Source organism: Bacteroides sp. D55t1_190419_B8 (assembly GCF_015558905.1).
In the GTDB taxonomy this organism is placed as follows: Bacteria; Bacteroidota; Bacteroidia; order Bacteroidales; family Bacteroidaceae; genus Bacteroides; species Bacteroides vicugnae.
Window position 1 is genome coordinate 115,343 of record NZ_JADMOU010000005.1, and the last position, 57,671, is coordinate 173,013.

Here is a 57,671-nt window from a genome sequence, read left to right on the forward strand (position 1 = left end):
CTTTGCGCCGAAAAGTGAAATTGAAAAGAGATAATGGAAGGCAACCAAAGCAGACGTATTGATTTCGTGGACTTAACCAAAGGAGTCTGCATCATCCTTGTAGTAATAGCGCACGTTGGAGGAGCCTTCGAACAGCTGGATACCAATTCCATGCTCTCCTGTTTTCGCATGCCGCTTTATTTCTTTATCTCCGGAGTATTTTTCAAATCATACGAAGGCTTGTTCGGATTTATCCTACGGAAAATAAACAAGTTGATTATCCCTTTTCTTTTCTTCTATCTAAGCGCATTTCTAATGAAATATATCGTTTGGAAAATAGCACCCGGGGTATTTCAACTGCCTGTATCATGGAATGAGCTCTTGGTAGTGTTTCATGGACATGACCTTATCAAGTTCAATCCTCCGATTTGGTTTCTACTTGCACTATTCAACTGCAATATCCTGTTTTATCTGATCCACTTTCTGCGTGAGAAACACCTGCCTATCATGTTTGCTGTCACACTCCTGATTGGTTGCACAGGATTTTATCTCGGAAAGTTACAGATAGAGTTGCCTTTGTATATAGATGTTTCCATGACCGCCCTCCCTTTCTATGTAGCCGGTTTCTGGATTCGGCGGTATAACTTTTTTCTGTATCCCAGTCATCGTTTCGACAAGTTGATCCCGGTTTTCGTTCTATTGGCACTGGTAGTCATGTACTTTACCGCTACCACATTGGGTATGCGCACCAACAACTATACGGGAAATATTTTTCAAGTATATATCGCTGCATTTGCAGGAATATTTATGATTATGTTACTTTGCAAAAAAGTAAAGGAAATAAAGGTTATTTCTTACTTAGGGCGATATTCGATCATCACCTTAAGTATTCATGGACCGATACTTCATTTTTTAGGTCCATTGGTCAGCCGTTATATTCACAATAGTTGGGCACAGGCAAGTGTACTTTTGCTTATAACACTAAGTATCTGCATTCTGCTCACCCCCGTCTTTCTAAAAGTGATTCCACAAATGGTTGCACAGAAAGACCTGTTAAAAGTCAAACAAGATCACACTAAAAAGACAATATATGAAGATAAACAGTAGCTATATTCTTTTGAAAGAAATTCGTTGTTACGCCTATCATGGAGTTGCACCGCAAGAAAATCTGATCGGAAATGAATATATCATTGACCTGAAACTGAAAGTGGATATCAGCAAAGCTACCCGGACAGACGAAGTTACCGACACCGTCAACTACGCCGAAGTACATCAGGTGATAAAAAATGAAATGGCTATTCCCTCAAAATTGCTGGAACACGTGAGCGGACGGATTATACAAAAACTCTTTGCCCAATTCCCCTGTATTGAAGAAATAGAACTCCGGCTTTCCAAACGGAATCCACCGATGGGAGCAGATATAGAGTCCGCAGGAATTGAGCTACACTGCAGCAAGAAATAAGATATCACATTGTTGGTAATGAAACATAAATAACGAAATGCAGATAATACGATATTAATAAAGTAATCCGTATCATCTGCATTCCTTTTTTAAGCAAAATCTGCTCCTATTTTCACAGCCGTAAACTACCGGCTTATTTTCTCTTCTTTTTTCTTCTATTTACTGATTCAACAGCTTCCGTCACCACAGGTTTATCCTGGAAACGCTTTGTATAGCCGGAATAGTCCGGATGAATGCGCTCGTAGTCAGGATCCATAAATAACGGACTGGAAATAATATGATCCGCCGTAGAACGATTACAGCAAAAAACAATATTTTCTACACCAGCCAAGCGGGTTAATGCTTTCACATCCGTATCATGCGGTTGCAGTGTCATAGGGTCAGTGAAGAAAAACAGATAGTCAATCTGTCCATCCACAATACGTGATCCCATCTGTTGGTCACCACCCAGCGGACCTGATTTTAAAATCGTAAAATCCCATTCTTCATCAGGGTGCTTCTCTTTCAATGCTTCCAATATCAAAGTACCGGTAGTACCTGTACAATAGAATTTATTTCCCATCAACAGTTCCGAATTCCACAATACCCATTCGATGAGATCTTTTTTCATCGCATCATGCGCTACCAGCCCGATGCCTCTTCTAACCTTTGCTTCCATTTGCTATCCTTTTAAATCCGACAATTGAGAGAATCTTTTGCATCCTCTCACATAAAACTGCCACAAGATACTACTTTTTGTCCGTTCAGGTATCGGATTCAAAGTTTTTTTTCTCATATTCTTTTCACGGGATAAAGAAAATGAAGGACGTAGCTGTTGGTACTCTTTTCGTGCACGCATGACAGCACGAGCATTGTCCCAATGCCCTTGCAACAAGAAGTTAAACACTGCCACATAATCGAGACAGGCCCGGATACGCATCACTTTATTTAACTCCTCCTGTGGAAGATTCTTATAGAGCATGACAAGATTATTACGGAAATTAAGAAAAGTCTTATGAGGATTCTCTTTTTTAAGAGTAGCTCCCCCCACATGATAGACAACACTTTGAGGCACACAAACAATCTCACGTCCTCGCGAACGAAGTCGCCAGCACAAATCTATTTCCTCCATATGTGCAAAAAAACGTCCATCCAATCCTCCGGCATTCATATAATCAGCGCGTCGGATAAACAGGGCTGCTCCCGTCGCCCAGAAAACAGGAATCACTGTATCGTACTGACCTTCATCCTTCTCCACAACGCCCATTATACGCCCCCGACAAAAAGGATAACCATATTTATCAATAAAACCACCGGCTGCCCCGGCATATTCGAAATATTCTTTTTGTCGCTGGCTCCGTATCTTCGGCTGACAGGCAGCCACCTCCGGGTGAGCATCCAGATAAGCAACCATTGGTTCCAGCCAATGCTCCGTCACCTCGACATCCGAATTCAAAAGCACTACATATTCTGCATCTACCTGCTGTAATGCCAAATTGTATCCGTCTGCAAAACCATAATTCTGATCGAGCACAATCGTCTTAACAGAAGGAAATTCCTGTTGAAGCAAAGTCACAGAATCGTCTGTAGAGCCATTATCAGCCACACAAACCTCCATCCCCTCTCCTTCCGAATAGCGGACAACAGACGGAAGAAAAGTACGGAGCATATCACATCCGTTCCAATTCAAGATTACAACTGAAACTTTCATTGCTGTTCTTTCTTCTTGTTCAATTCTTCCTGTTGTTCAGCTTCCTCTCTGGTTAATTTCCAGCGTTTATGAGACCACAACCAGTATGCCGGTTCTCTACGAATTGTCTGCTCCAATCGGTGAGCAAACATTTCAGTGATTTCTCCTTCCTTGGTTTCTTTCGGCGTCTCCGTCATTAGTTTGAATTCCGCTTCACAATATCCTCTACGTCTCTTACTAAGTTCGCAATAGAAAACAGGGAAATTCATCATTTTAGCAATACGCTCGGCACCATTCAGAAAAGCAGTCTCCTGCCCTAAAAAAGTAGTCCAATATCTATCAAATCCGCTGGGCCATTGGTCGGTAATCAGACCGACTACCATCTTTTTTCCATCACGCTTCAACTTAATAATTTCACGTGCAGTAGAATGTTTGGGAATATTATATCCTCCGAAACGAGAGCGGATACGCTTAAAAAGTTTATCCAGATATTGATCTCTCAACGGTTTATAAACCTGCACGGGAACATCTCCGGGTTTCATGATCGCACCCATGCCAATCAACCATTCATAATTGGCATAATGAGGAATCATCACAATAATGCCTCCGTACTTTTCTGTCAGTTCCAGATATTGTTCCGTATTCTTATAAATCATTCTCACACAAAGCTCTTCGGCAGACATATGCAACAATTTCAAATCCTCAAGCATATAATCCGACAGATAGCGATAGAATTTGCGTTCAATCTGCAATCTCTCGGCATCAGTTTTTTCCGGAAATGATCTCAACAGGTTCCCCCGAACTACTTTCCGGCGATATTTTCCAATATGATACATCAGCAGATAATTCAAATCCGAGAACATATACAAAACCCGGAACGGAAGTGCCGAAAACAACCACATCCCACTATATACCAACCAGTAGATAAGTTTCGATCCCATACTTATATCAGAATTGTACCTTTAAGTGCTGTCATCTCTTCATTAAAATCTCCCAAACGTACATTGACCACCCTATTATCCAGCGAATCATCGCTTTCCACCTCTACACGTATATAGTTCTCCGTAAATCCATGCATCGGAGCACCTGCCTTCGATTTTTCCATCAGCACCGGCATTGTCTGCCCAATATGACGAGCATAAAAGGCCTGCGTTTTTTGATCCGACAGTGTCAATAAACGTTGACTACGCTGATGTTTCTCTTCCGGGGAAACCACATATTCTATTTTTAGGGCCTGCGTTCCGGGACGTTCGGAATAACTAAACACATGCAACTGGGTCACATTCAAACTCTCAATAAACTGATAAGCTTGTTGGAAGTACTCCGGCGTTTCTCCACGGGTTCCCACAATCACATCCACACCGATAAAAGCATCCGGCATCACCTCTTTGATCTTCTTCACTTTGGAAGCAAAAAGAGCTGTGTCATAACGGCGGCGCATTAATTGCAAAACCTCATCACAACCGGACTGCAAAGGGATATGGAAATGAGGCATAAAACTACGGGAGTGAGACACAAATTCAATGATCTCATCGGTCAACAGATTTGGTTCTATAGAAGATATCCGATAACGTTCGATTCCCTCTACCTGATCCAGCGCTTTTACCAAATCAAAGAAACTCTCCCCTGTTGTTTTACCAAAATCTCCAATATTCACTCCGGTCAGAACAATCTCTTTTCCTCCTTCGGCAGCTGCTTGACGGGCCTGTTCAACCATGGAAGCAATAGTCCCGTTACGACTTCGCCCCCGGGCAAAAGGAATCGTGCAATAAGAACAAAAGTAATCACATCCATCCTGCACCTTCAAAAAGAAACGGGTACGGTCTCCCCGTGAACACGAGGGAGCAAAAGAACGGATATCTTTGGTCGCCGTAGTGATAGCTTCTCCTTTTTCATGCTTTTGGAGGTCACCTAGATATTGAAGCAATTCTCCCTTCTGTTCAGCTCCCAACACTACGTCCACTCCATCTATCTTTGCCACATCGCCGGGCTTCAATTGCGCATAACATCCGGTCACTACCACAAAAGCACCTGGGTGTTGTTTTACCAGACGATGAATCGCTTGCCGGCATTTCTTATCCGCCATCTCCGTCACCGAACAGGTATTTACCACACAGATATCTGCTTTCTCTCCTTTACGCGCAGTCCGGACTCCTGCCTCACGCAGAATTTTACCGATAGTTGAAGTCTCTGAAAAATTTAATTTGCAGCCTAAAGTATAATAAACGGCTGTCTTATTTTGAAATACAGTGGTATCTATCATAAGCTGTTATAAACACATTAACTTTGCAAAGTTACACATTATTATTAGTAAAACGCTTTTGGATACGAAAGTTTATTCCTATTTTTGCACAATTCACTAAAAAACGTGCAATGATTAAAGAGAATTTCATTAAACTATACGAAAATAGTTTTCGTGAAAATTGGGATCTACCTTGTTACGCCGATTATGGAGAAGATACCCAATATACTTATGGGGAGGTAGCTGAAAAAATCGCCCGTTTACATCTGTTATTCAAACACTGTAGCCTCCGCAGAGGGGATAAGATTTCAGTTATCGGCAAAAACAATGCTCACTGGTGCATCGCCTATATGGCAACTATCACGTATGGAGCAATCATTGTCCCCATCCTTCAAGACTTTACGCCCAACGATGTTCATCATATCGTCAATCATTCCGAATCTGTATTTCTGTTCACCAGTGACAGCATCTGGGACAATCTGGAAGAGGAAAAACTAACGGGACTGCGAGGCGTATTCTCACTGACCGATTTCCGGTGTCTTTATCAGCGTGACGGAGAAACCATACAGAAGTTTCTGAAAAACACCGATAAAGAAATGCATTCTTTGTATCCGAAAGGATTTGCCCGTGAAGATGTTCAATATACCACTTTATCCAATGACAAAGTGATGCTATTAAACTATACTTCCGGAACCACCGGTTTCAGTAAAGGAGTGATGCTGACAGGGAACAATCTGGCAGGAAATGTTACCTTCGGTATCCGCACCGAACTTCTTAAAAAGGGAGACAAGGTACTCTCTTTCCTCCCACTCGCTCATGCATACGGCTGTGCGTTCGACTTTCTGACAGCAACTGCTGTCGGCACCCATGTCACTTTGCTTGGAAAAACTCCTTCTCCCAAGATTATAATGAAGGCTTTTGAGGAAGTGAAACCCAACCTTATTATTACTGTCCCGCTAGTGATCGAAAAGATATATAAGAATATCATCCAACCACTCATTAATAAAAAAGGCATGAAGTGGGCACTCAATATTCCGCTGCTCGACACACAGATCTACAACCAGATACGCAAAAGACTGATTGATGCACTGGGAGGCCGGTTTAAGGAAATCATTATCGGTGGCGCCGCTATGGATAAAGAAGTAGAAGAATTCTTCTACAAAATTAAATTCCCTTTTACTATCGGTTACGGTATGACGGAATGTGGACCGCTAATCAGCTATGCCCCTTGGGATGAATTTGTACAAGGCTCTTCCGGAAAGATTCTGGATATAATGGAAGCACGTATCTATAAGGAAAACCCTGAAGCAGAAACCGGAGAAATCCAAGTCCGGGGAGAAAACGTGATGGTAGGATATTACAAGAACCAGGAAGCAACAGAGGAAGTGTTCACACAAGACGGCTGGCTACGTACAGGTGACCTCGGTAACATGGACAACAGCGGGAATATTTTCATCCGGGGACGGCTCAAGACCATGATCTTAAGTTCAAACGGACAGAACATCTTCCCCGAAGAGTTGGAAACAAAACTGAATAACCTACCTTTCATTCTTGAAAGTCTCGTTATCGAACGCAACAAAAAATTAGTAGCACTCGTTTATGCCGATTATGAAGCGTTGGATTCTCTCGGATTAAACAATCCGGATAACCTGAAAACAATCATGGATGAAAATCTTAAGAATCTGAACAGCAATGTAGCCGCTTATGAAAAAATCAGCAGAATCCAACTTTATCCTACGGAATTTGAAAAAACTCCCAAAAGAAGCATAAAAAGATACCTATATAACAGTATTGCTGTCGATTAGCATGTTTTTAAACATACGAAAGTGGGGAAAAAGTGGCTAGTTACAAAAAAATATATAAAAAAAGTTGGTGTTTCGAGAACAACATATTGAAAAAGTACATACCTTTGCAACGTTTTAATAAAGCAATTGATTGTATTACGTTTTTAAAAAGCAAAGAAAATGAAAAAATTAGTTTTGATGGCCGTAGCTATCGTAGCAGTATCATTCGCATCATGTGGTAACAAAGCAGCTGACGCAGCAAAAGCAACTGCAGATTCTATCCGTATCGCTGACTCAATCGCAGCAGTAGAAGCAGCAGCTCTTGAAGCTGAACAAGCAGCAGCCGCAGCAGCAGATTCTTTGAATGCTGATAGCACTGCAACTGAAACTGTAGCTGAATAATTCAGAAACAGCTTAGAGAGAATTGAAAGTCTGCCATGCGAAAGCATGCACAGACTTTTTTTATGCCTTTATTTTAGCTATTCACACGTTATTTAGCGTATGAACTCTTCACAAAAGGAGCATTCAACAAATAATCCAAGCTTACTTCCACACTCTCTTCTACCGGCATACTATAGCCCTCGATTTCAGCAACGAGATAGTTAACACCTGCAGTTTTTGCATTCTTAAAGATAGCGTCAAAACCTACCATTCCACTTTGTCCGATCTCTCTATGATCCTTCACATGGAATATCTTGAAACGACCGGGATATTTATTAAAATAATCAACAGGACTGTTTTGTCCGCGAACTACCCAATAAAGGTCCATCTGGAAGAAGACATATTCAGGATTCGTATGTTCCAGCATATAATCATACATCACTTTATCTTCTACTTTCTGAAATTCATGAGCGTGATTATGATACCCAAACGACAGACCCTGTTGTTTACAACGTTTGCCTATCTCATTATAATATGCACAATACGTTTCTAAATCTTTGAGCGTCTTAGGTACATCCATCCACGGAGCTACAATATATTTCATACCGGCAGCTTTATGATCGGCAATACACTGATCCCACCATTCAAGTGATTTCGAATAGTCACCGGAGGCGAGTTCTTCTTTCGACAGTCCACGCGTGCAGTGTGAAGACAAGACTTTTAATCCTGCCGATTCGACATCTTTCTTAAATTGTTGAGGAGTCCGGTCATAAAATTTACCGTTATTATAATTGGCAGCTTCAACACCGGTATATCCCATGTTTGCCAATTTCTTCAGAAGAGCAGTATAAGTGGGGTCACACTTACCATCTTTATTGTCTACCTTATTCAATATATCTCTGACAGAATAGAGTTGAATAGCTACTTCTTTTTTAGCTTTCTTCTTAGTTTGAGCGGTCATTGCCTGTGGAATCATGAAAAGAGCAGCCAACGCACATAAATAAATTTTTGTTTTCATATAATAGATATCAGGGAATTACAATTATTAGATTTATATAGAAAAAAATAGGCACGGATTACACGGAATTACGCGGTTGTTATATAATAACGATAGTTAAAAAACCGTGTTATCCGTGTAATCCGTGCCTTATTTCTTATTTATGCGATTAGTCCAAAACCTTCACGCGGATGTTGCGGAACCAAACATCATCACCGTGATCTTGCAAACCGATGAAACCTTCGTGATTTTCTCCACCACAGTTATTCAGCAATTCAAATGCCAAAGGCCATTTATCTTCGCTGAACTTACTTGCCTGCAACATATCAGTCCATTGTTTTGTCCACAAATGATATTCAAGTACGTTTTCATCGTTTTGTCCGTGAACCACTGTACCTTTATAAACCATAATCTTAGCCTTGTTCCATTCGCCAAATGGTTTAGAGTTTTGAGGAACTGCCGGAATCATGTCATACAAAGAAGCTGACTGACGATTGTTATCTTTACCCAATTTAGCATCCGGATGATTGGCATTATCCAGGATCTGATATTCAGGTGCGGAAATATAAATAGGTTCAAGCACATCATTACCATCTTTGTCTTTAGAAGTAACTTCCTGAGCTAAATACAAAATACCCGAATTGCTACCTTTAGCAACCTTCCATTCCAATTCCAACTCAAAGTTTTTAAATTTATGAGCAAAGATCAAATCACCACCATCACCGTCTTGAGCTTCACCGCCGCCAGAACCGTTGAATTTGATGCAGCCATCTTCGATTGTCCATTTAGTAGGAACACGGTCTTTTCCATAACCACGCCATCCGTTAAATGTTTCACCATCAAAGATTGTGATATAACCATTTTCGTCAACAGGCAGATTCAAACTATCAGTTTCCGGTGCTTTCAATGATTTAGAGTAAGACAACGCAACTTTTTGCTCTTCCGGAGCATTTGCTTTCTTCTGACCACCGCAAGAAGCGAAAACGCCTGCAGCAAGACAACAACAAGCTAATGGATAAAATACTTTTTTCATGATATCAACTATTTAATTTTTAATTTTTAATTTACTTTTATCTCGGCATATCAGGAAGTCTCCAACCGTCACGATAAGTATGTTTCACTAATTCAGCAGCAAACTGTTTCGCATTAATCGGATCAGTCCATGTCTTATCAAATGTCGGATGACCATCATGAATCTTGAATCCGTCTTTGATAACGGTACGGATCGTTTCGTTATCACCGATATTCGTAAAGCACATGTTAGCTCCATCCCATTCAAGAGTCTTATTCAGCGCTTGCAAACGAATAGCCAATACACCCATTGCTACCATTTCATTCATGGGTCCGGCTTCTGAGAAATCAGACTTAGTCATGATACGGTTAGATTTATTTTCTTTACATGCACGTACCCAGTCCATCTCGTGCCCACCGTTCATAGCATTGGGAACACGACGACAAACTTTTGGCGCATTTGGTTTACGACCAGAAAGCAACCAAGGATTCTGTCCATAACATCCGCAAATCAAAGTATCTTTCGTTCCGTGGAAAATAGTCAAACCACCACCACTCTGCATCAGTTGTTTTCCTTCCGGGAATCCTTTCGGACGTTCAGGCATCATACCGCCATCGTACCAATGTACTTCCACTTCAGGCATAGCTACTTTCGGCATATTTTCACGAGCAGGGAAAATCATTTTCACATGCTGTGCCTGCGGAGCACAAGCATTCAACAATAAAGTAGATGATCCTTCCACTTTGGTAGGATATTGCAATTTCAATGCTCTAAACGGCTGATGCAAAATATGGCAAGCCATATCACCTAATGCACCTGTTCCGTAATCCCACCATCCACGCCAGTTCCAAGGATGATAAATAGCATTGTAAGGATTCATTTTAGCAGGACCTGTAAACAAATCCCAATTCAATGTACTAGGAATACGGTCTACACCTTCAGGAACATTCAATCCTTGCGGCCAAATAGGACGGTCTGTTGCACATTCCACCTTAGTTATATCACCGATTTCACCATTCCAAATCCATTCGCATACCAAATCCGTACCTTCGTCTGATGAACCCTGATTACCCATCTGAGTAACAACACCTGTTGAAGCAGCTAAATTTGTCAATAAACGAGATTCATAAACAGAGTGGGTCAACGGCTTCTGACAGTACACGTGTTTTCCCATTGTCATTGCATCAGCAGTGATGATAGCATGAGTATGGTCGGCAGTTGCAATAATCACACCATCGATAGATTTACCCATTTCTTCATACATCTTACGATAGTCCCAGTATTTTTTAGCCTTGGGGAATTCGTCGAACACACCTTTTGCATACTTCCAATCCACATCACAAAGAGCCACAATATTTTCAGTGCCCTTCACGTGATTAATATTGGCATGTCCCATACCACCAATACCCACGGCTGCAAGATTCAGTTTGTCAGTAGGCGAAATATGCCCGTGGCTCATACCTAAAATAGTACTGGGAGCAATAGTAATGCCTGCTAAAGCAGCAGCCCCCGTTTTGAGAAACTTTCTCCTCGAAATGTTTGACATGATTTTATTTATTTAAGGGTTAATAATCTTTGGAAGGTTGCCATGCAACAATCCATATCCATTTTTCATGTTTCTTCTTCGCTCGCGTATTTGCTCCAGAGTGCGCAAATTACCAATAGCGGGCAAATCGTGTTTGCGTGTGTCTTTCAAGAATGTCCACGCATATTCGGATGCAATGGCCGAATCGCGCATAGACGGCAAGCGGGAATTGCGCTTTCCGGTTTCTACCGAATCAGCAAACAGGTCACACAACACGTCTATATTCTTGCCACCGAAAGGTTTCTCCACACGAATGGTCTGATTGACACCGTGCAGATCAACAACAGCGGTATTGAAATCATGCGTCATACGCACAACTCCTTTGGTACCTATAATATCCACATACGAATTATGTGTCTGGTCTTTAGATAATTGTCCATAAACAAAGCCCTGAGTAATATCGAAGACTACGCCATTTTGGAAAGTTCCGTGACATTGTACCCACCAAGGATCTTTATAATTCCACATATTCACTCCCTGCGCATTCCATGTTCTATAATCACAGCCTGCATACCAACGGGTAATATCGACGTAGTGCATTCCACAATCATGGAAAGCAGGTCCCTCGTACTCATGACCTTCGCCCGGTGCCAAACCGGGAGTCATGTGGCAAATACGGATAATAGCCAGTTCTCCGATTTCTCCCTGCTCGATATACTCTTTCATCAGATTATGATACCAGGAATTCCGCAGATACAAGTTTACCGCAGAAATGAGGTTGGTGTTTTCTGTCATCTCCACGACCTTCCACTCATTTTCCATGGTATCTGAAATAGGTTTTTCTGAAATAATGTGTTTGCCGTAGCGAATAGCTTTTTCTATTTGTTCCATCCGTGAGTCGGCCAAAGTGAAAAGACCGACTACCTGTACACTTTCATCCTCAAAAATTTTTTGATTATCTTCTACTATAAGAGATTCAGGAGATAACTTCTTAGCCAATTGACGTGATTCCGGATCGGTATCGCAAATATAAGCAATATTCCATCGCCCACTTTTTGTCATCGCTTCCCAATAGAATCTTCCCATTCTACCAAAACCGATAATTCCAACTTTAATTCTCGTGTCTACTGAAGATTGCGTGTTCATAATAAAACATAGTGAATTTAAGTACAAATAATAGATAAAGTATCAATTTTCACCATCAAGCTGATGATTAAAAAACTGATATTGCAAATCTAGCCAAATAAATAACGGCTTATTTGACTTACATTACTTTATGTAGATAGTAAATTAACGTTTTACACTATTAATCAATTACTTAACACTTTAAGTATATCAAAAAAATGTAGATGATTTGGAAAGGAGGTCAGCAGTAAAATAACAATTATGTCTCTTGTGTTGAACTAATTTTCATAATTTCGTTCTCAAATTCATCTCTGTCGACAGCAGCTTTATTTCTCATCTTCGTACGATAATTATAAACCGTACTTGTAGAGCACCGAAGGAAGTTCGCTATCTTCCCACTATCCGTAATACCCAAACGTAATAAAGCATAAATACGAAGTTCCCTATTCAATAAAGCATCCGGCTTCAAAATAATCTTCTCTTCATCTTTCAACAAAGCATTAAAATCAGAAACAAAAGTAGGATATAAACCTAAAAAGACCTTATCAAAACGGGCATACAGTGCACTAAGCTCTTCATCAATAAGCGCAGACGACTTCAGCTTCTTAATCAACTCGTCATAGTACTTATTAATAGCTATTTTATACAGCATATTCTGATATTTTTCCATTTTGTGGATATAGCTAAAGCACACATCGAAGAATTCAGCTATATAATATTCCTTTATGCCATTAATTTCACACAATTGATTATTGGTGTCATTCAGCTGGCTGTTCATACTATTCAGTTTATTGTTCAGCCGCAGAAGTTCCTCATTACTCTGCGCCAATGCCTGCTTTATTTTCAACGTTTTCTTCATCTGAATATAGATGAAAACAACGAGCAGAATCAAAAGAAAAAGGATAATACTTGTAGAAATAAGAAAAGTAGTCAGATGCGATCTCGATTTAGCCTGTTCCGCCTGATAGGCAGTATTGATAATCGAATTGAATTTATAGATTTCGATTGCACGAAAATGAATACCGGAAGAAATTACATCATCAATAGCGGACTGTGTAAATTTAAAAGCATCGGCCAGATTCTTCTCTTCGTATTGTATCAACGCAAGAGATTGAAGAGAGGCATTTTCACGCGTTGCATTCCGGGTATCGGCAATCGCCGACAACATCAGATATTTCTTTTCCTCATCATATTTCTTCTGATGATGACACAATCTGGAATACGAATGAGTAATCATGGCATAATTAGGCGTTCCCACCTCCTCGATATCCAACAATTCCTTAAAAATTTCCTTCGATTTTAAGGTATCACGCCAGATATAATAAGAAGCTTGTGACATCCGGTAATCCCAGGAAGTATGATCTATGAGAGCAAACAGTGAATCCTGATAAGCAGATTGTTGCTTTCCATACAGATTGTTGGCAACAGAAATGGAGTAATGCCCCCAGAAACTGGAGTAAGTCTGATAATAGTCTATTAATAAATCTTTTGGAAGTTCTGACGTCTTTATACTTTTCAAAATAATCTCAGCTTCGCGGAATCTGCCACACATCGAATACAAAAGACTAAGATTTAAAGACGACTGGTTGGTGAAATAAGGTTTATTCAACTGGTGGGAAATCTCGATATTACGATCGACATAATGAATAGCAGAATCAATATGAAATTTTTTATACTCGCTATATAACCGTAAATTGATTCTATACTCCCCTTCAAGAGTCAAACCGGGACTTTTCAACATACATTTTATCCGGTTTATCCTCTCCTCTTTCTTTTGAACATAGACATGTTTCTCATCTATCACTCTACGCAAAGAATCCGTCAATAGTTTCAACTCATCATTCGCATAAAGGACACTGCCAATTCCCAAAGCAATCAGCAGAAGCAAAAACCTCTTCTTCAGAAAACAACAGTTGAATTTCATAATAGTAATAGCAAAGATAACAAAAAAAAGCGATTCATCCATTCAGAACAAATCGCTTTTTGTATATGAAGTAAATTTGCTCTTATTCAGCAACTACTTCGAAAGGAATTTCTACCGAAACTTCCTTGTGAAGTTTAACAATAGCCTTATAGCTACCAACTTCTTTCACAGCGTCTTTTACAACGATGATCTTTCTGTCAACTTCATGACCCAGCTTAGACAATGCCTCAGCAATCTGGATGTTACCAACAGAACCGAAGATAGTACCGGTTGAGCTAACTTTAGTTGCAATAGTCAAAGAAACGCCTTCCAACTTAGCAGCCATAGCCTCAGCATCTTTCTTGATTTTCTCAAGTTTGTGAGCGCGCTGTTTCAGTTCTTCAGCCAACATTTTCTTTGCAGAAGGAGAAGCGATGACAGCTTTTCCAGTCGGGATCAGATAATTACGACCGTATCCGGATTTCACGTTTACGATATCGTTCTTATAACCCAAGTTTACTACGTCTTCTTTCAATATAATTTCCATACTTTTCCTCCTTCTTATTTCATCATGTCAGTTACATAAGGCAGCAATGCCAAGTGACGAGCTCTCTTCACAGCCTGCGCGATACGACGTTGGAACTTCAAAGAAGTACCTGTAATACGACGCGGAAGGATTTTTCCTTGTTCATTCAAGAATTTCTTCAAGAATTCAGGATCTTTGTAGTCGATATACCTAATACCACTCTTTTTGAAACGGCAGTATTTTTTCTTCTTAACATCTACTGACGGCGGAGTCAAATATCTGATTTCTGATTGAACTTGTTGTGCCATGATTAATCCTCCTTTTTGTTTGATTTAACACTTCTTCTTTTTGCAGCGTATTCAGCAGCATACTTATCCATCTTGAAAGTCAAGAAACGGATTACGCGTTCATCACGACGGAAATTAAGTTCCAGCTTGTCAATTACAGTAGGATCTGCATTGAACTCAATCAGTTGGTAAAAACCTGTAGACTTCTTCTGAATTGGGTAAGCCAATTTCTTCAGTCCCCAGTTTTCTTCATTGATAATCTCAGCACCTTCAGCTTGAAGAACGCCTTTGAATTTTTCTACCGCTTCCTTCATCTGAACGTCAGACAAAACGGGAGTTAAAATGAAAACGGTTTCGTATTGATTCATACTTCGTTTAATTAAATAAATAAATTATTTGATTTTAAATGCGGGTGCAAAGTTAGACATTTTATTTTGAACTACAAATATTTAATCTTTTTTTGTATCCGAAGATAGGATTTATCCGGGAAGTGACTTATCTTTGCAAAGTTGTTTAAACAATAATTTCATGATAGAGCAATTTAATTTCGATATCCGGCTTATATTCGCCATACTAAATGGCAAAGTTTCCGCGGCAATCAACCGGAAACTGTACCGTAACTTCCGTCAGAACGGACTGGAAATCAGTCCGGAACAATGGACGGTACTCATTTTTCTGTGGGAAAAAGACGGTGTTACACAACAAGAGTTGTGTAATGCAACTTTTAAAGACAAACCCAGCATGACCCGTTTGATAGACAATATGGAACGGCAGCATCTCGTTGTGCGCATTTCCGATAAAAAAGACCGCCGTACCAATTTAATCCACCTGACTAAAGACGGAAAAGAACTGGAAGAAAAAGCACGCGTTATTGCCGGCCAGACTCTGAAAGAGGCTCTTCATGGCATCACTCTCGACGAATTGAGCATTGGTCAGGAGGTACTGAAAAAGGTATTCTATAATACGAAAGATTAAGCAGAAGAACAGAACTTAAAATCATAAAATCCACTAAATCGTGCATTTATAATGGAATTTTTATCCAAATAATTTCGCCCGTTAAAGAATTATGCTTTAATTTGTGACTGGAATATTATAATCTATTAAAATACACACGCATGAAAGGCTTATTAAAGAACTTAGGATTGATATTAATCTTGGCCGGAGTAGTCATCCTGTTGGCTTGTTCCTTTACAGGAAATGTAAACAACAACGCCATCCTGGGTACTTCAGTAGTACTTGTAGTACTGGGACTCATTTCTTATATTATTATTAATAAGAAAATCGCAGATTAATTTCGCAGAAATCAATAAAAAATCCCGGAAACGAATGTTTCCGGGATTTTTTATTTGTAGTCATCTCAAATGCGATTATTAAGATTCAACTTCCGGGGTAATCAGCTTATAGCCTTTTCCGTGGATATTGATAATCTCGATAGAATCATCTTCTTTCAGATGCTTACGCAGTTTCGTGATATACACGTCCATACTACGGGCATTGAAATAGTTATCATCGATCCAGATTGTTTTCAAAGCAAAGTCACGTTGCAAAATCTCATTTGCATGTGCACAAAGCAATCCGAGCAGTTCAGATTCTTTGGTAGTCAGTTTAGTCTGTTTGCCTTCTGACGACAGAATTTGTTTCTGTGTATCGAAAGTAAACTTACCAATCTTATAGATATTGCTTTCTTTGTTCTTCTTTCCACGAACACGTCTCAAGATTGCTTCAATTCTGAACGTCAATTCTTCCATACTAAACGGTTTAGTGATATAATCATCCGCACCGATTTTAAATCCTTCCAGGATATCTTCTTTCAGCGTTTTAGCAGTCAGGAAGATAATAGGTATTTCAGCATTTGCTGCACGGACATCCTGTGCCAGTGTGAAGCCATCTTTTTTAGGCATCATTACGTCGAACACGCACAAGTCATATTTATTCTTCAAGAAAGCCTTATAACCGGCTTCTCCATCAGGATATAACTCAGCAGAATAACCTTTTGCCTGTAGATATTCTCTTAAAAGCATGCCAAGATTTTCGTCATCCTCGCATAATAAAATACGCAGTTTCTCGTCCATATCAATTATTTTTTAATAAAGGTAATGCAATAATAAATTTAGTTCCCACGTTCAGGTCACTTTCCGCCCGGATGGTTCCCTTATGATCCAATATAATCTTCCTCACATAAGCCAATCCCAGTCCAAAGCCCTTCACATCGTGCAGATTACCCGTATGTACACGATAGAACTTTTCAAATATTTTTTTCAGGTTCTCCTTCTTGATACCAATACCGTTATCCTGTATCGAAATCATCAGCTTACCCGACTCATTCCACGTTCTCACTTTCAGCTCCAGATCCTCTTCCGGTTTCTTGTATTTCACCGCGTTATCCATCAGATTAAAGATTACATTTGTAATATGCATCTCATCTGCAAATATAACAGGATCGGTAGCCTCAAGGTTCGATGTTATCTTACCATTATATCGTTCCACTTTCAGAGCAAAGGTATTGACAACACCTGCAATCAATTCATTCGCATCGATCTCCTTCATCTTCAAAGTTGCCTTCTGACGTTCGAACATCGACATCTGGAGCACCTTTTCCACCTGGAAGCGCAAGCGCTTGGTTTCATCATTAATCACTCCCGATATATGTTGGAACATCTGCGGTGATTTTCCTACCGCGGGATCTTTCAACATCTGTGCTGCCAATGAAATGGTAGATATCGGTGTTTTAAATTCGTGCGTCATATTATTGATAAAGTCATTCTTCATTTCCGTCAGTTTCTTTTGCCGGAATACGATATAAATCGTAAAGATGAATGTCACTAACAATACCAGCGTAAATATCAGCGACGGAATCATGAAACTGATTGAGTCAAAGATATAATCTTTCTTACCCGGAAAGTGCACTTTCAATATGCTCATTTTCGCAGGCGGATCATTCTTGAACAATGCCTGCTGATAAGCGTCTTCACTTCCCTTTGCGTCATAATCCGCACAACGATAGACCTCCCTACCGTCTTTGTCAATCACCGTAAAGTGATAAGGCAAGTCTATACTATTATTATATAAGCTCGATTTCAGATAGTCATCCAGTTCTTTGAACCGTACTCTGTCTCCAATCGATTTGTCACTCCCCCGATAAATCATCTGCCAGGCCACTTCATCGAGTAACGCCCGTTGATACATATACCGGTTCTTGATGGCTTCCACTAATGAACGCGAAGTTTCCGGAATGGTCTTTGTTCCCCTGTAAGGAGAAATCATAGCCTTTGGAAGCTCGGAGGGCTTAGTGGTCATCACTTTCAGCTCAAAATCCGAATATACCTTTCCATCCTTAGACTTCACCGTGAACCGTTGCGTTTGCTGAATCAAGTTGTCTTGTTGTATGGAAGCGTTATTCGCAATCAGTGCTTTTCTTTCCGCTTCTGAAATATCTTCGATCAACCAACGTCTAGTCTCTGCATATTCCACATCCTTGGAAACCTGATCCAGGCTATTGCGTACAGCCGAATCAAACTGTTCCTTACGGGTTTTCATCATTTCCTCGATATAACTAACCTGCAAATACAGCAGACTAAGGAAGGAAAGCCCCATTACAATACCTAATATCCAAATTGTTGACTTCTTCATAGCAACAAAATTAACACTCCCTAATTAACACTCCTAATGCATTAACTTGATTTAACCGGAACTTCCCGGAAATTAACCGTAAGGAGCTATTTAGGTTGTATTCTGATTACTACAACAATAAAAGCCCTCCTTTGGTTTGCAAATTTAATAAAAAATTAAATCTTTTCCTTGCGTTTTTCCATCTTTATTAATCATAGTTAAACAAAAACTGTCCCCTTTTACTTAAAAAAGGGAACAGTTTTAACGTTTAAGTTGATAGTCTATAAGCAACAGATAGTAAATAACGAATATGATAATAAGTTTTCCATCAACTATCACATATCATCTATCAACTATCATTTATCTTTATTCTTCAATTTGTTTAGCTTCAAAATCCTTCATCAACTTATCCTGAACATCTGTCGGAACAAGCTCATAACTAGAGAACTTCATAATAAACGAAGCACGTCCGCCGGTGAGTGAGCTAAGAGCAGTAGAGTAAGAAGACATTTCTTTCAAAGGTACTTTAGCAACCAGTTTCTCAAAACCTTTTTCGCTACTCATACCCATAATCATGGCACGACGTCCCTGAAGATCTCCCATTACATCTCCCATCCTATCAGACGGAACAAACACTTCTACATCATAAATCGGTTCCAGAATTTTCGGACCGGCATTCTTGAAGGCTTCACTAAAGGCATTACGTCCGGCAAGCATAAAGGAGATTTCATTAGAATCTACCGGATGCATCTTACCATCGTAAACAATGACACGCACGTCACGAGCATACGAACCCGTCAACGGACCTTGCTCCATACGAGACATAATACCTTTCATAATAGCAGGCAGGAAGCGTGCATCGATAGAACCACCGACAATACTGTTGATAAACACCAGTTTACCACCCCATTCCAATGGTATCTCTTCCGTACCTCTCACGGTAATCTTAAATTCCTGTCCATTGAACTTATACGTATCGGGCACAGGCATACCTTCTTTATAAGGTTCTACAATCAGGTGAACTTCACCAAACTGACCGGCACCACCGGATTGTTTCTTATGACGATAGTCAGCGCGAGCGGCTTTTGTAATCGTTTCACGATACGGAATCTTCGGTTCTTCGTACTTCACCGGAAGTTTTTCGTTGTTTTCCAAACGCCATTTCAATGTACGAAGATGGAATTCTCCCTGTCCGTGTACCAAAGTCTGCTTCAACTCCTTTGACTGTTCGATCACCCAGGTAGGATCTTCTTCACGCATACGGTTCAGAATACTCATCATCTTTTCCACATCCGCTTCATTCACCGGCTTGATGGCACGAGTATATTTAGAATTCGGATATTTGATAAAGTTGAATTTATAGTCGCAATCCTTACCGTTCAGTGTATTACCGGTTTTCACATCTTTCAGTTTCACAGCAGCACCGATATCACCTGCTTGCAGCTCTTCCACCTTGACGCGGTTACCACCGGCTACCACATAAATTTGCGCAATACGTTCCTTCGAACCACGGTCGGCATTCAGCAAGTCGTCTCCTTCATGAACTTTACCGCTCATTACCTTAAAATAGGAAACTTCACCGATATGCGGCTCCACGCTGGTCTTGAAGAAATAAAGAGATTCCGGTCCGTTACTATCCGGAGCCACCTCTTTACCTTCGGTATTCTGCACCTTCGGCATTTCAGAAACAAAAGGAACAACGTTACCCAAGAATTCCATCAAGCGGCGAACGCCCATATCCTTACCTCCACAAACGCAAAATACAGGGAACATACCTCTGGCGACCAATCCCTTACGGATACCTTCGCGCATTTCATCTTCTGTAAGAGAATCTTGTTCAAAAAATTTCTCCATCAGATTTTCATCATTCTCGGCAGCAGCTTCTACCAATGCTTTGTGCATCTCCATAGCCTTATCCATTTCTTCTGCCGGAATATCTTCGATGGTCGGAGCCCCTCCTTCGGGTTTCCACGAATATTTCTTCATCAACAGCACGTCGATCAGCGCATTAAAGCCCGGACCGGTAGCTATTGGATATTGAATAGGAACAACCTTAGAGCCATAAGCCTCTTTCAACTGTTCGAGGATATTATCATAATCGCATTTTTCATTATCAAGCTGGTTGACTAGAAAAATAACAGGTTTATTCAGCTTTTCTGTATAACGGAAGTGATTTTGCGTACCGACTTCGACGCCGTATTGGCCATTAAGAAGAATGATTGCTGTGTCGGTCACATTTAGTGCAGTTACTGTACTGCCTACGAAGTCGTCCGATCCCGGACAGTCAATAATATTAAGTTTTTTATTATTCCATTCTACATGGAGAACGGTGGAGAAAACGGAGTAACCATACTCTTGTTCAACAGGGAAATAATCGCTAACAGTATTCTTTGCAGCAACAGATCCGCGACGTTTTATAACACCACTCTCGAAAAGCATCGCTTCCACGAGAGTGGTTTTCCCAGAGCCAGAACTTCCCAACAAGGCAATGTTCTTGATTTCATTAGTCTGATATACTTTCATAATATATAAGATTTTAGTAATTACTCAGTATGTTTCTCACATACCATTAATTTTGTGATGCGCAAATTAGGGATTAATTGGGGGAAAAGCAACACTTATGACGGTGTTACTAAACAATGTTATGTAACACATCTTTAACATAAACATTTTTTGCTTGCTCATAATTTAATTTCTATACGAACCACCATTCAATAGTATATATGCATATAATATTTAGACTGCACAAACGGATTGTTCAGCACCCGGGTCTCAGGCATACCGACACCCGGGTGTCAGACAACTTATCTATGCAACGCCTCATAAGAATGATTTCAGTCAATAAGATTTTTTGTTATATCTGATAATAATCTTACTTTTACAGCCACTAAACTCAAACGGCACAACTATGGCAGGTATCTATCTTCATATTCCTTTTTGTAAAACACGGTGCATCTACTGCGATTTCTACTCAACCACCCGTAGCGAGCTCAAAACCCGTTATGTACGAGCACTTTGCCAGGAGTTAGCCATGCGGAAAGACTACCTGAAAAGAGAAGATATAGAAACCGTTTATTTCGGTGGCGGAACCCCGTCTCAATTGGAAAAAGAAGATTTCGAACAGATATTTGATACGATCCGGACACATTACGGATTAAGCCATTGGCAGGAAATCACATTGGAAGCCAATCCCGACGATCTGACAAGTGAATATCTGAAAATGCTTTCTTCGCTCCCTTTCAATCGCATCAGCATGGGAATACAGACTTTTGACGATCCCACTCTCAAACTATTGAAACGTCGTCACAATGCCCGTACAGCTATCGAAGCTGTTCACAGATGTCGGGAAGCCGGTTTTCAAAATATAAGCATCGATCTCATCTACGGATTACCGGGAGAAACCAAAGAACGATGGGAGAATGATCTTCGTCAGGCTGTCAGTCTGAACGTGGAGCACATTTCCGCTTATCATCTGATTTACGAGGAAGATACACCTATATATAATATGTTAAAACAGCATCAGATATCGGAGGTGGACGAAGATTCCAGTTTAGATTTTTTCACGTTACTGATAGAGCATCTGCAGAAAGCGGGATTTGAACATTATGAAATTTCGAATTTCTGCCGTCCGGACAAGTACTCCCGCCACAACAGTTCTTACTGGAAAGGAATACCTTATCTGGGGTGCGGACCGTCGGCACATTCTTTTGACGGGATGACACGGGAATGGAATGTTTCTTCCATCGATACATATATAAAAGGTATAGAGGAAGACAGCCGTGCTTTTGAAATAGAGTATCTGGACCAGACGACCCGCTACAATGAATTTATTATCACTACCATACGTACAGTATGGGGAACACCTATAGAAAAGCTAAAACAGATGTTCGGCAATGAGATGTGGGAGTATTGCCAGAGAATGGCTGCGCCTTATCTGAAAAATGGGAAACTGGAAGAACACGACGGAGCCTTACGCTTGACTCGCGAAGGTATTTTCATCTCCGACAGTATAATGAGGGATTTACTTTGGGTAGATTAACAAAACAAACAGCAAGCCGATGACCGAATCAGAAGTTAGAAAGTTATTGCGGCAAATGAAAGAACTGGATTCGCAAACTGCTTTCCGGAACTTTTACAATATGACTTACGACCGCCTCTTCCGCATTGCCTACTACTATGTGAAACAGGAAGAATGGTCGCAGGAAATCGTTCTCGACGTATTTCTGAAACTATGGAAACAACGTAGCAATCTACTTGATGTGAGAAACATCGAAGATTATTGTTTCATTCTCGTCAAGAATGCTTCGCTCAATTATCTGGAAAAAGAATTAAAACACACTTACATTCATCCCGATTCTCTGCCGGAGCCACAGGAACAGAGCTATTCGCCGGAAGAATCACTCATCAGTGAAGAATTGTTTGCTCTTTACGTAAAAGCACTCGACCGGCTTCCGGAGCGTTGCAGGGAAGTATTCATTCGCATCCGTGAAGAAAAACAGAGTTACGCACAGGTAGCGGAGGAATTAGGTATCAGCACGAATACAGTGGACGCACAACTTCAGAAAGCAATCACACGACTCAAAGAGATGATTAGCCGGGCAGAAATAGATTAACAATTATTTAGAAAAGGAGCGTAGGGAGTTTCTGTCAACCTCCGGTCTTTATCAACAAATAAATCAATCACCTAAAAGACAGAAAAAATGAAAAAGCTAAATGACGCAATCATTAGAATCTTTGCCTTTCTATCAGTTTGTCTGTACCTGTTTTCATGCAACAATGATAACGACAATTTCCCGAAGGACTATGCAGGATTCGAACATTCGAAGGAAACAATAGAATGTGAAAGCGGTAAATCCGAATGTGAGTTGAAAATTAAAATTGTTGCAACGGAAAAAACGAAAGAAGACCGGACGGTAATACTTGCTACGCCCACTCTTTTAGCAGGACAAGCGGCAGTCGTACAGCTGACAGAAAAAAAATAATCATCAAAGCGGGTAAGAAGTCGGCTACGACTATTCTAAAAATCTATCCTAAACAGATGATATTGAAGAAGCAGAATATCACTTTATCCTGTACTCCCCAGTGGAAAGAAGGCGGAATCAGTAAGTTGACCATTCTGTTGATACGAAAATAACAGATCAAGAGTAATACGGAAAAAACTATGAAATTTACCGATACGGAATTAGAAGAAATACTGTACAAGCTCGTCGCTTCCACGCGTTCACCGCGAGGACGGTTTTCAGCAACAGCCAGTTACCCGAAGCTGGAGAAAAGACTGAAGTCACATACCCGGCGTCTGATGCTGATACGTACCTTCTCGGCAGCAGCGGCAGTAGCTCTACTTTGCCTATCGACGTGGACAGCCTATTTATATATACAACCAACCACCATACAAACGATTTCCACCTTGGCAGAGACACGCACGGTCTGTCTTCCCGATGGCAGTACAGTGACACTCAACCATTATTCTTCACTTTCTTATCCGGAAAAGTTTAAATCGGACAAGCGGGAAGTGGAACTCAATGGGGAGGCTTATTTTGAAGTAAGCAAGAAGAAAGAACATCCGTTTATCGTGCAGACTGAAACGATCGACATTCAGGTATTGGGAACCCATTTCAATGTAGATGCATATCCTGACAATCCGGATGTAAAGACAACGTTATTATCCGGCTCGGTAGCAGTCAGCAATAAAAGCAAGTCTGTTCGTATGATTTTGAAGCCTAACGAGATTGCTATATATAATAAGGTGGAAGAAAAACTCACTCGTAAAGTTCTAGCAAATGCAGAAGATGAAATTTCCTGGCGACAGGGAGAATTTATATTCGATGATCTGCCTTTGCAGGAAATTGCCCGCGAACTGTCCAACTCATTCGGAACGACTATCCATATAGCCGACACAACTTTGCAAAATTACCGGATCACAGCACGATTCCGCAATGGAGAAGATCTGGAGACTATTTTATCTGTATTACATAACGCCGGTTATTTCAACTACTCATTAAACAATAAACAGATTATTATTACTACTAAACCAGACTTAAAATGAAAACTATTCACCAAGGCCACCTGCCTGTCAGAACCATTGTTCTGATAGGTATGGTGCTCTTTATCACCGCCCAGGTACACGCACAAAACGCAAATGCCCGGCTTACATTAACACTACGAAATGTGACATTGAAGGAATTCACCAAAATAATTGAAAACTCAACCGGTTATTCCTTTATATACAGCGAAGAAATCAATATCAAACATAGAATCAACCTGAAAGTTAAAGAAAAGCCCCTGCACGAGATACTTGATATTGTATTCAAGGATGAAACAATCAGTTACCAGTTCTCCGACCGCTATATCCTGCTGCAAAAAAAGAAAAAAACTAAAAACGTAAGCCGCAAGTTTACCATCAGCGGATATGTCACTGACGGAACGTCCTCCGAGACGTTGATTGGAACAAATATCTTTGAGAGTCATCAGAATCAGGGAACTACCACCAATCCTTACGGTTTTTACAGCATCACTCTACCTGAAGGAGAGACCAGCCTGCATTTTTCCTATTTAGGCTATGCCACAGAAGTTTGTCAGTTCATTCTCTCGCAGGATACATTAATGAATATACGTATGCAAGGAAATACGCAATTGCAGGAAGTTGTTGTTGTCTCGGACCGAGCGGAAGCAGGAGCCATGGCTACACAGATGGGGTCTATTGAAATCCCTATAACACAAATTAAAAGTACTCCGAGCATACTGGGAGAAGCTGATGTCATGAAAGCTATCCAGCTCATACCTGGCGTACAGGTAGGTGTAGACGGTTCTGCGGGATTGTATATACGTGGCGGTAGTCCCGACCAAAACCTAATCTTGCTGGATGGAGTTCCGGTATACAATGTGGATCACATGTTCGGATTCTTCTCGGTTTTTACTCCCGAAGCAGTCAAGAAAGTGATGCTATTCAAAAGTTCTTTTCCGGCACGCTTTGGTGGCCGGCTTTCTTCGGTAATCGATGTTCGTACTAATGATGGAGATATGCAAAAGTACCACGGTATGCTTAGTATCGGATTATTGACCAGCAAGTTCAATCTGGAAGGTCCTATTGTGAAGGGGAGAACATCCTTTAATATCTCTGCCCGACGCTCCTATCTTGATTTACTTGCCAAACCATTCATGCCCGACGACGAAAAATACAGCTATTATTTTTATGACGTGAATGCCAAAATCAACCATAAGTTTTCCGACCGTAGCCGTCTCTTCTTAAGCATATACAATGGTAAAGACCACTTCGCCACTAAATTTGACGAAAACACCGACAATGAAGACGGTTCTAAAATGAACTGGGGAAACACCATTGCCTCTGCCCGGTGGAACTATATATTCAACAACCGACTGTTCAGCAACACAACAGTCGCCTTCAACAATTACGAGCTTGGCATCCATTCATACATGACCAATCAATTCTTCGGATCAACCGAAAATAAAGTCAACAGATATTCCGCTGACTACCGTTCCGGCATTCAAGACTGGAGCTATAAGATAGACTTCGATTTCAACCCCAGCCCTATCCATCGCATAAAGTTCGGCACAGAATATATATACCATATCTTCCGCCCGGAAGTCATGACATCCAAAATTTCAGATCATACCAGCAAACAGGTCGGACAGGAGAAAACATACTACAGCATAAACAACAACCCTCTATACGCACATGAAATATCAGCTTATGCGGAAGATAATTTCAGACTCAACACACGTTTCCGGCTGAATATGGGCGCCCATCTTTCTTTATTTCATGTACAGAATAAAAGCTACTTTTCCTTTCAGCCACGCATATCCGCCCGTTATCAGTTGGTGAAGGATATTGCCCTGAAAACATCTTATACTCAAATGAGCCAGTACGTACATCTGCTTTCATCCATGCCCATCAGTATGCCGACTGATTTATGGGTCCCTGTAACCCCAAAAATCAAACCTATGCAATCCCACCAGTTTTCCCTAGGCGGATATTATACGGGAATCAAAGGCTGGGAATTTTCGGCAGAAGGGTATTATAAGGCTATGCGCAATGTGCTGGAATACAAAGACGGAGTCAGTTTCTTCGGCACTTCGGCAGGCTGGGAAAACAAAGTGGAGATGGGAAAAGGGCGTTCGATGGGCATTGAACTTATGGCACAAAAGACTGTCGGCAAGACTACAGGATGGCTATCCTATACCCTTTCTAAAAGTGACCGCAAATTCGCCAAAGGCGGCATTAACAACGGAGAACGGTTTCCGTACAAGTACGACCGCCGTCACAGCATTAACCTGACGGTCAACCACCAGTTCAACGACCGCATCGACATCGGGGTTTCCTGGGCGTTCTACACAGGGGGAACAAGTACTATTCCCGAAGAAAAAACAGCAATTATCCGTCCTAACGACGGTATAAACAACGGTTCGGGCGGAGGATGGATAATCCCTTACGAACCCAGCTTTACCAATACATCTCCCACTATCGGAGAAACTAACTACGTGGAGCACCGGAACAACTTTCGCCTACCTGCAAGCCACCGGCTCAATATCGGCATCAATTTCAATAAAAAAACCAAGCATGGGATACGAACTTGGAATATCAGTCTATACAATGTGTATAACGCGATGAATCCGGCATGGATTTACCGAGCTCACAATGAACAAGGAAAAGGTGTCATCAAGAAATATACATTATTACCTATAATACCCTCGTTTACTTATACTTATAAATTCTAAACCGACAATGAAAACTTTTATACACTATTTATCCGTACTGATTGCAACATTAATAATCGTTTCGTGTGAGAATGAGCTTCCTTTCAGCATCAAGGACAATCCGCCCAAATTAGTAATGAATGCACTGATTAATGCTGAAAGCCAGGCAAATCTTCTTTTCCTCAACTTCACAGGAAAGGACGCTACAACTCATATCCAAAATGCAACGATAGAGGTACGCGTCAACGGACAACTGACAGAAAGCCTGCGTCCCCTTCCACCGGAACAGGAAGGAGATCCGCAATGCCGCTTCAACATTACAAGCAAATTTACTCCCGGTGACGTGGTACGTATTGATGCACTTACTGATGACGGGAAATATCATGCGTGGGCAGAAGTGACGGTTCCTCAACGTCCTGCCGAAATAGAAAACATCGACACTCTTACCGTTCCAATGTTGGAGTATGGTCACATAAGAAAATATCTTCGTTACCGGATAACCCTCAAAGACCGTCCCAATGAAACTAATTATTATCGCATTGTGATGGACAAACAAACTACTTTACGGAAATATAATTATGAAGAAGAGGGAAAAGGCGAGTACATCTTTTGGACAAAGCACAGTTACTCATTCATCGGACGCGAAGACATTGTGCTGACAGACGGGCAACCGTCTACCGGACAAGATGAGGATAACGGATTATTTGACACGGCAAGGAATATCTATGGGGTATTCGATGACTCCCGGTTTAAAAACACATCTTATACAATGACAGTATATAACAGTACACACGTCGAAACTGCCAGCGAAGAGGGATTTTTTCATCAAATGGACATCATTATCCACTTAAGAAGCATCACGGAAGTAGAATATTATTATCTGAAAGCGCTTAACCTTGTGGACTCTGACATTTATGACGAGACAATCGATGAACCAATCAAATATCCCAGCAATGTGCATGGAGGAACCGGAATGATAGGAATCTCAACAGAGGTCAGCAAAAAAATAGAAATAGAAACACCACAACGGTGGTAACCAATCGTATATTATGCATATTTGTCTTACTCCCACTGTTCTGTTCCTGCCGAAGCAGCCGGAGTATGCTAAGAGAGATACAAGCCTTAAAATCCAGCTTGTATTACGAGCTCACTTCTCCTATCTATCAGGAGAAAGCAGACCAAACCGTATATCTGGACTTCATCGACTATTCCAACATGGATTATTACACGAGCGTGAAACGAAAAAAGTCTGCGTATATACCGTTACTGTTATATAACTACGAAGGTGAGCTTTTCCATCTCCGGTTAGGAGAGTCTTCGCTCACCCAACTCTATCGGGAATTTCTGACGGAGGCACTGCTTACCGAATGTAACAGTAGCACCTGCTACCATCTGATAGATAATCAGAAAGGGAAAATAATTCCCGATTCCGCCTATCGGCTGGAAGTAAAAATCAGAAAGAATGAGACGTATGGCAGAATCAAACTCAACCAGTCAAGCATCCCTTGGTTTGAGGGAGAAATGTTGGAGGTTGTCAATAACAAAATTCGCCCGGCAACTTCCAGTCTTGCCATTTCTATCCGCCTCACTCAAAAGGAAGATTGTCTGCTTGACAAAACTTACTCTACAGAATATCAGCAAACTACAAAAGCGCAAAGATTCGAAGATTCACCGTCCGCCAATGCCGCTTGCCTGGATAATATGACCGAATGTTTGTCAATGGCTACGAAAGAAATCGTGGAGGAGATTAGTCGGGATATACATTTAATACTATCTTTGCAGCCAAAAAGCAGGCACTAACTATGTTTATCATTATTGGAATTATGCTGACAGGGATGCTTCTTGGCTACTTGTTACGCAGTAAAAGACTATCATGGATACACAAGATAATTACTCTTCTTATATGGATTCTCCTCTTTCTTCTCGGAATAGATGTAGGAGGTAACGAATCTATTATCAAAGGTTTGCATACTCTCGGACTGGAAGCTATTATCATCACTGTAGCTGCCGTTGCAGGAAGTACGTTATGTGCCTGGGGATTATGGTATCTATTATATAGATGGAATAGAGGAAAGGAGACAAAAGCATGAAAGGTAGTTTGATTATCGTCTCTTTCTTCATTATCGGTACTCTTTGTGGAGTTTATCATCTCATTCCATACGACTTCACCGACAGCAAGCTCAGTTACTATGCCCTCTGCGGACTCATGTTCTGCGTAGGTATCAGTATTGGTAACGATCCGAATACCCTGAAGAGTTTTCGCTCCCTGAATCCGCGGCTTGTATTCCTTCCCATCATGACGATCATTGGCACATTAGCAGGCTGCGCCGTAGCAGGAGCCTTTATGAGCCAACGAGGCCCTTTAGACTGTATGGCAGTCGGAGCCGGATTTGGCTATTATTCACTTTCCAGCATTTTCATTACTGAATACAAGGGGCCCGAATTGGGAACTATTGCATTACTTTCCAATATCATGCGTGAAATCATCGCTTTGCTGTGTGCGCCATTATTAGTGAAGTATTTCGGAAAGCTAGCCCCTATTTCTGTTGGTGGAGCCACTACAATGGATACCACTCTTCCTATTATTACCCGATATTCGGGAAAAGAATTTGTAATCATTTCCATTTTCCATGGTTTTGTTGTTGATTTCAGTGTTCCTTTCCTAGTCACGTTCCTTTGCTCAATATCATTTTAACAGGAATAAATCCTAAAAAGCAGATTATTTCCACTATCGTTTTCGCACACGTATTACAAATATGTTTCATAAAGAACCGTTTTTGTATCAAAAAGCATATCATCTCTTGACTTACATCAAGAAATGAGGCTAAATAGAATCTTTTCCTTTTCTTTATTTTTATGCTATAAAACATATTCTTATATTTGCATAGGTAAAAAGAAAAAACTAAGCGCTTAGACTAATTTTCAATAGGTATTAGATTTGTTTTTAGGAATAGTTTTTAGGTATAACAATTAAAAAAGTAGGTATTATGAAACGTTTAGGATTAACATTAGTGGCAGCGCTCTGCCTTGCTGCTACAACATTTGCAGCCGGAAATCAACCTACAACTGCAAAATGGGAAGGTAACATCAATGTTAGTAAATTAGGTAAATATTTGAACTTGAATTCAGTTCAGAGTGAAGAGGTTGCAAACATCTGCGATTATTTCTCCGAACAGATGTCAAGAGCCACAACAGCAAAGAAAGATAAAGAAGCTAAATTGCGTAACGCTGTTTATGGTAACTTGAAGCTGATGAGAAAGACTCTTAGTGCTGAACAGTATGCCAAGTATGCTGCATTGATGAACATCACTTTACAGAATAAAGGTATTGAACTGAATAAGTAAAATGAGTAATATGCAAAAGAGAGAGAGGGTGGAAGCCAGTTTGGGCTTCCACTTTTTTTATTCTATTATTTAATAGTCACCATCGTAGCTCCAAACCCATATTCCTGGAAAGAAGCATCCTGATAACGGCAATTACTATATTTGCGCTTCAATTCATCAAGAACGGCTTTCCGAAGCACACCATCTCCTTTGCCGTGAATAAAGACAATCTTCTGCTCACGCTTGTTCTTATAAACCTCCATCACTTCGCGAAATTTATCCAATTGATAGTTCAGTATTTCAGCATTACCCATTCCTTGAGTATCATCTAGTAAAGAGTCGATATGAAGATCTATTTCGACAATCTCACTCTTTCCACCATGAGCATGGTTCGGTTTCACAATAGGTTGTGATCTGGGTTTATCTACAGACTTCTTCTGCAGCAAAGCCTCTTGAAGTTCTTCTGCCGAAACATATACTTGTTTAGTAGGCATATCATCTTTCACAATGTCATAAATCAACGCCGGTTCTTCGAAGAAATCAGAATCGCTAAAGGTATGAAGTTTATAGAACTTCACGGTATCAATCCGTATTTCCACACTGACAGCCGGTTTGATAGCTGCAGGCTTACCGTCCTTGAAAGCGATCAACTGAACGGCCACCCGCTCCATATCATTCAGTACATCTTTTGTGAACTCCTCCAGCAACAATTTGGTATTGGGTTCCACCAACCCGTGCGAACGGTTCTTCCAGGCTTTTCCTTCTGCACTCAAATAAGTGTAATACAAATAATAATTGCTATCATTTACCAAATAAGTCTCGAAAGGAGTAGTCATCATAGCCTTTGCATCTTCAGGCACATAAGCCAGAAATACATTCAGCGTATCTCCTCCCTTCACTTCCGGCTGGCGTTGAATGACGGGCATCTCCGGTTTTACCGGTTTAGCAGTTCCCTCTTGTTTTGGAGCAGAAGAAGTCGGTTTACGCTTCAAATTATAGTCATCCGTTTCAATCACGACACACTCACGTATCGGCATCGGAATATCAAATCCATCTGCATCTTCCACCAACACAAAATCCTTTCCTTGGAATCCAGTGACGATTCCACCGCCTACCTCACTAAGAAAGCGTACTTTATCTCCTATTTTCATGGTTGTATATCCAATTAAAATTCAAACTCAAAAAAACGAGTAACAAAGATAGAGATTTCTATGAAATATTTCAGTAACTTTGTCTCTAAAAATACGGAATGTAATCGATATGAAGATTGAAAAGCACATAGAAGGATTACGGTGTGGCTCTTATAATGACTTCAAAGTTATATATAATAGGTATGCCGGTAATTTATACGGATTTGTTTTCGGATTGACCCGTTCTCACGAGTTATCCAAAGACATTGTTCAGGATACTTTTATCAAAATATGGACTAACCGGGAAAGCATTGATCCCACCCAATCTTTCAAATCTTATTTATTTAAAATTTCCCATAATCTAATTATAGACGAGTTCCGCAAACGTCTCAACAATCCCATCTTTGAAAGTTATCTGGATTATTCCGACAACCTACCAATCAGCAATCCTTTTTCAGTCGAACAGAAACTAGACTATGATCTGTTTGTAGAACGGCTGAATAAAGCAAAAGAAAAACTGACGAGTCGTCAAAAAGAAATTTTTGAATTAAGCAAAGAGATGGGAATGACTTCCCCACAAATATCCGAGAAGCTAAATATCAGTGAACAGACCATTTACAACCAACTTTCAGCTGCAATCCGCATTCTAAGAAAAGAAGTAGGCAGTGCTTTTCTTCTTCTTTTCACCATTTTTTTTGAATAATACCGAAAAAAAACACTTTCCCATAGTAGACTTTTTAGTTCCTCCCGTATTAACTTATAGAACAACAAAGTCATTACATGGAAAAGCATATAAATAATCTATTAAATAAGTTCATCAATGAGAATATCACTCCGGATGAACGAAAGGTACTGAAAAATTCTGTTACAGAGTTATCAGATGAAGAATTAAAGCAGGCAATGTCCGACGTATGGGAGCAATATGAAACAAAAGCTACCTCACCTGTAGCATTTGAGCAAATAGCAAGAAAACTTTCCATTAAATCCCAATCATCCATGAGGCATACCTTATTATTTATAGCAAAAGTGGCGGCAGTCATTGCAATCCCTTTACTTATAGGTATACAAATCCACTTATATATAACCAACGATAAACTGAATAAATTTATCGATCAACAGCTAGCCATCCAAGTAGAAAGCGGAGAAAAAGCAGCAATCACTCTCCCTGACGGTACGAAAGTATATCTGAATGCAGCCACCTCCCTTTCCTATCCCAGCGACTTCGGATTATACCAAAGAGATATATACCTGACGGGAGAAGCCTATCTGGAAGTAGCTAAAGATGCAGAAAAACCTTTCCATGTACATACTGATGACGTGGAAATTGAAGTATTGGGTACAAAGTTCAATGTCAACTCATATCCGGATCAGGACGAAGTAGAAACAACCTTGATAGAAGGAGCAGTAAAACTGACTACCAAAAATAACAGTCAGCATCCTATCATTATGAAACCTAGTCAGAAAGTTATTTATTCAAAGAAGAATCACCAGCTATCCTCCCGGCAAACTACCGGGCACTTCGAAACAGCCTGGACACGGGGAGAACTAGTTTTCCGCTCTGCCAAATTCTCTGATATCATAGAAAAGTTGAAAAAACGCTATGGAGTCGAAATTCAGATAACCGGAGACAAATATAATACCGACCTCTTTACCGGTAGCTTTAAAGAAGAATATATTCATGGAGTATTGCGACTCTTACAAATGCACTATCAATTTACCTACACAGAGAAAAATGGTAAAATCCTGATAAGAATGAAGTAATCACTTAAAAAAAAACAGATATGAAAGAGAGAGCACCCTAACAAAATTGGAACCGAAAGGTTGGCAGACCCTCCGGTTCCATAGTCAATACAAACTTGCAAATAGTTTTTAGTATCAACCTTAATATTTAATATGATGGATAATTTTTATCTTAAGAAAAGTTATCGCTACAAATGTAGCAATAATTATCTAATCTTGTTTAGTATTCTTTTCATTTTAGTCATTCATCCGGTGAATTTATGCGCTCAAAACAAAGAGATCACTCTATCGGTCAAGAATGCAAGTCTTCAAGAGGTATTAGACCAAATAGAAAATAAGACAATTTATCGTTTCACATATCGGGATGTAAACCTGACAAAAGAAAAGAAAGTGACTATTACAGTCAATCAAATGCCGATTGAAACCTTTCTGAATAAGGTATTGCCTCCAATGTCCTTAACCTTCAAAAAGAGTGGAAACACCTTTGCCATTATCCCCATGAAGCAAGAAAAAGGTAAAAAATTGACAGGCGTTGTAGTAGATGAGAACAATGAACCTCTCATCGGGGTATCAATACAGGTTAAAGGTGTATCTAAAGGTACGACTACAGATATTGACGGTAAGTTCACCATTGATGCAGACCCTAATACCGCACTAATATTCTCGTATTTAGGGTATCTCACTCAAGAGCAGAAAATAAAAGACCAGACAAATCTGAAAGTCAATATGATTCCTGACACTCAAACACTCGATGAAGTAATAGTCATCGGATATGGTGCCCAAAGAAGAAGAGACTTAACAGGTTCTATCTCTTCCATCAAAGGGGAAGAAATGCCTCAAATAGGTTCCACCACTTTGGGACAAGCACTAAAAGGACAAGTAGCAGGTATGTCTTTCACGCAAACCAGCAGTCAGCCGGGCGCCGCTGTTTGGATGCAAATCCGCGGTGCGGCCGCCGGTGCCTCACCATTAATTGTAGTAGATGGTGTACCAGTCAGTACGATGTGGGAGCCTGATCCGGGGCTTAATTTCGGGAAAGGTGACAAGGAAAGTGTACTCGATAATATTAACCCGGACGATATTCTGGATATTCAAGTCTTGAAAGATGCCAGCGCTACCTCAATCTACGGTTCCCGTGCAGCCGGAGGTGTCATTCTAATCACAACCAAGCGCGGATCGACAGACGAGAAAGTGAATGTTTCCTTCAAAGCTTCCTATACAGGCCAGTGGATCGCAGAAAAACCGGAAGTAATGAACCCCAAAGAATACATGATCGCTTCCAATGACTCTCAACTTGAACGGTGGATGCAATCCAGCGGATATTATCCGTGGGGAACTCTTCCGCCTTCCGAAGACATTAACGAGATGCGCCGCCGTTACGAAGCTGCCGGAAAGGCATGGAATTACAGCTGGGACGAGATTCAGAATTTCACAGGAGGAACAGACTGGTATGATGCTGTGACAAGAAACGGACAGATACAGGATTACAATCTTTCAGTCAGTGGCAGCGGTAAAAAATCCAACTATCTCATTTCATTGGGATATATGGGTAATGACGGAATTGTCAAGAATAACGATTACAACCGGACATCAGGCCGCATCAACCTCGACCAGACATTCAGCAAGTATTTCAAAGGAGGGATAACAGTCTCTTACTCACATATAAAGTCGAATGATGTGCCCATATCCGGAAAGTCAGGATCAACAACCCTTTTCATGGCAGTACGCAAATATGATCCTACGATTCCGATACGAGATGAAAATGGTAATTACGCTCTTGGACGCATCTATGGTTTGGCCCAAAATCCCGCATCTATTCTGGATGCCACCATGCTAACCCAGAAAGATAACCTTCTGACCTCCGCTTTCTTGGATATTATGCCAGCAAAAGGTTTAGTAGTAAAAACAACCGTAGGATATGACCGGAAATTTGCCAGTACCGGTGCATATTTCCCTATGACTACTCAAGAAGGGATCAACGCCAATGGAGGAATCGCCAAAATCAACGAAAACAATTTGTCGAACTACTACATCAATATGACCGCCACTTACAACAAGACATTTGCCAACGACCACGCTTTAACATTGATGGCGGGCTGGGAGTATCAGAAAGTGGTATCGGAAAGCCTGAGTGGTGAAAATCGCGGATTTCCATACGATGGAGTGAAATGGCATAACCTCGATCTTGGTACATACGAAAAGCCTATTGCGTCATCTTCAAAAACTACAGACCAGAACGCTTCTTTTATCGCACGTCTGAATTATACCTATAAAGATCGTTACCTGCTGACCGCCAATTTTCGTAGAGACGGGTCGTCCAACTTTGCAGCCAATAAACAATGGGGTAATTTTGGTGGTATATCTGTTGCATGGCGTATGAACGAAGAATCATTTATGAAACCAATCGAATGGCTGTCAAATTTAAAACTCCGATTTGGAGCAGGTATCACCGGATATGCCGGAAGTCTGACCGGCACTCGTACTTATTATACTCCCGGAAAAGATTATTATTTCAATAACAAATTGACAAGTGGTGTAGCACTCGCCGTACTTGGCAACCCAGATTTATCCTGGGAATCACAGCAAGACATCAATATCGGTTTGGATTTCGGATTCTTCAATAATAAGTTTGGCGGTACCATTGATGTTTACGAACGAAAAATCAGAGACCGTATCGGTACAAAGAACCTGATGTCGTATCACGAAATCAACACATTAAATTACAATACTCAGCGAATAGACAACACACGAGGAGTTGACCTCTCACTTTATGGAACCGTAGTCACCAAATCCGGATTCAATTGGCGCAGCCAGTTCACATTGACTTATTATCGTGACTTTACCTCCAAACGAGATCCGTCTGAGGTACTCGATATTAATACTCCGGCCCGTAACATTGACTGGAACGACGTCTGGAGCTATCTTTCAGACGGGTTAATCATGCCCGGAGAAACAGTTCCTCATATGCCCGGTGCCCTTCCCGGCACTATTAAAATCAAGGACATTAATGGCTATTTATACGATGCAGATGGTAGTATAATGAGAGACGCCGATGGTCGTCCGATGTATTTGGGCGAACCGGACGGAAAGATCGATAATGCCGACCTGGTCGTTATTCATAATAAGACACCGATACCGGTCAGTTGGACGAACACGTTCTCCTACAAGAATTTCGACTTGAACATCCATATGTATGGTAAGTTTAATCATTATAAAAACACTGATTATCTGGTGAACATCGCTTATGGCCCTTATGAAGGCACCAACACCTCTCCTTATTTCAACGATCGATTCACTTTCAATAATACTACGTCTACCATTCCGGCTTTCACACAGAATACTTCGTCAAGTTTTGGATATGCCGATTACTTTATGGAAAAGGCATGGTTTATCCGTCTGGACAATATCACGTTAGGATACACACTTCCCAAGAGTATTACCAAGAAGGTCCTGCAGTCTGTGCGTTTCTATGCATCTATGAAAAATATTCTGACACTCACCCCTTACAAAGGATATGATCCAGAATACGATGTGTACACGTATCCGAGTACCAGTTCTTTCACTGTTGGTGTGGATATTAAATTTTAACCCTTATCATCATGAAAACAAAAATACAATTCATAATAGCAATTGCGTCAATAATCCTTTCAATGGAGGCTTGCACACTCGAAAGGGAATCATACAATGAAATCTATCCTGAAAACTTTTTCCGCAATGAAGACGATGTGAACAAAGCACTTGCAGGGTTGTACTACGGTCCATTCCGAATGGGATACGGCAGTTTCTACGGAGTCGACCAATATAGCTATCAGGTAGTGTCTGACTTCACCTCTGGTACATTGGCTAGCCGTTGGACCACTGCCACAGGTTATCCGCAATATCAGGAACAGCGTTGGGAAGAAAATGCTCCCGCAGGGTATGCCAAGGATTTTGCCGAAGGGATGTACTCGCAATATAACAAACTTACTTCTGTATTGGAAACTATCAAACGCATAGAAGCTGCCCCTATCACCGACAAGCTTAAAGCAAAAGCCATAGCTGAAGCAAAATGTATTTACGCTTGGATTGGTTTCATTCTCTATGACTTATTCGGCCCTGTACCATTGGTCACAGAAGAAGCACTGGCTAATCCGAATGAAAAAATACTTATCCCTCGTTTGAGCGATACCGAATACACCGCCATCATGCACAAATATCTGGATGATGCCATCACCGAACTGCCCATCAGACAAGATGACGATTGGGGACGAGTGTCCAAAGGACTGGCACTGATGTTGAAACTCAAATTCTACATGATAGATAAAAATTATACAGAAGCCGAAAAAATAGCAAGAGAACTGTACAGTTATCGCGGAACCACGTATGATTTGATGGAAAAAGGTAAATACAGAGAAATTTTTAACAAATATAATGTCAAAAACAAAGAGATCATCCATGCCATTCCATGTGGACTTGCCGATGGAATGCAAAACCGAAGTATCATTCAATTCTGGCCGGTACGCTATCGCGAGGACAGGCAATGCTGGTTTACCTTCGGCATGAACTGGGATTTCTACGACACCTTTGAAAGTGGTGATGACCGGTTAAACTCCATCGTTACTTCTTATACCAGTATCACCAATGAAGCAAATGACCGCACGCACGGATTCCTTGCTAACGCAGCGGCCATCATAAAAGTAGATGACCATACCTATACCGGAGGTGAATTTGCTTCAGTAGATTTGATTGTTTACCGCTTTGCCGATGTTATGCTGTCATTAGCGGAATGTATCAATATGAACAACAATGGTCCGACACAGGAAGCTATCGACCTTGTTGATGAAATTCGCAACCGCGTAAACTTACCCGAACTGACTGATGTACAAACGTCGGACAAGGATGCTTTCAATAAAGCCATCCTCAACGAACGGTTACATGAGTTTATGGCAGAAGGTTTGTCGCGTCAGGATAAAATACGGCATGGAGTATTTGTTTCCGACTCCAAGGCAATGTTTCCCAATAGCCAGTCGGCAAGTCATAAAGTACGTTTTGCCATACCCTCCAAATACATTCTCGAATCAGAAGGGGTGGTCAAGCAAAATCCGGGATATACAAATTAATATTTTCACCATAATCAAGTTAATAATATGAAGAAAAAATATATATGGCTATATGCATTTATCTGCTGTTGCTACAGTTGTGAAGGGAACAATGACCCGATCGATAACAAACCCAATCAATCAATAGAAGTGACTTACGACAAGGGAATTACTCCTCCTTCAATCCCCGTCATCGACGAAAGCGATTATACTGTCTATTATGTAGATACTGATACAGACGATGATACAAATGACGGCCTAAGCGAGGCAACTCCTTTCAAAACGTTATCCAAAGTTACATATATGGTCAAGATTCCCAAGATGAAAGTCCTGCTGAAAAGCGGTTCTGTCTTTGCAGAAAATCTGGTTCTGAAAAATCTGAACAGTAGTGTCGACAAGCCATTTATTATGGACATTTACGGAGGAACAGAACGTCCTACCATCAGCGGAACAGGCGATCAAGCCGTATTGATCCAGGATGACAATATGCGTTTCCGCAATATTCGTGTAACCAACAAGACCGGAACACGTGGTATTCGCATACAAACCCAAATCCAAGGTGCCGGAGCTTTCCTCAATGTAGAAATTACAGGCTGCCTCATCGAAGAAGTGAACTGGACCGGTGATATACCTTTTGAAAATGTTGATCCGGAAACGATCGATGTAGAAAAAATAGCACCGGATAGCCGCTTCTCCAATAAAGAGTTCGGTGGTATCATCATCGAAAATGCTACAACCCAAGAACAAGGTGCCAGCTGGTATGAAAATCTCTTTATCACCAACAACATTATTCGTCAGGTATGCCGCACAGGAATCCTGATTCAGGGGAAATGGGGACAACGTGACAAACCGGGCAACGGCAATAATGAATATATTAGCGACGACCAAAACTGGTACCCATCCAGAAATGTGGTGATACAAGGCAATGATTTCAGCTACTGCGGTGGCGACGGCTTGATCCTAATGGGCTCCACCGACTCTTATATTGATCATAACCGTTGTTTCCATGCCAACTTCCTCGGACGAAACGGACAGGCAAGTGCTGGCCTTTGGCCTTATAGCTGTACTAATATCGTCATGCAATACAACGAAGCCGCCTACACTTGGCTGGCTCATGGCAGTGCCGATGGTCAGGGACTTGATGTGGATATTGCCTGCAAAAACACATTAGTACAATACAATTATGTTCATCATAATAAAGGAGGAGGCATTCTTCTGTGTAATATAAAAACAGGAGACCATAGCGGAACGGTTATCCGCAATAACATTTTCTACAAGAATGACGGAAGTTACCGTGGCAGTCTGATGACAGTTTCAAGTAATGTGGGAGCAACAGACATTTACAACAACACAATTGTGTTGGATAATGGGACAACTCCAGTAATCATTTTTACTGACGACTGGGCTAATGCCGGAAAGTCTCATGATATTTCTTACCGGAACAATATTTTTGTGTCAATGACTCCATGTACGGGAAAAATAGACCTTCACAATATGGAGAAGTATTCGTTTGAAAACAATCTGTTTTTCCATGTGGGTAGTTCCTTTATTATAGATTCATCTCCACTCCGTTATGATCCGAAAATAAATGCACCCGTTTCAGCCAATGGTTTCAGTCAGGCCCTAAGATTCCGGCCAACTGAATCCAAAGTTTTCACGGACGGAATATTGTTCGACGGAATGGCCGATACTGATTTTGCTGGAAATCCGGTTCAGGGAATCAACTATTTGGGAGCATTTTCTAAATAAAATATATAACTATATTTATATCTACATATGAAGCAGTATTTGAAAATATCAATGATAGTCACATTCGCATTAATCATATTTAGTTGCGATAAAGACAATGAACTATCCGGAAAAATTTTCCAAGTAGATAGCGCACAAAATTTAACTGTCGGAAAAAGTGGTGGCGAAATATTCATACCCGTAACTTCCACAGACAATTATGTACCTATGTCTTCCGAACCATGGTGCACCATCGGAGAAAAAACGGAAGATGGCTTTTTCTTCTCTGTCAATACAAATGCATTGACAACAACAAGAAGTGTCGATGTAGTAGTAGCTACCGTAGGGTTTCCTTTCTACATCATCAAAGTTACACAAGAACAAGGCGATCCTAACTTCTCCATAGCAGACGAGGAATTGAATAAAACATTCGCACAAGCCGGTGGCGAACTATATGTGACTCTTGCCACAAATATAGATTATACAGTGGATCCTCCAACTGACACTTGGTGCAGCATAAGCGATATTACCGCCAATGGTTTCAAACTTACAGCGTCTCCTAATGATGTCACACAACGAAGAACCTCAATAACGATACATCCCAATGGAGATTTTCCAAATGTAACAATCATCGTGAAACAAAGTGGCAATGCAATACTACAAAACGGCTTTTTCATCAATAACAGCATGGAACATTGGACAACAAGCGGTACTAGCGGCCTGTTCGGACTGGCTACTGACGCATACATTGCAGCCGGATCCCCCACAGGAGCTTACTATCTTAAAAACAATATCTCCGCAACAAGCGGATTTGAAGGCAGAGTCACCCAAAAACTTACAAACCTGACCGATGGAGTTTACATATTATCTTGTCAAGCAGCCGGTTATCCGGGAAATTCAGCTGCCACTGACGGGGTTTATTTCATTGTGATTGATAAAAACGGAAACGAAACGCAACAGAAAATGACATTACCGGGAGGCGGTTGGAAAGAGAATTCCATGCAAATTAATGTAACAGGAGGAGAATGTACGATTGGAATCTATGCAAAAGCTGCCGGAGGCAGTTCATCTACCATGTCCTTTAAGGTAATGAATTTTGATTTCAAATAAATAACCTATAAAGTACTTAATGTAAAAATGAAAAATAGAATAATATTATTACTGTCAGTTATCCTGACAACAATGATTTCCTGCCGTACACAATCAGTTAAAGAAGTAGATATTTGTATCTATGGCGGTACATCGGCAGGTGTAATCGCAGCCTATACGGCACAACAGTCAGGAAAAAGTGTCTTACTCATCGAACCTGGCCGCCATTTAGGCGGCATGAGTTCGGGAGGATTAGGATTTACTGACATTGGAAACAAGTATGTAGTGCAAGGATTAGCGCTAGATTTCTATCGCCGGTTGGGCACACACTATGGAAAACTAGAACAATGGATATTTGAGCCAAGCGTGGCCGAAACCATTTTCAAAGACTACATAAAACGCGCGGGAATTGAAGTCTGGTATGAAAACCGATTGTCCGATGTAGAAAAACAAAGAAACTCCATCACCACCATTACATTGGAGGATAGTAAACATCCGAACCATACTACCAATCGAAAAGTGCGGGCAAAGGTATTTATTGACTGTTCTTACGAAGGAGACTTGATGGCAAAAAGTGGTGTTTCCTATATAGTGGGACGAGAAGCGAACAGTCAATATGGAGAAACATATAATGGTGTCGAGTTAATGGACCGTCATCAATTCCCTGACGGTATAGACCCCTATAAGATAAAAGGTGATTCAACCAGTGGGTTAATTTATGGTATCAATCCCGCTCCGGTCAATTCAAATGGAACCGGTGACAAAAAAGTACAGGCATACAACTTCAGGATAACATTAACAAACCGTCCGGAAAATCGGATTCCAATCACCAAACCGGACAATTACAATCCCTCACGCTATGAATTATTGCTACGGCTCAAAGAGTTACATCCATGGAATAAACATACAGATGTTTTTATTTGGAGTGATATGCCTAATGGAAAGACAGACATTAATAACTTCGGAGGTTTTTCTACAGATGTAATAGGTGAAAATTGGAATTACCCGGATGCTGACTATGAAGAACGGGCACGAATTTGGAAATTCCATGAAGATTATACCAAAGGCCTGCTCTACTTCGTGGGACATGACGAACGGATTCCCGAATCAATCCGCAACCAGATGTTGGAATGGGGTTACCCGAAAGATGAATACACAGACAATGGACACTGGACACACCAACTGTATGTACGTGAAGCCCGACGGATGATCGGTGAACTGGTCATGACACAACATCACTGCCAAGGCAGGGAAACTGTAACGGACGGTATAGGCTGGGCCGCCTATACCATGGACTCACATAACTGTGACCGCCATATCGTGAATGGCATGGTGAAAAATGAAGGGAATGTAGAAATCGGAGGCTTTAGCCCCTACCCTATTTCATATAGAGCCATCACTCCCAAACAAAATGAAGTGCAAAATCTGCTGGTCCCTGTTTGTTTGTCAACGTCACACATCGCATATGGCTCAATCCGCATGGAACCGGTATTCATGGTATTAGCACAATCAGCAGCCATTGCCGCCGGTCAGGCTATTGACAAATATGATAATTGCGTACAGAAAGTAGATGCCAAAGCTATCCTGAAAGAATTCAGAGAAAACCCATTGGCGGACAAAAGCCAACCGGAAATCCTGATAGACAACCATGATACGTCCCATGTTCAACGTACCGGAGAGTGGAAAACTGAAATATGGAAAGCTTATGGTCCCGATTTCTTTTCTGACGATTCCAAAGGAAAGAATCTTAAAACCATACAATATACTCCGGTCATACCGGTAGACAATCTGTATGAAATATATGCTTATTTCCCCAAAGTACAAAATGCTACTACACAAACGCACATAGACATTTACGATGGAAATGAGTTACATAAAAAGATCATCCGATCTTCGGATATTGTTGTAGAAGGACAAACTTCCGGAGAATGGGTCTCTATCGGACAATATAAACTTACAAAGGGAATGGATAACTATGTGAGAATCTCGAACGAAGAAGCAGATGGAATAGTTGTAGCAGATGCAGTACTCTTTATCCCTGCAACAGACAATTAATCGATAAAAACGTATAAAAATGGATAGATTCAAAAAATATGATACTTTCTTTTTAGTCATATTTTGTTTACTCATCTCTCAAAGTATCCGGGCAGAAATCAAACTGCCCGGATACTTCACCGACAACATGATGTTACAACGGGATATGCCCATAAAGATTTGGGGATGGGGAAACAGGTATGAAACTGTGACGGTCAGTATTCATGATCAGAAAGTGAATACACGGTGTAAGAAAGACGGCACTTGGGAAATAATTTTATCTCCTATACCTTATGGAGGTCCTTATTCTCTAACGGTCCAGGGAAAAGAAAACAGTATTAAAATAGAAAATATATTGATTGGAGACATCTGGCTATGCAGCGGACAGTCTAATATGGAATGGACTGTTGAACAGTCCGCCAATTCAAAGCAAGAAGTTCAAAATGCCAATTATCCGGAAATCAGAGCATTAAAAGTACCTAAAAGCATCAAAAACAGCCCACAGGACAATTTTAATGCCCAATGGGAGATATGTTCTCCTTCCACTGTCGGAGCTTTTTCGGGAATAGCCTATTATTATGCCAGAGCTCTGTATAAAGAAGTGCAAATTCCTATTGGGATTATCAACGCTTCTTGGGGAGGAACAGATATTGAAACATGGATTAGTGATGAAGCTTTTACTGCACTCCCCTCCAACGTTCAAAAGCAATATAACATGGAAGTCGTCAATAATCTGGAAGAATATATTCGCCAGAACAAGGGACAGAAACAGGCTTTTCTGGATGCCATGGAAAATGATCCGGGAATTAACAACCAGTGGTTTATTCCCGGATTCAACACTGTGGCATGGGAAGAAATGAGAGTGCCCGGTGAATGGGGAACAACTCCTTTATCACTAATAGACGGACATGTATGGTTCAAATATGATCTGAACTTAACTTGTACGGAAGCAGGCAGACCCGCCACTCTTTCTCTTGGAACCATCGACGATGCAGATATCACATGGGTGAATGGAACAAAAGTTGGTAATGCCAGTGGATGGGATACTCCACGAATCTATTCCATACCTCCCGGCATATTGAAAGAAGGTAGTAACAACATCACTGTCAGAGTAACTGATAACGGAGGAAGTGGTGGCATGTGGGGACAGGAAGCGGACATCTATCTGGAAATTGACAATACCCGTCACTCTCTGGCAGGAAACTGGAAATATCAAATGTCAGTTGCCAATGCAGATTACCATGTATTGGATATAACTCCCAACATGGTACATTCCTCCTTATATAATACAATGATTCATCCGCTCACTCCTTTCCGTATAAAAGGAGTCATCTGGTATCAGGGAGAGAATAATGTAGGAGCAGGATATGATTACCGGACACTATTTCAAACACAGATAAAAGATTGGCGAACCCGATGGGGGTATGAATTACCTTTCTATTGGGTACAATTAGCCAACCTGTATCCGGAAGACACGACCCCTGTCGAAAGTTCATGGGCAGAACTTCGGGAATCTCAAGCTATGACATTGGAACTGCCACACACAGGACAGGCCACTATATATGACATCGGCGACGCTTATAGTATACACCCTACAAATAAACAGGAAGTGGGCAGACGCCTATCCTTAATTGCATTGCACAAAGATTATGGCAGAGACTCACTTGTTTACAGCGGTCCTACTTTCCAGAATGTCAGTTTTAAAGAAAATACAGCTGTTATTACCATGAATACATATGGTTCTCAATTGACTATTCATAACAAGTATGGCTATCTGGAAGGATTCAGCATTGCCGGAGAAGACCGGAAATTTGTATGGGCAAAAGCATTTATTGATGCAAATGGAAAAATCATTGTATACAACGAGAATATAGCAGAACCGGTTGCTGTCCGTTATGCTTGGAGCAACAACCCCGCCGCCAATCTATTTAATGCACAAGGTCTTCCCGCTATTCCATTTCGTACAGATAGCTGGAAAGGCGTTACTGAAAAATAAGAAACAACATGAAACATATCATCATACTCCTTTTAGGAATAATCACTTCATCCTCAATCTTTGCCCAGCAAAGTTATGAGACCAAGGCAGATTCTATCATCCGGTTAATGTCATTGGATGAAAAAATAGGGCAACTTAATCAGATAACGGGATTCCAAATGGCAACCGGTCCTATCACTGATTCCGGAGATAAGCGGAAACTGATTAAAGAAGGGAAAATAGGATCTATGTTGAATGTATGCGGTGAATATGCAACTCGTTCCATGCAAGAACTCGCCATGCAATCACGACTGCATATTCCACTTCTTTTCGGACTGGATGTCATTCATGGTTACCGGACTGTATTTCCTATTCCCCTGGCCATGGCTTCCAGTTTCGACACAGAAGCCATATGGCAATCATGCCGGGTGTCAGCACGTGAATCGGTGGTTTCCGGTATTCATTGGACTTTCTCACCAATGCTTGATGTTGCTCGCGATCCTCGTTGGGGAAGAGTGATGGAGGGACCGGGAGAAGATACATACTGGGCCTGCGAAATGGGGAAAGCAATGATTAACGGTTACCAGCAACCTTTCGACGACGGACTCCAGCTAATGGCTTGCGCCAAACATTTCGCAGCTTATGGAGCAGCTATCGGAGGCAGAGATTATAACACTGTGGATATTTCTATGCAAACATTACATAATGTTTACCTTCCTCCGTTCAAAGTTGCAGCAGAGAATGGGGTGGCCAGTTTTATGTGCTCTTTTAATGAGATTAACGGTGTACCTTCCTCCGGCAATGCATACTTGTATGATCTGCTTTATAAACAATGGGGATATAAGGGGCTCGTAGTCTCCGACTGGGCTTCCATCTGGGAGATGGTAGTACACGGTTATAGCAAAGACAGGGAAATGGCAGCTATGCAAGCCATTCAGGCAGGAGTTACCATTGATATGGAAAGTAATGTCTATTCCGACCAACTGAAGAAATTAGTAGAAACCGGGAAAGTTTCAGAAGCTACCTTAAATGAAGCAGTTCGCAAAGTCTTGGTACAAAAATATCAATTAGGTCTTTTCGATGATCCGTATCGATATTGCAACAGCCAGAAAGAAGCTGATGAAATATTAACGGATTCACACCGGAAAACAGCATACGAAATGGCTTGCAAGTCCATTATCTTACTCAAAAACAACAGTCTGCTTCCAGTGAAGATACCTCAAAAAGTAGCCGTCATCGGACCATTGGCCAATTTCCAACGGGCTATGGACGGCAACTGGACAGTAGCTGCCGAAACAGATGTTGCCGTCACCTTACTTGAAGCACTCAAAAACAAATTTCCACAAACTGAAATCACTTTTATAGAAGGTTGTTCTATCTCCGGTAATGATAGGTCAGGTTTTCCGGCTGCCATCAAGTCAGCCAAAGAGTCCGACTTGGTTATATTGGCTTTGGGAGAAAACTGGGGAATGAGTGGGGAAGCCCGTTCAAGAGGTGACATACATATTCCCGGAGTACAAGAAGAACTTGCCTGTGAAATTTATAAGGTCAATAAAAAATGCATAACCTTACTAATGGGTGGAAGACCACTAATCTTTAACCAAATAGCAGAAAAAGCACCCGCCATTCTTTATACATGGTTTCTCGGAACAGAAGCCGGTAATGCCATGGTGGATGTCATAACAGGAAAATATAATCCGTCGGCAAGAGTACCTATGTCTTTTCCCAAGCATATAGGTCAGATCCCTGTATACTATAATTATAAAAACACAGGTCGTCCGGCAGTAGACAAGGAAGGCAACTACTCAAGTCGTTACATTGATATTGACAACAAGCCACAATATCCATTCGGCTACGGCCTTTCCTATACAACTTTTGAATATGGGCAGCCTGACATCAGCATTGAGGAAAAATTTATTTCTGTCAACATACCTATTTATAATAGCGGCTTAATGGACGGACACGAACTAATCCAGATATATACCCGAAAATGGTGGGGAGAATCAACCCGTCCGGTAAAAGAGCTCAAAGCTGTTGAAAACGTGTTTTTAAAAAAAGGGGAGAAACGAACAATCCAACTCAAAATTCCTTTTGATCGACTAGCGTATTACGGTCAGTCCGGTTGGGAAAAAGCTGATGGAGATTATACAATTATGATCGGGAGAAATGCAGAAGATATTATTTTCCGAAAAAATATCAAAGTCAACTTTTAAATGATATATTGATTTTTCTTCTATCTTTGCTCTATGAGATACCCGGATATCTACAAAAATCATAAATTGACGACGAAACCGATGAAAGGACTTATTATAGTTATAGCTTTCGATGCAGACGATACCTTATGGAGCAACGAATCTTTTTTCAGGAAATAGAAAAACAATATACCAATCTACTAAAACCTTATGGCACTTCCGGAGATATTTCAGCCGCTTTATTTCAAACAGAAATGAGCAATCTGAAATATCTCGGATATGGCGCCAAAGCTTTCACCATTTCTATGGTGGAAACTGAAGTAGTAGTAGATGCATTCACACATGATCATTTAAAACAGGTGAAAAAATTGGATTACAATTACAACAGTTTCATCAATTCAGCAGCCCGACACGCCTCTATCGAATTCCCGACAGAAAGTTTTTCCAAAATATTCTGCCGGTGCCGGTTGACTGTATTCACACTGATATAAAGGGTTGTTGCAATCTCTTTACTTGATAGTCCTTTACGTATACAGCGAAGTATTTCCTTTTCACGTTCGGACAATATATTGCGATGTTCCTCCGATAAGAAAAGTATTTCCACTTCTCCACGTTCCATGTGAGTAATGGTAGGGTATATACCTTGCTCTGTCCGTTGATCTGCCGACAGGGAATAAAGACAAAAGATCAGCCATGCACTTCCCGAAGGAGTATTTTCCATAATCTGCACTAAGTTATCAATATACTGATACACTCCTTTCTCATTCATCATACGTATTCTGCATCTTCCTCGGTATTTCAGCCGTTCATCGAAAGGCATTGCAAAGGTTTTCTGAAAAAACTTATACTCCAATAACCGCTTTTCTACCAAATCTTCAGGATGAATACGCCGGTAAATACAATCTTCATCCATAGAATCAATTACACTTAACGCAGCTTCTTCGGGAGTCAACCCCAAGAAATGTGCCCACGGATGAACGGCAATATAACTCTTCCTGTTCGAAAGATCCGAAATTACAGCACACCCGCCATTTATCTCTGTCAATGAATGAATAAATCGCCGATGCTGCTCTACAACCCTATTATCCAATGTTTCATCAGTGATCGGTTGCGTTGCATAAACTTCATCTATTTCCTTTTGTAATACGTCCATTCTATAAAATGGTTATTATTCAGTATTGTTACACACGGCGGCTTGTGCTATCTTTGCACCACAAAGATAATCAAATAAGAAATAATCATGAAATATTTAAAAATCAAAATCATGTCAATAGCCTTTATGGCAGTAGCAACTTCTTCTATGGGACAAAGTTTGAATAAAATGAACTGGCTGAATGAGCCTCAACAATGGGAAATAAAAGATGGTAAAACTTTAGTGATGGACGTTCCGGCAAAAACTGACTTCTGGCGGATTTCTCATTATGGATTTACCGTAGACGACGGTCCTTTCTATTATGCCACTTACGGTGGAGAATTCGAAGCCAAAGTAAAGATAACCGGCAATTACGTAACAACTTTCGACCAAATGGGATTAATGCTGCGCATCGACCATGAAAACTGGATCAAAGCAGGTGTGGAATATGTAGATGGCAAACAGAATGTGAGTGCTGTTGTAACGCATCGGACTAGCGATTGGAGCGTAGTGCAGTTGCCGGATGCTCCCCGTTCTATATGGATAAAAGCAGTCCGCCGTTTGGATGCAGTAGAAATATTTTTCTCACGTGACGATAAAGAATATATTATGATGCGCACTTGTTGGTTGCAAGATAATTGTCCTGTCATGGTTGGGTTGATGGGAGCTTGTCCGGACGGGAAAGGCTTCACCGCTACATTCGAAGAATTTAAAGTGACTCCATTAGCCGATCAACGAAGACTGGAATGGGCCAAAAAACAAATGAATAAATAGGTACTTCACATATACAGGTTGTTTTACCTGACTAAAGCATAGCTTTAGGGAATGAAAAGCATAGCTTTAACCAGTCTAAAGCTATGCTTTTGAGAGTTAATAAGAGGTATATCCGTTCTTTCTACAGATATAGCATTTTATCTATCTCCTTCACCTTTCTTCTGAACACCTGATAAATAGGGCATTCACGGGTGAAGGGGATTAAAAACAAATACTATAATTAATAGAGGTGAATTGCAGAAAGATAGAATATACGTTTTTCATATTATTTCCAAAATCGTATATACCTGTCCTTTTCACGGTTCAAAGCAACTTCATCGACACAATCATCCAGCCGGAACCATGAATGTTCTATGAACGAGCCTCCTTTTTTAACAGACTTATCCCAGTTTCCTATCACCTGCCCCTCATGAAGAACAATCGGATAAAACAGACCATTATTCGTAAATGCTTTTGCATAATGCTCTTTAGGCAAAACGTCTGTCCGGTCTTTATACCCAAGCAAATATTCATCATAAGAAGGAAGAAGATGTAAACTTCCGGAGACTTTTCCACGAGTCCGGCAATCTTCATGAATATACCATGTCTGTCCATTCCATTCTTCCGTAGTCAATTCTGAATCAATCAGATAGACAGCTTGTCGTGCTTCGGTAACAGGCAGTCCCGACCACCAGACAAAATCTTGCAAAACGGCGGGAGCATGACTCCGAAAATAGTTTCTGGCCAAACGAGCTAAAGATTCATCTTTTGTCAATTCGGGCATTGGCGGGACACGTTCTTCCAAAAGCGCATACGTGCATTTACTTCCTTTATCTTCTCCACTACAGACAATACCTACCTGTTCCGCTCGTGTCATAAAACGAGTCATATGATGATTATCCGCCACAATTCCCGAACGGCTAAAATGTTCAGCAATTTCCTGCCTTGTCAGACTCTTTTTTCCACTAAGAATCTTTTCCAGTAACCGATAACTTCTCGCATAAAGTTCTTCTGAAATATCCAGATCATGTCCTTTCGCATAAGATTCATTGGCAGCTATCACACGCTCGGCAGAAAGTTTCAACATCCATCGGATATCCTCTGCCGCTACCAGATGCCATGTCGGACGCATAACATGAGTCCGCAAAATCTCACCCTCGCGTAGCGCTTTCTCCACAGTCTGAATCGTTGCCGACTTCAAACGCATTCCTACTGCCCACTTTACCATGGAATAATTCTGCGCCTGTATGGCTCCCATCCAGGACACAAGTTCCTTCGGTTGAGAGAAAAGAGGACTTAACAACTGTTGGTTTAATAAACGTATATTCGATATTTTCATTTCAATTTATTACCTTTTTTATCAATATAAAACCAATGATTGCTTTGCCACATCCAATGCTCCCCATACTTATCCAGTGTCTTTCTTTCCCCGGTATAAGTCGCTTTGGCCTTCCCGTCTTTGAAAGGAAGAGCGAAAGCAAACTGCGGTTGGATGACGACATTCCCCAATGTATCGGCAAACCCCATCAGCATTTCATCGTTTATGATACGAAAAAGCCCTTCCTCTACATAGTCCGGCCCATTATCAAAGCTAAAGGTATAAAAAAGTTTTTCTCCTTTATTGTTGATCGTTGTCCATCCGGGGGTATGAGGTTCCACTACAAAACCGATATGCCGTATGGTATCACTCCCTCCATAATGATATTTACCAAAAGGAATCACCGTATCACCTCGTTCATTCAAATAACAGACAGAAGAGCCTAATTCCGGAAATTCTGTTGACGTATAAGCGATAAGGATTGCATGATCCGACTGTTTCTGACCGTCCAAACATCCAGTCGTAAAAATACAAAACAATAAGGCATACAAGGATTTTATTTTCATGAGCTTATTATTAGTATACTGCAAATATAAAATTTCTTTCCAAACAAACCATTGTTAATAATAAAAAGAATAAGCCGGAAGAGATAGATACTACCTCAACTCCCTTACCAAGAGCCAAAACCAGTTGGAAGTCTCCGAATAAATCTCTACTTTTGTACTTCATAACAAAGAATATATTTAAATATGATGCTCTATAAACTCATCCCTCCCTCAACGGTAACAGCAGCTATCCAGTTGCCGGCTTCTAAAAGTATCAGTAATCGTGCATTAATCATCAATGCATTGGGTAAAGGAACGTATGCTCCTGAAAACCTGTCTGATTGTGACGATACACAGGTGATGATAAAGGCTCTCACCGAAGGGAAAGAGATGATTGATATCATGGCTGCGGGCACTGCTATGCGTTTTCTTACCGCCTATTTAAGTGTGACTCCGGGAGAACGGACCATCACAGGAACAGCACGTATGCAGCAACGTCCGATACAGATATTAGTCAATGCTCTTCGGGAGTTAGGAGCTGAAATAGAGTATACCCACAATGAAGGGTATCCTCCTCTATGTATCAAAGGGGCAGAGCTGAAAGGAAACGAAATAACACTGAAAGGAAATGTCAGTTCCCAATATATATCTGCTTTGCTGATGATAGGTCCGGTACTCAAAGACGGTTTGACGTTACATTTGAGCGGGGAGATTATTTCCCGTCCATATATTAATCTTACATTGCAACTGATGCAGGACTTTGGAGCCAAAGCCGCATGGACTTCTCCAAACTGTATTTCCGTTGCTCCACAACTCTATCAGAGCATTCCTTTCAAAGTGGAAAGTGACTGGAGCGCGGCTTCCTATTGGTATCAGATTGCTGCCTTGTCTCCCAAAGCAGAAATAGAGCTGTTAGGATTGTTCCGTAACAGCTATCAGGGTGATAGTCGGGGAGCAGAAGTTTTCTCACGCTTAGGCATAACTACCGAATTTACATCGCAGGGTGTGAAACTGAAAAAAACAGGTAAAGCGCCGGAAAGGCTGGAAGAGGATTTTGTCGATATTCCGGACTTGGCACAGACGTTTGTCGTTACTTGTGCCTTGCTGAATATTCCTTTCCGTTTCACAGGATTACAAAGTCTGAAAATAAAAGAGACTGATCGTATTGCCGCATTGCGCACAGAGCTTAAAAAGCTAGGATATGTTATTGAGGAAGAAAATGACAGCATATTAATGTGGAATGGCGAACGATGTGAACCGGAGGAAATTCCGGTGATTGACACCTACGAAGATCATCGGATGGCTATGGCATTTGCTCCGGCAGTTATCTGTCGTCCTAATTTGCTTATTGCTGATCCGCAGGTCGTTACCAAATCATATCCCGGATATTGGGAGGATTTGAAGCAGGCCGGATTTCAGGTGATAAACGAAGGATAATCTTCGGACACTGTGGAAGATTTCAATAAATATACTTCCCATATCAACTACTCCCCTATTGTAGATTTCGTATTGCAACAGGGAAAGCAAACCTATTATAAAAAAGGAGAATACTTTTCCCGTCAAGGAGAAGTATGTAAAACAATGGGATTCGTCAGTTCAGGTTCTTTCCGGTACTGTTGTACTAACAGTGCAGGCGAAAACAGCATCGTAGGATATACTTTCGATCACTCTTTTGTTGGCAACTATCCGGCTTTCCAGCTACAGGATAAATCCAATGTAGATATACAGGCTTTATGTGACTGCTCGGTATACGTAATCAATTACCAGCAAATGACGGAATTCTACGATACCAACGACGCTCACCAAAAGTTGGGACGCCGCATTGCAGAAACTTTGCTATGGGAGGTCTACGACCGGATGATATCAATGTACAGCTTGACGCCGGAGGAACGCTATCTCGAAATTATCAACCGTTGTCCCGACTTACTGAAACTGATTACTTTAAAAGAACTGGCTTCTTACCTTTTGATCCGTCCCGAAACATTAAGCCGCATCCGAAGAAAAGTCGTACAAAAGTAAATTCTTGATTTCAGTCAAGAGTTTATTTATTCCCTACCCCTACTTTTGCGGACAAATAAAGTATACGATATTTCATGAAAAAAATTATAATTATAGGTGCAACCTCCGGCATCGGCCGTGGATTGGCAGAAATTTATTCTCAAGAAGATTTCCTTATCGGCATTACCGGTCGTAGAGAAAATCTATTGAAAGAGGTATGCGCCCGTGACGAAGACAAACTATTCTATCAAGTGTGTGACATCACCGACACACAATCCACTATTTCATCCCTTGAGACACTCGTTCAAAAAATGGGTGGAATGGATATACTGATTATCTGTGCCGGTACCGGAGAACTAAACCCTAAACTATCCTACCAACTGGAAGAGCCCACTTTACTAACCAACGTGATAGGATTCACCAACATTGTAGACTGGGGATTCCGATATTTCGAACGGCAAAAAAGCGGGCATCTGGTTACTATCTCCTCCGTTGGAGGTACTCGGGGCAGTGGTATTGCCCCTGCCTACAATGCATCGAAAGCCTATCAAATCAATTATATGGAAGGGCTACGGCAGAAAGCGACCAAATCTCACCATCCTATTTATACGACCGATATTCGTCCCGGATTTGTAGACACTGCCATGGCAAAAGGAGAAGGATTGTTCTGGGTTACTCCTGTTGACAAGGCTGTGAGACAAATAAAAAAGGCTATTTCTAAAAAGAAAAAAGTAGCTTTCATCTCTAAAAGATGGAAATATGTGACTATTCTATTTCGTCTTTTGCCATCTGCTATTTATTGCCGGATGTAATGATAGATACTCCACAGCCAACACATATTTGTCTAAGTAAATCTTTTAAAAAGATACCTCCCCCAAGTGTTTAATACATATATTGGTATCTACCAAATTCTGGTTATGTATGTAAGACTGTACAGGAGTCATATTAATAATAGTAGCTAACTCACAAATAAACAGCTCTCTTACAATTAGAGGACACTTTTAAGATTCAGTAATCAATGATGAAAAAATAAGTTCTTTCAGAACTAGGATGGTTTATAAAATTAGAATTAACAGCACAAATATATAATATATTTTAATTTATATCGTTCTTTTTCGAAAATAATATCAAATTCTCGTGCATTTTCTCTTTGCAATCACACGATAAGTTGCATTTCACCTTAATATTTAGGTGAAATGATTTGTTTATTTTCACCATTCTCATTATTTCATCTAACACAAACAGGTACGAAATAGAAATAGAACAGGTAGAAAACAAGTAGAAAAGATTGATTAACAGAAAGCTCCTTTTTTGAATTTAAGGCTTTGAATCCAACGTTTTATGCACGTAATAAGTTCTGAAAGAACTTATTAAAAAGTAATTCTGGATTCTAGGAGAAACTTTAAATTCAATGCTATGTTTAAACAATTAAAGTCAGTCAGTATGTTGTTGTTTCTACTGATAATGTCAGTAGAAACTGCTTATCCGGAGACTGTTAGCACCTTAAAAGTTTCCGTTGTACAACAGAGTAGTATTTGTAAAGGTGTAGTAAAAGATGCAGCAGGTGAAACCATCATCGGTGCATCCGTTGTAGTTAAAGGTACGACAAACGGCACAATCACCGGAATTAACGGCGATTTCTCTTTAAGTGATGTAAAAACCGGAGACATTATTGTAGTCTCTTTTGTTGGTTATCAGACTCAAGAAATTAAATTTGCAGGACAATCATTGAATGTCATCCTTAAAGACAATACACAAACGTTGGACGAAGTAGTTGTAGTTGCTTTCGGTACACAAAAGAAAGTGAATGTGACAGGAGCTGTATCTACCGTAGGAGCAAAAGAAATTTCGGCACGTCCCGTCAACTCTACCATAGAAGCTTTGCAAGGTATGGTTCCGGGTATGAATATCTCTACCGGCGATGGTGGTGGTTCTCTAGGTTCTGATAAAAAATTCAATATTCGTGGTGTCGGAACAATTGGCGCTGGCTCAAAAGTAGAGCCATTGGTACTCATTGACGGTATGGAGGGAGATATGAACGCTATCAATCCACAAGATATTGAGAATATTTCCGTACTAAAAGATGCAGCTGCTTCCTCCATTTATGGTTCTCGTGCACCAGGTGGAGTAATCCTAATTACGACCAAGAAAGGTAAATCGGGAAAAACAGTGGTTAACTATAATAACAACTTCCGTTTTGTATCACCCTTGAATATGCCGGAAATGGCAGATTCATACAATTTTGCTTTGGCAATTAATGATCAGTTAACCAATGGAGGACAAACTCCGATGTATAGCGCCGTCAAACTTCAACAAATTCAGGATTTCCAGGCAGGAAAAGGTACACAGTATATGTGGCCGACTGATGCAGGAAGATGGAACTCATTCGACGACCCGCAACGTAAGGATGTAATGCCGGCCGGCAACACAGACTGGCTAAAAACGTTATTCGGCAACAGTTTCACTCACGAACATTCATTGAGCGTAAACGGCGGTACAGATAAAATACAATATTATCTTTCAGCCAATTATCTCGATCAGGGTGGTCTGTTGAAGTTTGGTAATGACAACAAACAACGGTATGCTTTTACAGCAAAAATCAATGCCAACCTGACCAAGTGGTTAAAGATTAGTTACAGTATGCGCTTTAACCGTACGGATTATGAATCTCCTTCATTTGCCGGAGGTGACATCAAGAGTAATGTATTCTATTTCGATGTATGCCGTTACTGGCCTGTCATTCCGGTAGTAGATCCAAACGGATTCTATACTGTTGAATCCAAGATTTACCAATTAACAGAAGGAGGTCGATATAAATCACAAAACGACGTGACAGCGCATCAACTTGCTTTAATCATGGAACCCGTCAAAGACTGGAAAATCAACATCGAATTGAACTACCGTTCCAATTATAATTTCAACCATACCGATTATCAAACCGTTTATGGTTATGATGTAAGTAAAAATCCCTACATCATTGCTAATCAAACTTCCAGTGTAACAGAATATGCTTATAAGAGTAATTTCTTTAATCCGAATATCTTTACCGAATACAGCAAATCATTAGAAAGCGGACACAACTTTAAAGTGATGCTGGGTTTTCAGAGCGAATTATTCAAACAACGTGACATTACCGCCTCCCAGGACGGCATCATGTCGGAAGTGGCTACCTTGAACACCACACAAACAAATGCACTAAACAGAGGAGGGTATGCCGAATGGGCAACAGCCGGTTTCTTCGGACGTGTAAATTACGACTATAAAGGACGTTATCTGGCAGAAATTAATATGCGGTACGACGGCACCTCACGTTTCCTCCGAGACAACCGCTGGAATTTGTTCCCATCATTCTCCTTAGGGTGGAACATTGCCCGTGAAGCATTCTTTGAAGATCTGACCGATTTAATCAGCACATTCAAGATTCGTGGTTCATGGGGTGAACTAGGCAACCAAAATACAGATAATTGGTATCCATTCTATCGAACAATCGATATTAACAAAGACCAATGGGGTAATTATGCATTAGGCAGTTGGCTGGTAAATGGCACAAAACCGAATATATCCAAAGAATCCGCTCTGGTATCTTCTTTGCTAACGTGGGAAAAGACACAAACATTAGATTTAGGTTTAGACTTATCTATGCTCAACAATCGTTTGAATGTAACATTCGACTACTTCCAACGTAAATCCAAGAACATGGTAGGTCCCGCCCCTGAACTACCCAACCTCTTAGGTATTGCAGTTCCAAAAGTAAACAACCTCGATATGACTTCTAAAGGTTGGGAAATACAAGTGAACTGGCGCGACCAGATACGTGACTTTAAGTATGGAGTTACCTTATCTTTGTCAGACAATCAAGTCGTTATTGATAAATATCCCAACCCGTCAAACACAATTTTAGATAAAGACAATAATAATACGTATTATGCAGGCGCTCATGTAGGTGATATATGGGGATTCCAAACTATCGGCATCGCAAAGACCGATCAAGAGATGAAAGATCATTTAGCCAGTATGCCCAATGGTGCACAAGATGTACTCGGTTCCGGATGGGGAGCAGGTGACATCATGTATGCAGATTTGAATGGTGATGGTCAGATCAGCAGAGGCAACAAAACGCTGACCGATCATGGTGATTTGAAGAAAATAGGCAACAGCACACCGCGTTATAACTTTGGTTTGAATCTGGATGCCGCCTGGAAAGGGGTCGACCTAAAATTATTCTTCCAGGGAACGATGAAACGCGATTATATGCCGGGAAGTGGTTCAACAATGTTTTGGGGAGCAGTAGGTTACTGGCAGACTAACTTCTTCAAACCTCATTTGGACTATTTCCGTGGAGAAGATACAACCAATCCGCTAGGAGCTAATTTGGGCGGATATTATCCGCGTCCTCTTGAAAATGACAGAAACCGTAATC

At 40.8% G+C, this 57,671-nt stretch carries 48 protein-coding genes and 2 pseudogenes (1 of these 50 cut by a window edge); 31 read left to right on the forward strand and 19 right to left on the reverse strand.

Annotated features, from left to right (window positions below; genetic code table 11):
- Positions 1 to 33 precede the first annotated feature (33 nt).
- Both I2I13_RS06465 and folB read left to right on the forward strand, forming a co-directional pair.
- Positions 34 to 1,086, forward strand: coding sequence for an acyltransferase family protein (locus I2I13_RS06465; RefSeq protein ID WP_074559134.1), 1,053 nt, complete (start codon positions 34 to 36; stop codon positions 1,084 to 1,086).
- Positions 1,070 to 1,441 carry a dihydroneopterin aldolase gene (gene folB, locus I2I13_RS06470; protein ID WP_148365219.1) on the forward strand — a complete coding sequence of 124 codons (372 nt, stop codon included), beginning with the start codon at positions 1,070 to 1,072 and terminating at the stop codon, positions 1,439 to 1,441. The genes I2I13_RS06465 and folB overlap by 17 nt, the downstream gene beginning before the upstream one ends.
- A 133-nt stretch (positions 1,442 to 1,574) precedes the next feature.
- On the opposite strand, the gene I2I13_RS06475 is transcribed toward folB, so the two are convergent.
- Genes I2I13_RS06475 through mtaB form a run of 4 tightly spaced genes read right to left on the reverse strand, consistent with a single transcriptional unit; the run spans position 1,575 to position 5,373 of the window.
- Positions 1,575 to 2,099 (reverse strand): methylglyoxal synthase, encoded by a 525-nt coding sequence (locus tag I2I13_RS06475; RefSeq protein ID WP_074559136.1) that lies wholly within the window; start codon positions 2,097 to 2,099, stop codon positions 1,575 to 1,577.
- 3 nt (positions 2,100 to 2,102) lie between these two features.
- Entirely contained in the window at positions 2,103 to 3,131 is a 1,029-nt protein-coding gene (locus tag I2I13_RS06480) for a glycosyltransferase family 2 protein (RefSeq protein ID WP_074638124.1), read from the reverse strand.
- A complete protein-coding gene (locus tag I2I13_RS06485; protein WP_074559138.1) occupies positions 3,128 to 4,051 on the reverse strand; it encodes a lysophospholipid acyltransferase family protein in 924 nt (307 codons plus the stop codon). Before I2I13_RS06485 ends, I2I13_RS06480 begins: the two co-directional genes overlap by 4 nt.
- Before the next feature lie 2 nt (positions 4,052 to 4,053).
- Complete coding sequence (gene mtaB, locus I2I13_RS06490; RefSeq protein ID WP_148365221.1) at positions 4,054 to 5,373, reverse strand: tRNA (N(6)-L-threonylcarbamoyladenosine(37)-C(2))-methylthiotransferase MtaB; 1,320 nt, start codon at positions 5,371 to 5,373, stop codon at positions 4,054 to 4,056.
- A gap of 110 nt (positions 5,374 to 5,483) precedes the next feature.
- On the opposite strand from mtaB, the gene I2I13_RS06495 reads away from it, so the two are divergent.
- Entirely contained in the window at positions 5,484 to 7,157 is a 1,674-nt protein-coding gene (locus I2I13_RS06495) for a long-chain fatty acid--CoA ligase (RefSeq protein ID WP_074638121.1), read from the forward strand.
- Positions 7,158 to 7,316: 159 nt separating this feature from the next.
- Complete coding sequence (locus I2I13_RS06500) at positions 7,317 to 7,538, forward strand: hypothetical protein (RefSeq protein ID WP_004306615.1); 222 nt, start codon at positions 7,317 to 7,319, stop codon at positions 7,536 to 7,538.
- 88 nt (positions 7,539 to 7,626) lie between these two features.
- On the opposite strand, the gene I2I13_RS06505 is transcribed toward I2I13_RS06500, so the two are convergent.
- From I2I13_RS06505 to rpsF, 8 genes are all read right to left on the reverse strand, one after another.
- Complete coding sequence (locus tag I2I13_RS06505) at positions 7,627 to 8,535, reverse strand: sugar phosphate isomerase/epimerase (RefSeq protein ID WP_195649134.1); 909 nt, start codon at positions 8,533 to 8,535, stop codon at positions 7,627 to 7,629.
- A gap of 148 nt (positions 8,536 to 8,683) precedes the next feature.
- On the reverse strand, positions 8,684 to 9,547 hold the full coding sequence (locus I2I13_RS06510; RefSeq protein WP_074559143.1) for a DUF1080 domain-containing protein: 864 nt from the start codon (positions 9,545 to 9,547) through the stop codon (positions 8,684 to 8,686).
- 37 nt (positions 9,548 to 9,584) lie between these two features.
- Positions 9,585 to 11,072, reverse strand: coding sequence for a Gfo/Idh/MocA family oxidoreductase (locus I2I13_RS06515; protein ID WP_074559144.1), 1,488 nt, complete (start codon positions 11,070 to 11,072; stop codon positions 9,585 to 9,587).
- Between the two features lie 12 nt (positions 11,073 to 11,084).
- On the reverse strand, positions 11,085 to 12,197 hold the full coding sequence (locus I2I13_RS06520) for a Gfo/Idh/MocA family protein (RefSeq protein ID WP_074559145.1): 1,113 nt from the start codon (positions 12,195 to 12,197) through the stop codon (positions 11,085 to 11,087).
- Between the two features lie 238 nt (positions 12,198 to 12,435).
- The gene (locus tag I2I13_RS06525; protein ID WP_148365222.1) at positions 12,436 to 14,100 is read right to left on the reverse strand and encodes a DUF6377 domain-containing protein; all 1,665 of its coding nucleotides are present in this window, start codon (positions 14,098 to 14,100) and stop codon (positions 12,436 to 12,438) included.
- Between the two features lie 82 nt (positions 14,101 to 14,182).
- Positions 14,183 to 14,626, reverse strand: a complete 444-nt coding sequence (gene rplI, locus I2I13_RS06530; protein ID WP_004299330.1) for a 50S ribosomal protein L9 — start codon at positions 14,624 to 14,626, stop codon at positions 14,183 to 14,185.
- 14 nt (positions 14,627 to 14,640) lie between these two features.
- Positions 14,641 to 14,913: a 30S ribosomal protein S18 gene (gene rpsR / locus I2I13_RS06535; protein WP_002562536.1), complete on the reverse strand. Its 273-nt coding sequence runs from the start codon at positions 14,911 to 14,913 to the stop codon at positions 14,641 to 14,643.
- Positions 14,914 to 14,915: 2 nt separating this feature from the next.
- A complete protein-coding gene (gene rpsF, locus I2I13_RS06540; RefSeq protein WP_004306610.1) occupies positions 14,916 to 15,260 on the reverse strand; it encodes a 30S ribosomal protein S6 in 345 nt (114 codons plus the stop codon).
- Positions 15,261 to 15,420: 160 nt separating this feature from the next.
- Between rpsF and I2I13_RS06545 the strand changes: the two genes are divergently transcribed.
- On the forward strand, positions 15,421 to 15,867 hold the full coding sequence (locus I2I13_RS06545; protein WP_004299328.1) for a MarR family winged helix-turn-helix transcriptional regulator: 447 nt from the start codon (positions 15,421 to 15,423) through the stop codon (positions 15,865 to 15,867).
- 140 nt (positions 15,868 to 16,007) lie between these two features.
- Positions 16,008 to 16,184 carry a hypothetical protein gene (locus I2I13_RS06550; protein ID WP_167511779.1) on the forward strand — a complete coding sequence of 59 codons (177 nt, stop codon included), beginning with the start codon at positions 16,008 to 16,010 and terminating at the stop codon, positions 16,182 to 16,184.
- Between the two features lie 78 nt (positions 16,185 to 16,262).
- Here the strand turns inward: I2I13_RS06550 and I2I13_RS06555 are convergent, their stop codons facing one another.
- From I2I13_RS06555 to I2I13_RS06565, 3 genes are all read right to left on the reverse strand, one after another.
- Entirely contained in the window at positions 16,263 to 16,964 is a 702-nt protein-coding gene (locus tag I2I13_RS06555; protein ID WP_004299326.1) for a response regulator transcription factor, read from the reverse strand.
- Between the two features lies 1 nt (position 16,965).
- Positions 16,966 to 18,522 (reverse strand): sensor histidine kinase KdpD, encoded by a 1,557-nt coding sequence (locus tag I2I13_RS06560; RefSeq protein WP_074559146.1) that lies wholly within the window; start codon positions 18,520 to 18,522, stop codon positions 16,966 to 16,968.
- 345 nt (positions 18,523 to 18,867) lie between these two features.
- Positions 18,868 to 21,024, reverse strand: coding sequence for a translation factor GTPase family protein (locus I2I13_RS06565; protein WP_074559147.1), 2,157 nt, complete (start codon positions 21,022 to 21,024; stop codon positions 18,868 to 18,870).
- A gap of 385 nt (positions 21,025 to 21,409) precedes the next feature.
- Here I2I13_RS06565 and hemW point away from each other — a divergent pair, with 385 nt between their 5' ends.
- The 10 genes and pseudogenes from hemW (at position 21,410) to I2I13_RS06615 (ending at position 30,560) form a co-directional block, all read left to right on the forward strand.
- A complete protein-coding gene (gene hemW, locus I2I13_RS06570) occupies positions 21,410 to 22,540 on the forward strand; it encodes a radical SAM family heme chaperone HemW (protein WP_195359016.1) in 1,131 nt (376 codons plus the stop codon).
- 19 nt (positions 22,541 to 22,559) lie between these two features.
- Complete coding sequence (locus tag I2I13_RS06575; RefSeq protein WP_074559149.1) at positions 22,560 to 23,114, forward strand: RNA polymerase sigma-70 factor; 555 nt, start codon at positions 22,560 to 22,562, stop codon at positions 23,112 to 23,114.
- An 87-nt stretch (positions 23,115 to 23,201) separates the two neighbouring features.
- A pseudogene (locus tag I2I13_RS24700) lies at positions 23,202 to 23,635 on the forward strand (hypothetical protein).
- Positions 23,636 to 23,662: 27 nt separating this feature from the next.
- Complete coding sequence (locus I2I13_RS06585) at positions 23,663 to 24,547, forward strand: FecR family protein (RefSeq protein ID WP_195649135.1); 885 nt, start codon at positions 23,663 to 23,665, stop codon at positions 24,545 to 24,547.
- On the forward strand, positions 24,544 to 27,237 hold the full coding sequence (locus I2I13_RS06590; protein ID WP_195649136.1) for a TonB-dependent receptor: 2,694 nt from the start codon (positions 24,544 to 24,546) through the stop codon (positions 27,235 to 27,237). The genes I2I13_RS06585 and I2I13_RS06590 overlap by 4 nt, the downstream gene beginning before the upstream one ends.
- 7 nt (positions 27,238 to 27,244) lie before the next feature.
- Positions 27,245 to 28,252: a DUF4249 domain-containing protein gene (locus I2I13_RS06595; RefSeq protein ID WP_195649137.1), complete on the forward strand. Its 1,008-nt coding sequence runs from the start codon at positions 27,245 to 27,247 to the stop codon at positions 28,250 to 28,252.
- A 65-nt stretch (positions 28,253 to 28,317) separates the two neighbouring features.
- Complete coding sequence (locus I2I13_RS06600; protein WP_229128581.1) at positions 28,318 to 29,016, forward strand: hypothetical protein; 699 nt, start codon at positions 28,318 to 28,320, stop codon at positions 29,014 to 29,016.
- Between the two features lie 2 nt (positions 29,017 to 29,018).
- Complete coding sequence (locus I2I13_RS06605) at positions 29,019 to 29,306, forward strand: LysO family transporter (protein WP_008650120.1); 288 nt, start codon at positions 29,019 to 29,021, stop codon at positions 29,304 to 29,306.
- Positions 29,303 to 29,911, forward strand: a complete 609-nt coding sequence (locus I2I13_RS06610; protein ID WP_004326224.1) for a lysine exporter LysO family protein — start codon at positions 29,303 to 29,305, stop codon at positions 29,909 to 29,911. The genes I2I13_RS06605 and I2I13_RS06610 overlap by 4 nt, the downstream gene beginning before the upstream one ends.
- A gap of 292 nt (positions 29,912 to 30,203) precedes the next feature.
- Entirely contained in the window at positions 30,204 to 30,560 is a 357-nt protein-coding gene (locus I2I13_RS06615; RefSeq protein WP_004299310.1) for a hypothetical protein, read from the forward strand.
- Between the two features lie 65 nt (positions 30,561 to 30,625).
- Here I2I13_RS06615 and I2I13_RS06620 read toward each other — a convergent pair whose 3' ends face one another.
- Positions 30,626 to 31,690, reverse strand: coding sequence for a DUF2027 domain-containing protein (locus I2I13_RS06620; RefSeq protein WP_195649139.1), 1,065 nt, complete (start codon positions 31,688 to 31,690; stop codon positions 30,626 to 30,628).
- A gap of 109 nt (positions 31,691 to 31,799) precedes the next feature.
- Here I2I13_RS06620 and I2I13_RS06625 point away from each other — a divergent pair, with 109 nt between their 5' ends.
- The 10 genes and pseudogenes from I2I13_RS06625 to I2I13_RS06670 all read left to right on the forward strand — a co-directional run.
- The gene (locus I2I13_RS06625; protein WP_195649140.1) at positions 31,800 to 32,372 is read left to right on the forward strand and encodes an RNA polymerase sigma factor; all 573 of its coding nucleotides are present in this window, start codon (positions 31,800 to 31,802) and stop codon (positions 32,370 to 32,372) included.
- Positions 32,373 to 32,449: 77 nt separating this feature from the next.
- The gene (locus I2I13_RS06630; RefSeq protein ID WP_195649141.1) at positions 32,450 to 33,430 is read left to right on the forward strand and encodes a FecR family protein; all 981 of its coding nucleotides are present in this window, start codon (positions 32,450 to 32,452) and stop codon (positions 33,428 to 33,430) included.
- Between the two features lie 132 nt (positions 33,431 to 33,562).
- Positions 33,563 to 36,997, forward strand: a complete 3,435-nt coding sequence (locus I2I13_RS06635; RefSeq protein WP_195649142.1) for a TonB-dependent receptor — start codon at positions 33,563 to 33,565, stop codon at positions 36,995 to 36,997.
- Between the two features lie 11 nt (positions 36,998 to 37,008).
- Positions 37,009 to 38,508, forward strand: a complete 1,500-nt coding sequence (locus I2I13_RS06640; protein ID WP_195649143.1) for a RagB/SusD family nutrient uptake outer membrane protein — start codon at positions 37,009 to 37,011, stop codon at positions 38,506 to 38,508.
- Positions 38,509 to 38,535: 27 nt separating this feature from the next.
- Positions 38,536 to 40,236, forward strand: a complete 1,701-nt coding sequence (locus I2I13_RS06645; RefSeq protein WP_195649144.1) for a right-handed parallel beta-helix repeat-containing protein — start codon at positions 38,536 to 38,538, stop codon at positions 40,234 to 40,236.
- Positions 40,237 to 40,287: 51 nt separating this feature from the next.
- Positions 40,288 to 41,325, forward strand: a complete 1,038-nt coding sequence (locus I2I13_RS06650; protein ID WP_195649145.1) for a BACON domain-containing protein — start codon at positions 40,288 to 40,290, stop codon at positions 41,323 to 41,325.
- A 27-nt stretch (positions 41,326 to 41,352) separates the two neighbouring features.
- A complete protein-coding gene (locus I2I13_RS06655; protein WP_195649146.1) occupies positions 41,353 to 43,359 on the forward strand; it encodes an FAD-dependent oxidoreductase in 2,007 nt (668 codons plus the stop codon).
- 19 nt (positions 43,360 to 43,378) lie between these two features.
- Entirely contained in the window at positions 43,379 to 45,334 is a 1,956-nt protein-coding gene (locus tag I2I13_RS06660; RefSeq protein ID WP_195649147.1) for a sialate O-acetylesterase, read from the forward strand.
- An 8-nt stretch (positions 45,335 to 45,342) separates the two neighbouring features.
- Positions 45,343 to 47,526: a glycoside hydrolase family 3 N-terminal domain-containing protein gene (locus I2I13_RS06665; protein ID WP_195649148.1), complete on the forward strand. Its 2,184-nt coding sequence runs from the start codon at positions 45,343 to 45,345 to the stop codon at positions 47,524 to 47,526.
- 81 nt (positions 47,527 to 47,607) lie between these two features.
- Positions 47,608 to 47,834, forward strand: a pseudogene (locus I2I13_RS06670) (HAD family hydrolase); the annotation flags it as partial.
- A gap of 50 nt (positions 47,835 to 47,884) precedes the next feature.
- Here the strand turns inward: I2I13_RS06670 and I2I13_RS06675 are convergent.
- Positions 47,885 to 48,658, reverse strand: a complete 774-nt coding sequence (locus I2I13_RS06675; RefSeq protein ID WP_195649149.1) for a response regulator transcription factor — start codon at positions 48,656 to 48,658, stop codon at positions 47,885 to 47,887.
- 111 nt (positions 48,659 to 48,769) lie between these two features.
- On the opposite strand from I2I13_RS06675, the gene I2I13_RS06680 reads away from it, so the two are divergent.
- Positions 48,770 to 49,411: a DUF1349 domain-containing protein gene (locus I2I13_RS06680; RefSeq protein ID WP_195649189.1), complete on the forward strand. Its 642-nt coding sequence runs from the start codon at positions 48,770 to 48,772 to the stop codon at positions 49,409 to 49,411.
- 265 nt (positions 49,412 to 49,676) lie between these two features.
- On the opposite strand, the gene I2I13_RS06685 is transcribed toward I2I13_RS06680, so the two are convergent.
- Both I2I13_RS06685 and I2I13_RS06690 read right to left on the reverse strand, forming a co-directional pair.
- Entirely contained in the window at positions 49,677 to 50,729 is a 1,053-nt protein-coding gene (locus I2I13_RS06685; protein WP_195649150.1) for a winged helix DNA-binding domain-containing protein, read from the reverse strand.
- Positions 50,726 to 51,274, reverse strand: a complete 549-nt coding sequence (locus tag I2I13_RS06690; protein ID WP_148365233.1) for a WG repeat-containing protein — start codon at positions 51,272 to 51,274, stop codon at positions 50,726 to 50,728. Before I2I13_RS06690 ends, I2I13_RS06685 begins: the two co-directional genes overlap by 4 nt.
- Positions 51,275 to 51,460: 186 nt before the next feature.
- Between I2I13_RS06690 and I2I13_RS06695 the strand changes: the two genes are divergently transcribed.
- The 4 genes from I2I13_RS06695 to I2I13_RS06710 all read left to right on the forward strand — a co-directional run.
- Entirely contained in the window at positions 51,461 to 52,690 is a 1,230-nt protein-coding gene (locus I2I13_RS06695; RefSeq protein ID WP_195649190.1) for a 3-phosphoshikimate 1-carboxyvinyltransferase, read from the forward strand.
- A 12-nt stretch (positions 52,691 to 52,702) separates the two neighbouring features.
- Positions 52,703 to 53,272, forward strand: coding sequence for a Crp/Fnr family transcriptional regulator (locus tag I2I13_RS06700; protein ID WP_122136413.1), 570 nt, complete (start codon positions 52,703 to 52,705; stop codon positions 53,270 to 53,272).
- 74 nt (positions 53,273 to 53,346) lie between these two features.
- The gene (locus I2I13_RS06705) at positions 53,347 to 54,063 is read left to right on the forward strand and encodes an SDR family NAD(P)-dependent oxidoreductase (protein ID WP_195649151.1); all 717 of its coding nucleotides are present in this window, start codon (positions 53,347 to 53,349) and stop codon (positions 54,061 to 54,063) included.
- A 631-nt stretch (positions 54,064 to 54,694) separates the two neighbouring features.
- On the forward strand, positions 54,695 to 57,671 hold the 5' portion of the coding sequence (locus I2I13_RS06710) for a TonB-dependent receptor (protein WP_195649191.1). It continues 254 nt past the right edge of the window; 2,977 of the gene's 3,231 nt are visible here — the first part of the coding sequence; it begins with the start codon at positions 54,695 to 54,697; its stop codon lies off the right edge, out of view.

Excerpts from the sequence above, each read along its gene's own strand:
- I2I13_RS06465 (WP_074559134.1), top strand. The coding sequence starts at position 34 with ATGGAAGGCAACCAAAGCAGACGTATTGATTTCGTGGACTTAACCAAA.
- folB (WP_148365219.1), top strand. The coding sequence starts at position 1,070 with ATGAAGATAAACAGTAGCTATATTCTTTTGAAAGAAATTCGTTGTTAC.
- I2I13_RS06475 (WP_074559136.1), bottom strand. The coding sequence starts at position 2,099 with ATGGAAGCAAAGGTTAGAAGAGGCATCGGGCTGGTAGCGCATGATGCG.
- I2I13_RS06480 (WP_074638124.1), bottom strand. The coding sequence starts at position 3,131 with ATGAAAGTTTCAGTTGTAATCTTGAATTGGAACGGATGTGATATGCTC.
- I2I13_RS06485 (WP_074559138.1), bottom strand. The coding sequence starts at position 4,051 with ATGGGATCGAAACTTATCTACTGGTTGGTATATAGTGGGATGTGGTTG.
- mtaB (WP_148365221.1), bottom strand. The coding sequence starts at position 5,373 with ATGATAGATACCACTGTATTTCAAAATAAGACAGCCGTTTATTATACT.
- I2I13_RS06495 (WP_074638121.1), top strand. The coding sequence starts at position 5,484 with ATGATTAAAGAGAATTTCATTAAACTATACGAAAATAGTTTTCGTGAA.
- I2I13_RS06500 (WP_004306615.1), top strand. The coding sequence starts at position 7,317 with ATGAAAAAATTAGTTTTGATGGCCGTAGCTATCGTAGCAGTATCATTC.
- I2I13_RS06505 (WP_195649134.1), bottom strand. The coding sequence starts at position 8,535 with ATGAAAACAAAAATTTATTTATGTGCGTTGGCTGCTCTTTTCATGATT.
- I2I13_RS06510 (WP_074559143.1), bottom strand. The coding sequence starts at position 9,547 with ATGAAAAAAGTATTTTATCCATTAGCTTGTTGTTGTCTTGCTGCAGGC.
- I2I13_RS06515 (WP_074559144.1), bottom strand. The coding sequence starts at position 11,072 with ATGTCAAACATTTCGAGGAGAAAGTTTCTCAAAACGGGGGCTGCTGCT.
- I2I13_RS06520 (WP_074559145.1), bottom strand. The coding sequence starts at position 12,197 with ATGAACACGCAATCTTCAGTAGACACGAGAATTAAAGTTGGAATTATC.
- I2I13_RS06525 (WP_148365222.1), bottom strand. The coding sequence starts at position 14,100 with ATGAAATTCAACTGTTGTTTTCTGAAGAAGAGGTTTTTGCTTCTGCTG.
- rplI (WP_004299330.1), bottom strand. The coding sequence starts at position 14,626 with ATGGAAATTATATTGAAAGAAGACGTAGTAAACTTGGGTTATAAGAAC.
- rpsR (WP_002562536.1), bottom strand. The coding sequence starts at position 14,913 with ATGGCACAACAAGTTCAATCAGAAATCAGATATTTGACTCCGCCGTCA.
- rpsF (WP_004306610.1), bottom strand. The coding sequence starts at position 15,260 with ATGAATCAATACGAAACCGTTTTCATTTTAACTCCCGTTTTGTCTGAC.
- I2I13_RS06545 (WP_004299328.1), top strand. The coding sequence starts at position 15,421 with ATGATAGAGCAATTTAATTTCGATATCCGGCTTATATTCGCCATACTA.
- I2I13_RS06550 (WP_167511779.1), top strand. The coding sequence starts at position 16,008 with ATGAAAGGCTTATTAAAGAACTTAGGATTGATATTAATCTTGGCCGGA.
- I2I13_RS06555 (WP_004299326.1), bottom strand. The coding sequence starts at position 16,964 with ATGGACGAGAAACTGCGTATTTTATTATGCGAGGATGACGAAAATCTT.
- I2I13_RS06560 (WP_074559146.1), bottom strand. The coding sequence starts at position 18,522 with ATGAAGAAGTCAACAATTTGGATATTAGGTATTGTAATGGGGCTTTCC.
- I2I13_RS06565 (WP_074559147.1), bottom strand. The coding sequence starts at position 21,024 with ATGAAAGTATATCAGACTAATGAAATCAAGAACATTGCCTTGTTGGGA.
- hemW (WP_195359016.1), top strand. The coding sequence starts at position 21,410 with ATGGCAGGTATCTATCTTCATATTCCTTTTTGTAAAACACGGTGCATC.
- I2I13_RS06575 (WP_074559149.1), top strand. The coding sequence starts at position 22,560 with ATGACCGAATCAGAAGTTAGAAAGTTATTGCGGCAAATGAAAGAACTG.
- I2I13_RS06585 (WP_195649135.1), top strand. The coding sequence starts at position 23,663 with ATGAAATTTACCGATACGGAATTAGAAGAAATACTGTACAAGCTCGTC.
- I2I13_RS06590 (WP_195649136.1), top strand. The coding sequence starts at position 24,544 with ATGAAAACTATTCACCAAGGCCACCTGCCTGTCAGAACCATTGTTCTG.
- I2I13_RS06595 (WP_195649137.1), top strand. The coding sequence starts at position 27,245 with ATGAAAACTTTTATACACTATTTATCCGTACTGATTGCAACATTAATA.
- I2I13_RS06600 (WP_229128581.1), top strand. The coding sequence starts at position 28,318 with ATGCTAAGAGAGATACAAGCCTTAAAATCCAGCTTGTATTACGAGCTC.
- I2I13_RS06605 (WP_008650120.1), top strand. The coding sequence starts at position 29,019 with ATGTTTATCATTATTGGAATTATGCTGACAGGGATGCTTCTTGGCTAC.
- I2I13_RS06610 (WP_004326224.1), top strand. The coding sequence starts at position 29,303 with ATGAAAGGTAGTTTGATTATCGTCTCTTTCTTCATTATCGGTACTCTT.
- I2I13_RS06615 (WP_004299310.1), top strand. The coding sequence starts at position 30,204 with ATGAAACGTTTAGGATTAACATTAGTGGCAGCGCTCTGCCTTGCTGCT.
- I2I13_RS06620 (WP_195649139.1), bottom strand. The coding sequence starts at position 31,690 with ATGAAAATAGGAGATAAAGTACGCTTTCTTAGTGAGGTAGGCGGTGGA.
- I2I13_RS06625 (WP_195649140.1), top strand. The coding sequence starts at position 31,800 with ATGAAGATTGAAAAGCACATAGAAGGATTACGGTGTGGCTCTTATAAT.
- I2I13_RS06630 (WP_195649141.1), top strand. The coding sequence starts at position 32,450 with ATGGAAAAGCATATAAATAATCTATTAAATAAGTTCATCAATGAGAAT.
- I2I13_RS06635 (WP_195649142.1), top strand. The coding sequence starts at position 33,563 with ATGATGGATAATTTTTATCTTAAGAAAAGTTATCGCTACAAATGTAGC.
- I2I13_RS06640 (WP_195649143.1), top strand. The coding sequence starts at position 37,009 with ATGAAAACAAAAATACAATTCATAATAGCAATTGCGTCAATAATCCTT.
- I2I13_RS06645 (WP_195649144.1), top strand. The coding sequence starts at position 38,536 with ATGAAGAAAAAATATATATGGCTATATGCATTTATCTGCTGTTGCTAC.
- I2I13_RS06650 (WP_195649145.1), top strand. The coding sequence starts at position 40,288 with ATGATAGTCACATTCGCATTAATCATATTTAGTTGCGATAAAGACAAT.
- I2I13_RS06655 (WP_195649146.1), top strand. The coding sequence starts at position 41,353 with ATGAAAAATAGAATAATATTATTACTGTCAGTTATCCTGACAACAATG.
- I2I13_RS06660 (WP_195649147.1), top strand. The coding sequence starts at position 43,379 with ATGGATAGATTCAAAAAATATGATACTTTCTTTTTAGTCATATTTTGT.
- I2I13_RS06665 (WP_195649148.1), top strand. The coding sequence starts at position 45,343 with ATGAAACATATCATCATACTCCTTTTAGGAATAATCACTTCATCCTCA.
- I2I13_RS06675 (WP_195649149.1), bottom strand. The coding sequence starts at position 48,658 with ATGGACGTATTACAAAAGGAAATAGATGAAGTTTATGCAACGCAACCG.
- I2I13_RS06680 (WP_195649189.1), top strand. The coding sequence starts at position 48,770 with ATGTCAATAGCCTTTATGGCAGTAGCAACTTCTTCTATGGGACAAAGT.
- I2I13_RS06685 (WP_195649150.1), bottom strand. The coding sequence starts at position 50,729 with ATGAAAATATCGAATATACGTTTATTAAACCAACAGTTGTTAAGTCCT.
- I2I13_RS06690 (WP_148365233.1), bottom strand. The coding sequence starts at position 51,274 with ATGAAAATAAAATCCTTGTATGCCTTATTGTTTTGTATTTTTACGACT.
- I2I13_RS06695 (WP_195649190.1), top strand. The coding sequence starts at position 51,461 with ATGCTCTATAAACTCATCCCTCCCTCAACGGTAACAGCAGCTATCCAG.
- I2I13_RS06705 (WP_195649151.1), top strand. The coding sequence starts at position 53,347 with ATGAAAAAAATTATAATTATAGGTGCAACCTCCGGCATCGGCCGTGGA.